56 protein-coding genes and 1 pseudogene (1 of these 57 cut by a window edge) are annotated in these 55,614 nt (G+C 56.9%); 24 read left to right on the top strand and 33 right to left on the bottom strand.

Going from position 1 to position 55,614, the window contains the following annotated elements:
• Positions 1 to 53: 53 nt before the first annotated feature.
• Positions 54 to 440 (bottom strand): VOC family protein, encoded by a 387-nt coding sequence (locus OSH03_RS14175; RefSeq protein ID WP_266179373.1) that lies wholly within the window; start codon positions 438 to 440, stop codon positions 54 to 56.
• Between the two features lie 81 nt (positions 441 to 521).
• Between OSH03_RS14175 and OSH03_RS14170 the strand changes: the two genes are divergently transcribed.
• The 3 genes from OSH03_RS14170 (at position 522) to OSH03_RS14160 (ending at position 3,215) form a co-directional block, all read left to right on the top strand.
• Positions 522 to 1,292 (top strand): DeoR/GlpR family DNA-binding transcription regulator, encoded by a 771-nt coding sequence (locus OSH03_RS14170; RefSeq protein WP_266179372.1) that lies wholly within the window; start codon positions 522 to 524, stop codon positions 1,290 to 1,292.
• A gap of 63 nt (positions 1,293 to 1,355) precedes the next feature.
• Positions 1,356 to 1,958, top strand: coding sequence for an ATP-dependent Clp protease proteolytic subunit (locus tag OSH03_RS14165; RefSeq protein ID WP_266179371.1), 603 nt, complete (start codon positions 1,356 to 1,358; stop codon positions 1,956 to 1,958).
• Between the two features lie 135 nt (positions 1,959 to 2,093).
• Positions 2,094 to 3,215: a ribosomal protein uL16 3-hydroxylase gene (locus OSH03_RS14160; protein WP_266179370.1), complete on the top strand. Its 1,122-nt coding sequence runs from the start codon at positions 2,094 to 2,096 to the stop codon at positions 3,213 to 3,215.
• Between the two features lie 38 nt (positions 3,216 to 3,253).
• On the opposite strand, the gene OSH03_RS14155 is transcribed toward OSH03_RS14160, so the two are convergent.
• Positions 3,254 to 3,442, bottom strand: coding sequence for a DUF2767 domain-containing protein (locus OSH03_RS14155; protein WP_266179369.1), 189 nt, complete (start codon positions 3,440 to 3,442; stop codon positions 3,254 to 3,256).
• 219 nt (positions 3,443 to 3,661) lie between these two features.
• Here OSH03_RS14155 and OSH03_RS14150 point away from each other — a divergent pair, with 219 nt between their 5' ends.
• The 3 genes from OSH03_RS14150 (at position 3,662) to foxA (ending at position 7,218) form a co-directional block, all read left to right on the top strand.
• The gene (locus OSH03_RS14150; RefSeq protein WP_003863067.1) at positions 3,662 to 3,895 is read left to right on the top strand and encodes a DUF2171 domain-containing protein; all 234 of its coding nucleotides are present in this window, start codon (positions 3,662 to 3,664) and stop codon (positions 3,893 to 3,895) included.
• Between the two features lie 136 nt (positions 3,896 to 4,031).
• Positions 4,032 to 4,988, top strand: coding sequence for an AraC family transcriptional regulator (locus OSH03_RS14145; RefSeq protein WP_061099368.1), 957 nt, complete (start codon positions 4,032 to 4,034; stop codon positions 4,986 to 4,988).
• 121 nt (positions 4,989 to 5,109) lie between these two features.
• Positions 5,110 to 7,218 carry a ferrioxamine B receptor FoxA gene (foxA, locus tag OSH03_RS14140; protein WP_266179413.1) on the top strand — a complete coding sequence of 703 codons (2,109 nt, stop codon included), beginning with the start codon at positions 5,110 to 5,112 and terminating at the stop codon, positions 7,216 to 7,218.
• 513 nt (positions 7,219 to 7,731) lie between these two features.
• On the opposite strand, the gene OSH03_RS14135 is transcribed toward foxA, so the two are convergent.
• A complete protein-coding gene (locus OSH03_RS14135) occupies positions 7,732 to 9,150 on the bottom strand; it encodes an aminotransferase-like domain-containing protein (protein ID WP_266179368.1) in 1,419 nt (472 codons plus the stop codon).
• A 176-nt stretch (positions 9,151 to 9,326) separates the two neighbouring features.
• Here OSH03_RS14135 and OSH03_RS14130 point away from each other — a divergent pair, with 176 nt between their 5' ends.
• Entirely contained in the window at positions 9,327 to 9,488 is a 162-nt protein-coding gene (locus tag OSH03_RS14130; RefSeq protein ID WP_266179367.1) for a DUF1127 domain-containing protein, read from the top strand.
• A gap of 39 nt (positions 9,489 to 9,527) precedes the next feature.
• On the opposite strand, the gene pdxR is transcribed toward OSH03_RS14130, so the two are convergent.
• Positions 9,528 to 10,916: a MocR-like pyridoxine biosynthesis transcription factor PdxR gene (gene pdxR, locus OSH03_RS14125; protein WP_266179366.1), complete on the bottom strand. Its 1,389-nt coding sequence runs from the start codon at positions 10,914 to 10,916 to the stop codon at positions 9,528 to 9,530.
• A 101-nt stretch (positions 10,917 to 11,017) separates the two neighbouring features.
• On the opposite strand from pdxR, the gene OSH03_RS14120 reads away from it, so the two are divergent.
• Positions 11,018 to 11,497, top strand: a complete 480-nt coding sequence (locus OSH03_RS14120; protein ID WP_008501331.1) for a carboxymuconolactone decarboxylase family protein — start codon at positions 11,018 to 11,020, stop codon at positions 11,495 to 11,497.
• Here OSH03_RS14120 and OSH03_RS14115 read toward each other — a convergent pair.
• On the bottom strand, positions 11,484 to 12,386 hold the full coding sequence (locus OSH03_RS14115) for a LysR family transcriptional regulator (protein ID WP_266179365.1): 903 nt from the start codon (positions 12,384 to 12,386) through the stop codon (positions 11,484 to 11,486). The two genes, OSH03_RS14120 and OSH03_RS14115, sit on opposite strands and share 14 nt — an antisense overlap.
• Before the next feature lie 100 nt (positions 12,387 to 12,486).
• Here OSH03_RS14115 and OSH03_RS14110 point away from each other — a divergent pair, with 100 nt between their 5' ends.
• From OSH03_RS14110 to OSH03_RS14090, 5 genes are all read left to right on the top strand, one after another.
• The gene (locus OSH03_RS14110) at positions 12,487 to 13,902 is read left to right on the top strand and encodes an aldehyde dehydrogenase family protein (protein ID WP_266179364.1); all 1,416 of its coding nucleotides are present in this window, start codon (positions 12,487 to 12,489) and stop codon (positions 13,900 to 13,902) included.
• 75 nt (positions 13,903 to 13,977) lie between these two features.
• A complete protein-coding gene (locus OSH03_RS14105; RefSeq protein WP_266179363.1) occupies positions 13,978 to 14,301 on the top strand; it encodes an antibiotic biosynthesis monooxygenase family protein in 324 nt (107 codons plus the stop codon).
• The gene (locus tag OSH03_RS14100; protein ID WP_151413543.1) at positions 14,294 to 14,689 is read left to right on the top strand and encodes an amino acid-binding protein; all 396 of its coding nucleotides are present in this window, start codon (positions 14,294 to 14,296) and stop codon (positions 14,687 to 14,689) included. The genes OSH03_RS14105 and OSH03_RS14100 overlap by 8 nt, the downstream gene beginning before the upstream one ends.
• On the top strand, positions 14,664 to 15,359 hold the full coding sequence (locus OSH03_RS14095) for an ArsR/SmtB family transcription factor (RefSeq protein WP_266179362.1): 696 nt from the start codon (positions 14,664 to 14,666) through the stop codon (positions 15,357 to 15,359). The genes OSH03_RS14100 and OSH03_RS14095 overlap by 26 nt, the downstream gene beginning before the upstream one ends.
• Positions 15,360 to 15,506: 147 nt before the next feature.
• Positions 15,507 to 16,310: a DUF4225 domain-containing protein gene (locus OSH03_RS14090; RefSeq protein ID WP_266179361.1), complete on the top strand. Its 804-nt coding sequence runs from the start codon at positions 15,507 to 15,509 to the stop codon at positions 16,308 to 16,310.
• Here the strand turns inward: OSH03_RS14090 and OSH03_RS14085 are convergent.
• The gene (locus tag OSH03_RS14085) at positions 16,285 to 16,614 is read right to left on the bottom strand and encodes a hypothetical protein (RefSeq protein ID WP_061099357.1); all 330 of its coding nucleotides are present in this window, start codon (positions 16,612 to 16,614) and stop codon (positions 16,285 to 16,287) included. The two genes, OSH03_RS14090 and OSH03_RS14085, sit on opposite strands and share 26 nt — an antisense overlap.
• A gap of 271 nt (positions 16,615 to 16,885) precedes the next feature.
• Between OSH03_RS14085 and OSH03_RS14080 the strand changes: the two genes are divergently transcribed.
• Genes OSH03_RS14080 through OSH03_RS14070 form a run of 3 tightly spaced genes read left to right on the top strand, consistent with a single transcriptional unit; the run spans position 16,886 to position 19,474 of the window.
• Positions 16,886 to 17,356 (top strand): MarR family winged helix-turn-helix transcriptional regulator, encoded by a 471-nt coding sequence (locus tag OSH03_RS14080; RefSeq protein ID WP_116342297.1) that lies wholly within the window; start codon positions 16,886 to 16,888, stop codon positions 17,354 to 17,356.
• A complete protein-coding gene (locus tag OSH03_RS14075) occupies positions 17,353 to 18,420 on the top strand; it encodes an HlyD family secretion protein (protein WP_266179412.1) in 1,068 nt (355 codons plus the stop codon). The genes OSH03_RS14080 and OSH03_RS14075 overlap by 4 nt, the downstream gene beginning before the upstream one ends.
• Positions 18,410 to 19,474 carry a DUF2955 domain-containing protein gene (locus OSH03_RS14070; protein ID WP_266179360.1) on the top strand — a complete coding sequence of 355 codons (1,065 nt, stop codon included), beginning with the start codon at positions 18,410 to 18,412 and terminating at the stop codon, positions 19,472 to 19,474. The genes OSH03_RS14075 and OSH03_RS14070 overlap by 11 nt, the downstream gene beginning before the upstream one ends.
• On the opposite strand, the gene OSH03_RS14065 is transcribed toward OSH03_RS14070, so the two are convergent.
• Together OSH03_RS14065 and OSH03_RS14060 are read right to left on the bottom strand one after the other, a co-directional pair.
• A complete protein-coding gene (locus tag OSH03_RS14065) occupies positions 19,465 to 19,845 on the bottom strand; it encodes a tautomerase family protein (protein ID WP_266179358.1) in 381 nt (126 codons plus the stop codon). The genes OSH03_RS14070 and OSH03_RS14065 overlap by 10 nt on opposite strands.
• On the bottom strand, positions 19,845 to 20,153 hold the full coding sequence (locus OSH03_RS14060) for a carboxymuconolactone decarboxylase family protein (protein WP_266179357.1): 309 nt from the start codon (positions 20,151 to 20,153) through the stop codon (positions 19,845 to 19,847). Before OSH03_RS14060 ends, OSH03_RS14065 begins: the two co-directional genes overlap by 1 nt.
• Before the next feature lie 96 nt (positions 20,154 to 20,249).
• Between OSH03_RS14060 and OSH03_RS14055 the strand changes: the two genes are divergently transcribed.
• Entirely contained in the window at positions 20,250 to 21,113 is an 864-nt protein-coding gene (locus OSH03_RS14055; RefSeq protein ID WP_253540545.1) for a LysR substrate-binding domain-containing protein, read from the top strand.
• Here OSH03_RS14055 and OSH03_RS14050 read toward each other — a convergent pair.
• A complete protein-coding gene (locus tag OSH03_RS14050) occupies positions 21,103 to 22,371 on the bottom strand; it encodes a DUF445 domain-containing protein (RefSeq protein ID WP_266179356.1) in 1,269 nt (422 codons plus the stop codon). The genes OSH03_RS14055 and OSH03_RS14050 overlap by 11 nt on opposite strands.
• 248 nt (positions 22,372 to 22,619) lie before the next feature.
• Here OSH03_RS14050 and OSH03_RS14045 point away from each other — a divergent pair, with 248 nt between their 5' ends.
• From OSH03_RS14045 to tssD, 3 genes are read left to right on the top strand one after another with little or no spacing between them, the layout of a single operon-like run.
• A complete protein-coding gene (locus OSH03_RS14045; RefSeq protein ID WP_266179411.1) occupies positions 22,620 to 22,982 on the top strand; it encodes a tlde1 domain-containing protein in 363 nt (120 codons plus the stop codon).
• Positions 22,982 to 23,494, top strand: coding sequence for a hypothetical protein (locus tag OSH03_RS14040; RefSeq protein WP_266179355.1), 513 nt, complete (start codon positions 22,982 to 22,984; stop codon positions 23,492 to 23,494). The genes OSH03_RS14045 and OSH03_RS14040 overlap by 1 nt, the downstream gene beginning before the upstream one ends.
• Positions 23,495 to 23,986 carry a type VI secretion system tube protein TssD gene (gene tssD / locus OSH03_RS14035; RefSeq protein WP_266179354.1) on the top strand — a complete coding sequence of 164 codons (492 nt, stop codon included), beginning with the start codon at positions 23,495 to 23,497 and terminating at the stop codon, positions 23,984 to 23,986.
• A 59-nt stretch (positions 23,987 to 24,045) separates the two neighbouring features.
• Here the strand turns inward: tssD and OSH03_RS14030 are convergent, their stop codons facing one another.
• The 7 genes and pseudogenes from OSH03_RS14030 to OSH03_RS14000 all read right to left on the bottom strand — a co-directional run bounded on the left by OSH03_RS14030 (position 24,046) and on the right by OSH03_RS14000 (position 33,544).
• A complete protein-coding gene (locus tag OSH03_RS14030; protein WP_266179353.1) occupies positions 24,046 to 24,981 on the bottom strand; it encodes a hypothetical protein in 936 nt (311 codons plus the stop codon).
• A gap of 60 nt (positions 24,982 to 25,041) precedes the next feature.
• On the bottom strand, positions 25,042 to 28,305 hold the full coding sequence (locus OSH03_RS14025; RefSeq protein ID WP_266179352.1) for a type I restriction endonuclease subunit R: 3,264 nt from the start codon (positions 28,303 to 28,305) through the stop codon (positions 25,042 to 25,044).
• A 96-nt stretch (positions 28,306 to 28,401) separates the two neighbouring features.
• Positions 28,402 to 29,799 (bottom strand): restriction endonuclease subunit S, encoded by a 1,398-nt coding sequence (locus OSH03_RS14020; RefSeq protein ID WP_266179351.1) that lies wholly within the window; start codon positions 29,797 to 29,799, stop codon positions 28,402 to 28,404.
• Positions 29,789 to 31,408, bottom strand: a complete 1,620-nt coding sequence (locus OSH03_RS14015; protein ID WP_266179350.1) for a type I restriction-modification system subunit M — start codon at positions 31,406 to 31,408, stop codon at positions 29,789 to 29,791. Before OSH03_RS14015 ends, OSH03_RS14020 begins: the two co-directional genes overlap by 11 nt.
• Before the next feature lie 48 nt (positions 31,409 to 31,456).
• A pseudogene (locus OSH03_RS14010) lies at positions 31,457 to 32,098 on the bottom strand (restriction endonuclease); the annotation flags it as partial.
• A 7-nt stretch (positions 32,099 to 32,105) separates the two neighbouring features.
• A complete protein-coding gene (locus OSH03_RS14005; RefSeq protein WP_266179349.1) occupies positions 32,106 to 32,753 on the bottom strand; it encodes a LysE family translocator in 648 nt (215 codons plus the stop codon).
• Between the two features lie 47 nt (positions 32,754 to 32,800).
• The gene (locus OSH03_RS14000) at positions 32,801 to 33,544 is read right to left on the bottom strand and encodes a helix-turn-helix transcriptional regulator (protein ID WP_266179348.1); all 744 of its coding nucleotides are present in this window, start codon (positions 33,542 to 33,544) and stop codon (positions 32,801 to 32,803) included.
• Between the two features lie 151 nt (positions 33,545 to 33,695).
• Between OSH03_RS14000 and OSH03_RS13995 the strand changes: the two genes are divergently transcribed.
• Entirely contained in the window at positions 33,696 to 35,066 is a 1,371-nt protein-coding gene (locus OSH03_RS13995; protein ID WP_061099350.1) for an NAD-dependent succinate-semialdehyde dehydrogenase, read from the top strand.
• Positions 35,067 to 35,111: 45 nt separating this feature from the next.
• Here the strand turns inward: OSH03_RS13995 and OSH03_RS13990 are convergent, their stop codons facing one another.
• Positions 35,112 to 35,432: a hypothetical protein gene (locus OSH03_RS13990; protein WP_151413557.1), complete on the bottom strand. Its 321-nt coding sequence runs from the start codon at positions 35,430 to 35,432 to the stop codon at positions 35,112 to 35,114.
• Positions 35,432 to 35,977, bottom strand: a complete 546-nt coding sequence (locus tag OSH03_RS13985) for a YfaZ family outer membrane protein (RefSeq protein ID WP_061099349.1) — start codon at positions 35,975 to 35,977, stop codon at positions 35,432 to 35,434. Before OSH03_RS13985 ends, OSH03_RS13990 begins: the two co-directional genes overlap by 1 nt.
• A 410-nt stretch (positions 35,978 to 36,387) precedes the next feature.
• On the opposite strand from OSH03_RS13985, the gene OSH03_RS13980 reads away from it, so the two are divergent.
• A complete protein-coding gene (locus OSH03_RS13980; RefSeq protein ID WP_266179347.1) occupies positions 36,388 to 37,746 on the top strand; it encodes an esterase-like activity of phytase family protein in 1,359 nt (452 codons plus the stop codon).
• A 63-nt stretch (positions 37,747 to 37,809) separates the two neighbouring features.
• Here OSH03_RS13980 and yjiA read toward each other — a convergent pair whose 3' ends face one another.
• The 14 genes from yjiA to hpaG form a co-directional block, all read right to left on the bottom strand.
• Entirely contained in the window at positions 37,810 to 38,763 is a 954-nt protein-coding gene (yjiA, locus tag OSH03_RS13975) for a GTPase (RefSeq protein WP_266179346.1), read from the bottom strand.
• A 10-nt stretch (positions 38,764 to 38,773) separates the two neighbouring features.
• A complete protein-coding gene (locus tag OSH03_RS13970; RefSeq protein WP_003856610.1) occupies positions 38,774 to 38,977 on the bottom strand; it encodes a YbdD/YjiX family protein in 204 nt (67 codons plus the stop codon).
• Positions 38,978 to 39,093: 116 nt separating this feature from the next.
• Complete coding sequence (locus OSH03_RS13965; RefSeq protein ID WP_266179345.1) at positions 39,094 to 41,247, bottom strand: carbon starvation CstA family protein; 2,154 nt, start codon at positions 41,245 to 41,247, stop codon at positions 39,094 to 39,096.
• Positions 41,248 to 41,438: 191 nt separating this feature from the next.
• The gene (locus tag OSH03_RS13960; RefSeq protein WP_253540570.1) at positions 41,439 to 42,356 is read right to left on the bottom strand and encodes a helix-turn-helix transcriptional regulator; all 918 of its coding nucleotides are present in this window, start codon (positions 42,354 to 42,356) and stop codon (positions 41,439 to 41,441) included.
• 177 nt (positions 42,357 to 42,533) lie between these two features.
• Positions 42,534 to 43,046 carry a 4-hydroxyphenylacetate 3-monooxygenase reductase subunit gene (locus OSH03_RS13955; RefSeq protein ID WP_266179344.1) on the bottom strand — a complete coding sequence of 171 codons (513 nt, stop codon included), beginning with the start codon at positions 43,044 to 43,046 and terminating at the stop codon, positions 42,534 to 42,536.
• A 17-nt stretch (positions 43,047 to 43,063) separates the two neighbouring features.
• Complete coding sequence (hpaB, locus tag OSH03_RS13950) at positions 43,064 to 44,626, bottom strand: 4-hydroxyphenylacetate 3-monooxygenase, oxygenase component (RefSeq protein WP_061099343.1); 1,563 nt, start codon at positions 44,624 to 44,626, stop codon at positions 43,064 to 43,066.
• 177 nt (positions 44,627 to 44,803) lie between these two features.
• Positions 44,804 to 45,736, bottom strand: coding sequence for a 4-hydroxyphenylacetate catabolism regulatory protein HpaA (gene hpaA, locus OSH03_RS13945; protein WP_266179343.1), 933 nt, complete (start codon positions 45,734 to 45,736; stop codon positions 44,804 to 44,806).
• On the bottom strand, positions 45,708 to 47,054 hold the full coding sequence (gene hpaX / locus OSH03_RS13940; protein WP_266179342.1) for a 4-hydroxyphenylacetate permease: 1,347 nt from the start codon (positions 47,052 to 47,054) through the stop codon (positions 45,708 to 45,710). The genes hpaA and hpaX overlap by 29 nt, the downstream gene beginning before the upstream one ends.
• Before the next feature lie 21 nt (positions 47,055 to 47,075).
• On the bottom strand, positions 47,076 to 47,873 hold the full coding sequence (gene hpaI / locus OSH03_RS13935; protein ID WP_266179341.1) for a 4-hydroxy-2-oxoheptanedioate aldolase: 798 nt from the start codon (positions 47,871 to 47,873) through the stop codon (positions 47,076 to 47,078).
• Positions 47,874 to 47,883: 10 nt separating this feature from the next.
• On the bottom strand, positions 47,884 to 48,687 hold the full coding sequence (gene hpaH / locus OSH03_RS13930) for a 2-oxo-hept-4-ene-1,7-dioate hydratase (protein ID WP_266179340.1): 804 nt from the start codon (positions 48,685 to 48,687) through the stop codon (positions 47,884 to 47,886).
• Positions 48,688 to 48,695: 8 nt separating this feature from the next.
• Positions 48,696 to 49,076, bottom strand: a complete 381-nt coding sequence (locus tag OSH03_RS13925) for a 5-carboxymethyl-2-hydroxymuconate Delta-isomerase (protein ID WP_266179339.1) — start codon at positions 49,074 to 49,076, stop codon at positions 48,696 to 48,698.
• 9 nt (positions 49,077 to 49,085) lie between these two features.
• A complete protein-coding gene (hpaD, locus tag OSH03_RS13920) occupies positions 49,086 to 49,937 on the bottom strand; it encodes a 3,4-dihydroxyphenylacetate 2,3-dioxygenase (protein WP_061099337.1) in 852 nt (283 codons plus the stop codon).
• A gap of 2 nt (positions 49,938 to 49,939) precedes the next feature.
• Positions 49,940 to 51,406 (bottom strand): 5-carboxymethyl-2-hydroxymuconate semialdehyde dehydrogenase, encoded by a 1,467-nt coding sequence (hpaE, locus tag OSH03_RS13915; RefSeq protein WP_266179338.1) that lies wholly within the window; start codon positions 51,404 to 51,406, stop codon positions 49,940 to 49,942.
• Positions 51,403 to 52,680, bottom strand: coding sequence for a 4-hydroxyphenylacetate degradation bifunctional isomerase/decarboxylase (gene hpaG / locus OSH03_RS13910; RefSeq protein WP_266179337.1), 1,278 nt, complete (start codon positions 52,678 to 52,680; stop codon positions 51,403 to 51,405). Before hpaG ends, hpaE begins: the two co-directional genes overlap by 4 nt.
• A gap of 271 nt (positions 52,681 to 52,951) precedes the next feature.
• Between hpaG and hpaR the strand changes: the two genes are divergently transcribed.
• Complete coding sequence (gene hpaR, locus OSH03_RS13905; RefSeq protein ID WP_023334396.1) at positions 52,952 to 53,392, top strand: homoprotocatechuate degradation operon regulator HpaR; 441 nt, start codon at positions 52,952 to 52,954, stop codon at positions 53,390 to 53,392.
• 83 nt (positions 53,393 to 53,475) lie between these two features.
• Positions 53,476 to 55,140, top strand: a complete 1,665-nt coding sequence (gene tsr, locus OSH03_RS13900) for a methyl-accepting chemotaxis protein (RefSeq protein WP_266179336.1) — start codon at positions 53,476 to 53,478, stop codon at positions 55,138 to 55,140.
• Between the two features lie 25 nt (positions 55,141 to 55,165).
• Here the strand turns inward: tsr and OSH03_RS13895 are convergent, their stop codons facing one another.
• Positions 55,166 to 55,614, bottom strand: the 3' portion of a protein-coding gene (locus tag OSH03_RS13895) for a GNAT family N-acetyltransferase (RefSeq protein WP_266179335.1). Its footprint extends 79 nt past the window's final position; 449 of the gene's 528 nt are visible here — the last part of the coding sequence; the start codon falls outside the window, past its right edge; it ends in the stop codon at positions 55,166 to 55,168.

Here is a 55,614-nt window from a genome sequence, read left to right as displayed (position 1 = left end):
ATATGAAGTATAGCGAGCCGGGACGGGGGCGGTGAAGGAACGAAACGCTGTTTTTATGCACCGACAAGCTCAATGCGGTTGCCGTCCGGGTCCGCGATCACCGCTTCATAGAAGCCGTCCCCGGTCATGCGCGGGGCGCTGAGCAGCGTGCCGTTGGCCTGTGCCCGCTCGGCCATGCTGTCCACTTTTGCCTTGCTGCCGACGTTAATGGCGATATGCGCCCAGCCGATAAACTCCGGGTGCGACGGGGCGTCGGGCAGGTCCGGCAGCGTCATCAGCTCCAGGGTCGGCCCGTCATCCAGGGTAATAAAGTGGGATTCAAACCCCGGACGGTTTTTGCTGACGTAGCGTTCGTTACTGCGGCCATTAAACACCGTTTCCCAGAACTGAACCTGGGCCTCAAGGCTGCGGGTCCAGAGTGCGACATGTGCAATTTTCATTGTAACCCTCGTTGTTTGTATTGCGCGGTTATGCAACATTATGCGCATTGATACTCGATTAGAAATTTCAAAGGACTTTCAATGCTCGATTATGCAGCTTTTCCTGAACAGCGACAAGAGCGGATCCGACAGATCCTTCAGGAGAGCGGAAGGGTGGTCTGTACCGAGCTGGCGAGCCAGATGAACGTGTCCGAGCACACTATTCGCCGTGATTTACATGAACTTAGCAAAGAGAGGTATTGCAAAAAGGTCTACGGCGGCGCGGTGCTTCAGCTTCCGGATGCGGGCAGTTTTTTCAGCCGCGAGCAGAAAATAAGTGCAGAAAAGCACACAATCGCGCAGAAAGCTGCAACGCTGGTTCAGGCGGGCGGGTGCATTTTTATCGACGCGGGGACGACAAACCTGGCGCTGGCGAAGGCCCTTGCGGCGGATCTCAACGTCACGGTGGTGACCAATTCACCCGCCATTGCCGCGGAGCTGCTGCATCATCCGCTGTGCGAGGTAATCATCACAGGCGGGCAGATCCAGCGAGCGTCCGGCGGAACGGTTGGCGCCACGGCGGCGAGCCAGATCCAGGGCATTATCTTCGATCAGGCCTTTATCGGCGGCTGTGCGATGGATCCTGAGGCGGGGCTTACGGGGTTTGATTTTGCCGACTGCGAGTTTAAAAAAGCCGTGATTGCCCAGAGCACCCAGACCATTGTGGCCCTGACCGCAGACAAGCTTCCCGGCGTCGCGCGCTTTGTGGTCGCGAAGAGCCGCGACATTGATCTGCTGGTGGTGGAAGAGGGGATGGAACAGGGCGTTTTTGACGCGCTGGCGGCGCAGGATGTTCGCATTGTGTGCGCCTGAGGACTTTCACGGGTAAAACAGGCTACACTCTGGTTTTGAGCGCTAAATGCTGAGGACGTAACAATGCACTACACACTGAAAGAAAGCGACAAGGACAAAGCGGAAGGGTCAAGCGGCGCGGGCGCTCTGCAGCAAAAACTGCTGGAGTCCCGTTCGATTGTCATCTCCGGTGAGATCAACCAGGAGCTGGCGCAGAAGGTGATCACCCAGATGATCCTGCTGCAAAGCGTCAGCAACGATCCGATCAAGCTGTACATCAACAGCCAGGGCGGCCACGTGGAAGCGGGCGATACTATCCACGACTTCATCAAGTTCATTCGTCCGGAAGTGCACGTCATCGGCACCGGCTGGGTGGCGAGCGCCGGGATCACCATCTTCCTGGCGGCGAAAAAAGAGCACCGCTACTCGCTGCCGAATACCCGCTTTATGATCCACCAGCCGCTGGGCGGCGTGCGCGGTCAGGCGACGGATATTGAGATCGAAGCGCGCGAGATCATCCGCATGCTGGAACGCGTGAACAAGCTGATCGCTGACGCCACCGGCCAGCCGCTGGAGAAAGTGAAGAAAGACACCGACCGCAACTTCTGGATGTCGCCGGCGGAAGCGCTGGACTACGGCATCGTGGGCAAGCTGATTACCCATTATGACGAGCTGAATCTGGATTAAGCTTTACCGCCTTGTACGTGTCGGGTAGCGGTTTCGCCTTACCCGACCTACGCGCGCTCGTTTGACCCATGACAAGTTCCCCCTCTGCCTTCTTGCCTATAATCGCGCCTGTTTCCCCTCTCACTGGTGCTACCCATGGCGTATCAACTGAACCTGAACTGGCCGGAATTTCTTGAGAAATACTGGCAAAAACAACCCGTAGTGCTGAAAAATGCCTTCCCGAATTTTGTCGACCCGATTACCCCGGACGAGCTGGCAGGCCTGGCGATGGAGCCGGAAGTCGATAGCCGTCTGGTGAGCCACGCTAATGGCAAATGGCAGGCCAGCAATGGCCCGTTTGAGCACTTTGACGGTCTGGGCGAAACCGGCTGGTCGCTGCTGGCGCAGGCGGTGAACCACTGGCATATGCCTGCTGCGGAGCTGGTGCGTCCGTTCCGCGTCCTGCCGGACTGGCGTCTGGACGATCTGATGATCTCCTTCTCCGTGCCGGGCGGCGGCGTGGGGCCGCATATCGATCAGTACGACGTGTTTATCATTCAGGGGATGGGCAGCCGCCGCTGGCGCGTGGGCGACAAGCTGCCGATGCGTCAGTTCTGCCCGCATCCGGCGCTGCTGCACGTGGATCCGTTTGAGCCGATCATCGACGAAGATCTTGAGCCAGGCGATATCCTCTACATCCCGCCTGGATTCCCGCACGACGGCTTCACCCATGAAACCGCGCTCAACTACTCCGTCGGCTTCCGCGGGCCGAACGGCCGCGATCTGATCAGCAGCTTTGCCGACTACGCGCTGGAAAACGATCTGGGCGGCGAGCACTACAGCGATCCGGATCTGACCTGCCGCGAACACCCTGGCCGCGTCGAGCAGTACGAGCTCGATCGTATCCGCCAGATGATGATCGACATGATTAGCAAGCCGGATGATTTCACAAAATGGTTCGGCAGCTTTGTCTCCACGCCGCGTCACGAGCTGGATATTGCCGCCGCCGAGCCGCCGTATTCAGCGGAAGAGGTGCTCGACGCGCTGCAGGGCGGCGAAACGCTGTCGCGCCTGAGCGGCCTGCGCGTGCTGAACGTTAACGGCAGCTTCTTCATCAACAGCGAACAGCTGGAGACGGTAGATGCGAAGGGCGCGGACGCGCTGTGCCGCTACACCGAGCTCGGCCAGGCCGAGCTGGGCGACGCGCTGAAAAACCCGGCGTTTGTTGACGAACTCACCGGGCTGATTAACCAGGGCTACTGGTTCTTCGACGAGTAACAGCAGGCGGCGTTTAGCCAGCCTAAACGCCGCTACGTTCAAACCAGCATATTACACGCCTTCCAGTAGTTCAAAAGCCGCTCGTCGTCGCGCTCTTTCTCCGCTTTGATTTTCATCGCCTGGGCGAGATTCTGCCGCGATACCTCATGGCCTTTTTGCACGATGTCCAGAACCGCTTCACCAAGAGCCAGCGAAATTTCTGCCCGATTATTGTTGCGAATCGTCATAAATACCTCCTCGTTGGTTGCGATAATTTAATTATGAACGGGAAATAATCACTCGGTAATAATTCATCTCATTCTTATTTTTTCAATGCGGCGCTAAATAGACATAATATTCCATTCTGTCAATGATGTTTCAAAATGCTAATAAGCCTTTTAAGCCTGAATTTATGCGCTACAGTTATTTTCGTGCAACAGGCAAATAACCGAAACAGGAGAATGATTATGGTAGATAAAAGCGCAATTAAGGATCACACTCAGGTTGTCGCCAGCTGCGGAACGCACGTCGGGGTTGTGGACCATTTAGACGGTGAGCGTATCAAGCTTGCGAAGAGCGACCCGGAATCGGGCGGCAAGCACCACTTTATTCCTCTCGGCTGGGTCGATAAGGTCGAAGATAATAAAGTTGTCCTGACCAAAAACCATAAAGAGGTTTTTGCTGAGTGGCAGGAAGCATAAAATATATTTCTCGTTAAGAAATATACGCCTTCGCTCCGGCTTCGTCCGGAGCGTAATAGCGTCTGCGCCCGGTGATTGCTGATATAGCAAAGGGATGGTACTGTTTTGCCTGACCTTTCCCCGATGCAGGCCCCGAATGATGCTCCAGAGTGAAAATAGATCAGCGAAACGCATATTTTTTGTTGAGGATTTTCAGGTATTCGGCGAGCGCTACGGCATCGACTACCGTTTCCCGCTGTTAAAAGGGGAGCAGGTTAGCGGCAGCCCGGTGTTGCAGGGGAATGTGGAAGAGATGACGCTCTCGTCCGGCATTTCGCTGACCCACTCCGACGTGCATGTATTACAACCCTACGAAACCACATCCCGCCACAGCAGCCCGCTCTATATGCTGGTAGTCCTGGAAGGGTGCGTTACGATCGCGCTCAATGGCATCGACTATCACGTTCGTCCCGGCATGGCGTTCAGCGCCCGTCTGAGTGAGGAACAGGTGATGAGCGCGCGTCACGACGCCGACAGCTCGCTGAAAACGCTCTCGTTTGGCGTGTACCCGCATGAAGCCGGGCGTGAAGCCCTGCTTGAGTCGCTGCTGCTGGAATGGCAAAACCTGAATACACCCACGTTTGTCTGGCACGTTCCCGAGTTTGTTATGTCAGGTATTCAGCATGCGCAGCAGCAGAGGGGAAGCGTGCTCGCGCGTAAGCTGTTGCTGGAGGGGCTGATGTACCAGCTGCTCGGCCACGGCCTGAACCAGCGCCAGCAGCCCTGCCCGAGCCGCCCTGAGCATGCGCGTCTGGAACGCGTGCGGAGCATGCTGGAACAGTCTCCTGAACGGGATCATACCCTCGCGCAGCTGGCTGCCCTGGCTGCAATGAGCCCAAGCAGCCTGCGCAGCAAGTTCCGTCAGCGCTACGGCTGCACGCTCTTCGATTACCTCCGCGACTGTCGCCTTGCGCTGGCGCGCCGCTATCTGCTGGAAGGCCACAGCGTGCAGCAGGCGGCCTGGATGTGCGGGTATCAGCATGCCACCAACTTCGCCACCGCGTTTCGTCGTCATTACGGGATTTCACCGGGCGACGTGCGCAAACTCCGCTAACGTAATTTCGCCCATCGCGCGAACGCATCCCGTGCGGTTTAGCATCGCGCATACGTAACCTGGCGGCGCGCATAGCCGTTTGCTCCCTCAAAAAGGTAATAATTCTTATTAACAATAAGAAATATCTCTGGAGAGGGTTATGTTTGCTAAATCGCGTCTGGCACTGGTGGTGGGATGGGTTACCGGTAGCGTCGCTTTTCCTTTACTGGCGCAGGATGCGCAAAAAACTGACACCGTGGTGGTGACCTCGCAGATGCAGTCTGCGGCCACCAAGCTTGAAACGCCGGATATTGAGACTCCGCAGTCGGTCTCTATCGTCACGCGCGAGCAGTTCGAAGAGCAGGGCGCAACCAGCGTGCGTCAGGCCGTGAGCTACACGCCGGGGGTCTACAGCAACCAGATCGGGGCGTCAAACCGCTTTGACTACATGGTGCTACGCGGCTTCTCTGACGGCAGCCTGGACAACGTCTACCTGGACGGCCTGAAGATGATGGGCGACACTAACTCCCACAGCTCGCTGGTGGTTGATCCGTGGTTCCTGGACAGTATCGAAGTCGTGCGCGGTCCGGCCTCCGTGCTCTATGGCCGTTCATCGCCGGGTGGGATTGTGGCGCTTACCTCCCGTAAGCCGTCGTTCGATCCGGGCGGGGAGATCAAGCTCTTTGCCGGGAACAATAGCCAGCGTGGGGCGATGTTCGACGTCACCGGCCCGGTTGATGATAACGACCGCGTGGCGGTGCGCCTCAGCGGGATGACCCGCTATGCCGATTCCCAGTTCGATCCGCTGAAGGAAGAGCGTTACGCGCTGATGCCGAGCCTGACCTGGCGTATCACCGATAGCACCCGTCTGGATCTGATGGCCTACCTGCACCGCGATCCGGAAGGCGGCAGCCACTCCGGCCTGCCGTATGAGGGCACCGTTGTGCCGCACAGCGGAAAGAAAATCTCCAACACGTTCTTTGAAGGTGAAGACGATTACGACAAGTACGATCGTCGGGAAAACATGGTCGGCTATAACCTTGAGCACCTGTTTGACAGCGGCTGGTCCGTGCGCCAGAAGCTGCGCTACCTGCACACCAAAGTGGAGCTGAACCAGGTGTATGCCGCAGGCTGGCTGAATGACACCGAGCTGAACCGCGGCTATTCCGGCTCCGACGAGAAGATGAACGCCATCACCCTGGATAATCAGGTCGACGGCAGCTTCGACACCGGGGCGGTGAACCACCGCGTGCTGATCGGCATGGACTACCAGGACCGCACCAACAACGTGACCGGCTACTATGGCGGCTTCCCGCCGATTGACGCCTTCCACCCGGTTTACGGTGCGAAGCCGGACTACATCACCCAGTACAGCAGGGAAAAGCATAAGCTTCGCCAGACCGGCTACTACCTACAGGATCAGATGTCCGTTGACCGCTGGCGCCTGACGCTCGGCGGGCGTTACGACCAGGTGAGCGTGTCGAACGTCGACAACTTCAACCACACCCGCAGCGATCTGGATAAAAACAACTTCAGCAGCCGCGCGGCGCTGCTGTATCTGTTTGATAACGGCGTTGCGCCGTACGTCAGCTACTCCACCGCCTTTACGCCGACCAGCTTTGCCGACGAGCAGGGCAATATCCTGGATCCGATGAAGGGCAAGCAGTGGGAAGCGGGCGTGAAGTATGAGCCAGAAGGGATGAACAGCCAGTTCAGCGCCTCGGTGTTCCGCATCAACCAGAAGAACATTGCCACCAAAGAGGAGCCGACCGATCCGTACCGTTCCATCGGTGAAATCGAATCCGAAGGCGTTGAGCTGGAGGCGATTGGTCAGCTGACCGACAGCCTGCGCATGCAGGCGGCGTACACCTACACGGATATTCGCTACAAGAAGAGCAGCCCGGAAGAGGAGGGCAAGCGCGCCGTCTATGCCCCGCGTAACATGGCCAGCGCCTGGCTGAGCTACGACGTCAAAACCGGTCCGCTGGACGGCCTGACCGTCGGCTCCGGCGTGCGCTATGTCAACGGGATCGCCAGCGATCGCCAGAACACCCATACGCTTCCGTCGTACACGCTGGTGGACATGGTCGTGGGATATGACCTGTCGAAAGTGGGGCTCACGGGCGTGAGCGCGCAGCTGAACGTCAATAATCTGACGGACAAAAGCTACGTTGCGGCGTGTAACTCGCTCTCTTACTGCTATTTCGGTGCAGAACGCAGCATTGTGGGCAGCGTTTCGTGGAAGTTCTGAGTCGTTGATTTTGCCGGGGGCGGGAGCGGTTTTCTCCCTCTCCCTGTGGGCTGAGGGATCCCCACAAAATAATGTTTGCATGGACGACCCCCTCTCCCTTGAGGGAGAGGGCTGGGGTGAGGGGGAACATACGGCTCCGGTGGTCATTCCGTTCACTTTATGTTCCTTGCTACTCTGTAAGGACATGACCGGTGAACGTGCCAGGGCGGCTCAATCGCCACCGCCCTGGCGACCCGGGCTCCCGGCGGTAAATCGCCGCTTCGCGGTGCCCTCAGCTTATTCCTTCAGGCTATCGGGTCGGGCATGAGCCTGCATCCCTGCAGGCCACGCCCTCTCGGCGCATCCGTGCGCCTCGCCCCGGCCTTACGGAAACGCTTCGGCGATTTACAGCCGGACCAGGGCGTCGCTGAAAGCTTTAACTCGTTCTGAAACAACCTTATTGCTTCTGCTTATAAATTACTGGGGATTCCTCAGCCCCGTGGGAGAGGGCTGGGGTGAGAGCATCAGGCCGCACTAGCCCTCCTCCATCGCAATCACAATCGCTTCACCCATCTTTTTCAACGCCTCGCGATGCTTCTCCGTTGGCGGCAGCGCCACGTTGATCCGCAGGCAGTTGCGGTACTTCCCTGACGCGGAAAACAGCGACCCGGCCGCGGCCTGGATCTTCAGCCGACACAGCTGCTTGCTGACGCACACCATATCCACCTTCTCCGGCAGCTCAACCCACAGCAGAAAGCTCCCCTGCGGGCGCGTGACGCAAATCTCCGCCGGAAAATACTGCCGCACCCAGCAGGTATAGGTTTCCATATTCTGCTGATAAATCTGGCGCATACGGCGCACGTGGCGGTGGTAATGGCCGTCGCGAATAAACGCCGCTACCGCCATCTGGGTGCCCGGCACGTTAAACCCGCCGGCGGCGTATTTCATGTGCATCACCCGGTCGTAATAGCGCCCCGGCACAATCCAGCCGACGCGCAGGCCCGGCGCCACGGTTTTGGTAAACGAGCTGCAGAGGATCACGCGGCCGTCGATGTCCATCGAATGAATGGTGCGCGGGCGCGGGTACTCCGCCGCCAGCTCGCCGTAAATATCATCCTCGACAATCACGATATCGTGCCGCTGGGCGAGGGCTAAAACCTGCTTTTTCCGCGCTTCCGGCATGATGAACCCGAGCGGGTTATTGCAGTTGGGCACCAGGATCACCGCCTTGATCGGCCACTGCTCCAGCGCCAGCTCTAACGCCTCGATGCTGATCCCGGTCTCGGGGTCGGTGGGAATTTCAATCGCCTTGATGTCAAACCCGCGCAGCATCTGCATGGTGCCGTGAAACGACGGCGACTCCACCGCCACGATATCCCCCGGTTTGCATACCGAAAGCAGGGCGATCGACAGCGCGCCGTGGCAGCCGTTGGTGATGACTATCTCGTTGGCCGCGACGGTAGAGCCGCCGTCCAGCATCAGGCGGGCGATCTGTTCGCGCAGCTCAAGGCGGCCGTCGAGCACGTCATAGCTCAGCATCTCGCTCGGGTTATGCTGTGCAAGGCGGCTCATCTCGCGCCACAGGGGCTTGAGGCTCGGCTGATTTACGTCCGGCGAGCCGCCGCCAAAGGAGATCATCTCTTTGTCGGCGCGGGCGTCCAGCAGCATCATCACCTCGTCCCACTGGGTGACGTCCACCGGGCGCTGCACCGGGCGCGTCATCGCCGGGACGGGCGGCTGGGCTTTGCGTTTCGAGACAAAATAGCCGGAGCGCGGCTGAGGCGTGATCAGCTGAAGATTTTCGAGGATCTGGTAGGCCTGCTGTATGGTGCTGATGCTCACGCCGTGCTCCTGGCTCAGGGCGCGCACCGACGGCAGACGTTCGCCGCTGCGGTACAGCCCTTGTTCAATGCGTTCTGCCAGAAGGTTGGCGAGATGTTGATAGCGCGTCATGCTGTATCCTCTGTTTTCACCATACAGATTGTTAAACCAGTACAGATTGCCGCAAAAAACGGCATGCAGATACCGTTTTAGCGGATCTGTATGTTAAACAAAAGTTGTTTTTGCATCTGTATTGCACGGGCCGATTTCCAGGATGATAACCCCACTGGCACAGTGAGGAGAGCATCATGGAATTCTACGAGAACCGTTCAAAACGTCCGTTCGTCGTGTTTGTCTGGATCGGCAAAACGATCCGCAGCTGGTATCGCATCAACCGGACCCGCCGCATCCTGAGCCAGATGAGCGACGAGCAGCTCAAGGACGTCGGGTTATCCCGCAATGATATTTAAACCGTAGCCGGGTAAGGCGCAGCCGCCACCCGGCGATGTTCAGCTCAACAGTTCAAGCGTCTGCCGCTTCGGCCTTTCCAGCAGCTCCACCGCCTCCTGATAGGACCGCACGTTGTTATAGCCCATCACCAGCCCGTAGCGTTTGCCCGACCCGCGGTACCACTCCGAAAGCGCGTTCACCTGCAGCTGCTGTTCCTGCCAGCAGCGGGCCACTTCCCGGTCGCAGCTCCCTTTGGTGAGAAACGCCACGATATGCATTCCGCCGTCGTTTTGCTCGGTGAAAAACAGATCGCCATACACCTCGCGCAGGGCGGCAATCATCCAGTCGCGGCGGGTCTGATACAGCGCGCGCATCTTCTTAAGATGACGGAAAAAATGGCCTTCGTTGAGAAACGCGGTGAGGATCTTTTGCGTCAGCACCGGCTGGCCGCTGGTGGTAATATCCGCGCAGTCGGTAAAGGTCTCGACGGTGCTGGCGGGCATCACCACGTAGCCCATGCGCAGCGACGGCATGATGGTTTTACTGAAGGTGCCCATGAAGATCACCCGGTCGTGCTGGTCGAGGCTTTTCAGCGACGGCAGCACCTTGCGGGTGTAGTGAAACTCCCCGTCGTAATCGTCTTCAACGATCCACGCCTCGTTCTGAGTGGCCCAGTCGAGCAGCTGCTGCTTGCGCGGCAGGGAGAGCGTCACCGCCAGCGGGCTCTGGTGCGACGGGGTGACGATGGCAAAACGCGCGTCGCGATGGTGACGGAGCAGGTATTCCGTATCAATGCCGCTGCGATCGACCGGCACCGTGTGCAGGCGCGGCACGATCCGCTTCAGCAACTGCTGGCCCATAAAGTAGCCCGGATCTTCAAACACCACCTTGTCGCTGCGGCTGGCGAGGGTGTCGAGGATCAGCCGCAGGCTGCCGCTGTAGCCGCTGGTGATCAGCACCTGTTCAGCGGTGCAGGACAGGCCGCGCGAGATATTGAGATAGCTGGCGATGGCCTGGCGCAGCGGATACCAGCCCGGAACGGGCGGGTTGAGCATCTCCTCCTGACGCATGGCGCGCGTCGCCTGGCCCGCCAGCAGCAGCCATTTTTTATACGGGAAGCTGTCGAGGGCGGGGATGCCGGGGCGCAGAAACCCCGCCCGCTCGCGCTGGCTGATAAGCGAGGCCGGAAGGGCTCCGGTGGGCTGTTCCGCCGGGGCAGCCCTGTCCGGCAGCAGTAAATCCGGGTTAACCCGCGTGCCGCGCGCGCCCTGGCTCACCAGATACCCTTCACCCGTCAGAATGGCGTACGCCGTTTCGACGGTTTTGCGCGCCACCTTCAGCTCTTCCGCCAGCACGCGGATGGCGGGCACCTTATCGCCCGGCTGCAGCACGCCGCGCGTGATGTTGTCGCGATAGCGGGAATAAATCTCGTGATAGCCCGGCTTCATGTCCTACCTCATTTCACGCTTTTTGTATCTTTTTACTATGTCATGAACGGCGTAGATTTGCCCCATCGCATGACATATGCCGCACAAAAAGAGGAAAGACAATGAGCACTCGCGTTAACCACCATAAAGCCACACCTGCCCTTGCCAACGCGCTGTCTGCCCTGAGCATGGAGGTGGCAAAAACCTCCATCGACCCGGCGCTGAAGCACCTGATCGACATTCGCGTGTCGCAGCTGAACGGCTGCACCTTCTGTCTGGATATGCACTCGAAAGAGGCCAAAATCGCCGGCGAGCGCGAGCTGCGCCTGTACCATCTGGCGGCCTGGCGCGAGTCCCCGCTGTTCAGCGCCCGCGAGAAAGCCGCGCTGGCCTTCACCGAAGCGCTGACCCAGATTGGCGTGCACGGGGTGAGCGACGCGCTCTATCGCAGCGTGGCGGAGCACTTCTCGGACGTGGAGATTTCAGAGCTGAACTTCGCCATCGTGGCGATCAACGCCTGGAACCGTCTGGGGATCACCTCCCGCATGGCGCCGGGCTCGCTGGACGCGGCTTACGGGCTGAATAAGGCTAACCTGGAATAATCCCGCGCTCGCGGATCGTTGCCACCAGCGCCCGCAGTCCAGGCGGGACGTGGCGATGGCCGGGGTAATAGAGGCGCAGCCCGGCAAAGGGCTGCGCCCAGTCGTTTAGGACGCTCACCAGTTCTCCACGCTCAAGCTCTTCCCGGATATACAGTTCCGGCAAAAATCCCACCCCTAATCCCGCCTTCACGGCGCGGATCGAGGCAAAAAGATCGGACGTCGCAAAGCGCGGCGGTACGGCAAGGGCGTACGTTTCCCCCCGACGCGCCAGCTCCCAGCGGTAGATCCCGCCGTGGGCCATGCGCATGCCGATCCCCTGGTGTGAAAGCAGATCGTCCGGCGTCTGCGGAATGCCGTGGCGTGCAAAATAGTCCGGCGTGGCGGTCACCAGCTGGCGGATCTCCCCGGTCAGCGGCACGGCAATCATGTCCTGCGGCACGGACTCTTCGAGGCGGATCCCAGCGTCGTAGCCTTCGGCAACGATGTCGATCATGCGCGCTTCGCTGACGGTCTCTACGCGCATCTTCGGGTAGCGGATCATAAAGTCGATCAGCAGCTGGTCCAGAAACAGGGTGCCGATATGGTTCGGCACGTTCAGACGCAGCGTGCCCGCGGGTTCCCCGGTGTCGCTGTGGATCTCCTCTCCGGCGAGGCGGATCTCCTGCAGCGCCGGGCCGACGCGCGCCACGTAGCGCTGCCCGGCGTCGGTGAGCGCCACGCTGCGGGTGGTGCGGTTAAAGAGGCGGGTATCAAGGCGGCTCTCCAGCCCGGCGATGGCGTTGCTTACCGCCGTGGCGGACATGCCCAGCTCCTGCGCCGCGCCGCGAAAGCTGCCGCGCCGCACCACCGCCATGACCACTTCCAGCTCTGTCAGACCTGAACGATGCATAGATTATCCTGAAAATCGAAACAACCCTTGCAGCATAGCGTGGATTATCGCAACGGAGAAGCCGTGCCAGACTGTGCTCACACAGCCTGAGGAGGTTTATATGCACACTATCGAACAGATCTTTATCAACGGCGAGTTTGTCACCCCGCACGGCACCGAACGGTTTGATTTATACAACCCGGCGACGGCGCAGGTCATCGGACAGGTACGCCTGGCGGATGAAGTTGACGCAGCGCGCGCCGTTGCGGCGGCAAAAGCGGCGTTTCCGGCGTGGTCGCAGACCACAAAGCAGGAGCGCATCGCCGCGCTGAAGCGTATGCACGCCGCCGTGGCCGCTCGTCACGACGATCTGCTGGAAGCGGTCATCGAAGAGTACGGCGCGCCCGCCTCGCGCTCGGCGTGGATGGCCAGCTATCCGGCGGAGGTGATTGCTCAGGCCATTGAGGCGCTGGAGGCGTTTGAATTCGTCACCCCCGCGGGCGCAGCCACGGTGCAGATGACGCCGCTCGGCGTGGCCGGGCTGATTACGCCGTGGAACAGCGACGCCGGGTTTATCTGCGGCAAGCTGGCGGCCGCGCTGGCGGCGGGCTGTACGGCGGTCATCAAGCCGAGCGAAATGAGCGCACTGCAAACGCAGATTGTCACCGAAGCGCTGCGCGATGCCGCGCTGCCGCCGGGCGTGTTTAACATCGTCACCGGGCGGGGTGAAACGGTCGGTGACGCTATCAGCCGCCATCCGGACGTGGCCAAAATCTCGTTTACCGGCTCCACGAATACCGGCAAGGCGATCCTGCGCAACGCGGCGGAGAGCTTTAAGCGCGTGACGCTGGAGTTAGGCGGGAAATCGCCAACGATCCTGCTCGATGACGTGGATCTGGCGCAGGCGATCCCGCTTGTCATTCAGGCCGGGTTTATGAACAGCGGGCAGGCGTGCGTGGCCGGAACGCGCATTCTGGTGCCTTACTCGCGCAAGGCGGAGATCGAAACCGCGCTGGCGCAGGCCGTGGCGGCGGTGAACTCCGGCGACCCGCGCGATAAATCAACGGACGTCGGCCCGATGGTCAGCGAAAAGCAGTGGCAGCGGGTGCAGGGCTATATCCGCAAAGGTGTTGAAGAGGGGGCGCGCCTGCTGGCGGGCGGCGAAGGGCGGCCAGAGGGCACGCGGGACGGCTGGTTTGTGCGCCCGACGCTGTTTGCCGACGTCAACAACCGGATGGCGATTGCTCGTGACGAGATTTTCGGCCCGGTGCTATGCGTAATCCCCTACCGTGACGAGGCGGAGGTGATAGCCATTGCCAACGACACGGACTACGGCCTGAGCGCGATGGTGCTGGGCGGCGATGCGGACCGCGCGCGCCGCGTGGCGCAGCAGATTGTTTCCGGTCGCGTGCTGGTGAACACCCTGGCCCATGAACCGAAAGCGCCGTTCGGCGGGTTTAAGCACTCCGGCGTGGGGCGCGAGATGGGCGAGTGGGGGATCCGCGCGTTTATGGAGCCGAGGTCTGTTCTGGGCTAAAGCTTCGCTCTTTACCGAAGCATTGTGCTTTTCCATCCCGCATTCTCTCCTCAACATCACAGCGGAGAGACCCTCATGATTGCAGTCATTTTCGAAGCCAAAGCCGCGCCTGCCCATCAGGCGCGCTATCTTCAGCTTGCCGCAGAGCTTAAGCCTTTGCTGGCCGACATCGACGGCTTTATTGATATCGAACGGTTCCAGAGCCTAACGACCGACGGCAAAATCCTGTCCCTTTCCTGGTGGCGGGATGAAGAGGCCGTCCGCCGCTGGAAGCAGAACGTTTTTCATCAGGCGGCGCAGGCCGAAGGGCGGGAGTCGATTTTCTCTTTCTACCGTATTCGGGTGGCGCAGCTGGTGCGGGAGTACAGTTCCGAAACGGGAGGGCACGCGAATGTATGACGTTCACGTGATTTTCAGCGACGGGCCCGGCGAGCTGGCGCGCTTTGGACAGCTGTTGGGGCGCAACGGCGTGGGGCTTGAGGGCGGCGGCGTTTTCGGTACGGAAGCCCATTTCCTGGTGGAGGACGGGGAAAAAGCCCGCCGAGTGCTGATGGAGGCCGGGTTTAGCGTGCAGGCGGTGCGCAGGCCGGTTATCAGAAAACTCAAACAGGAGCGCCCCGGCGAGCTGGGTGAAATTGCGGCGGCGCTGGCGGCACGCGGGGTGTCTGTTCTAACCCAGTACAGCGACCATGCGAATCACCTTATTCTGCTGACGGATGATGATAAGCTGGCCGCAGAGATCACCGAACCCTGGGCGGCACATGTTAAAGACAAGCTTACCGACTGATAACGGCGCGGCGCTGGAGCAGGCCATTGCGGCGGTGGCGGCGGCAATGGCCGATCCGTCGCGCGTGAAGATGCTGTGCGCGCTGATGGACGGGCGGGCGTGGACCGCCACCGAACTGAGCGCGGCGGCAGACGTCGCGCCGTCGACCGCCAGCGGGCATCTCGCCCGGCTGGTGGAGGGAAAGTTGATTACCTGTCTGTCTCAGGGGCGGCACCGCTATTATCGTCTGGCCGGGCACGACGTGGCGGAGCTGGTCGAACAGATGATGGGGCTCTCCTGGAGCCGCATTGCGCCGCCGGAAACCACCGCGCCGAAGGCCATGCGGGAGGCGCGGACCTGCTACGACCATCTGGCGGGTACGGTGGCGGTAAAGATCTACGATTTCATGCAGGCGGAAGGCTGGCTGGAGGCAGACGGTTCAGCGCTCACGCCGTATGGCCGGGAGCAGTTTCTGAAGCTCGGCGTTTCGTTAAGCGCTCACCCGCACCGCAAGGCCTGCTGCGCCTGCCTGGACTGGAGCGAGCGGCGGTTTCATCTTGGCGGTGAGGCGGGCGCGGCGCTGCTTATTCATCTGGAAAGCAAAGGGTGGATCCAGCGGGTGGCGGGGTACAGGGAGGTGGTGGTGACGGCGACGGGGAAGGTTGCCGTCAGGAAGCATTTTAGCCGCTAAACGCTGCTGCGGACTGATGCACTCCCTATTGCTACAGGTAACCCTGTTCCAAAAACAGGCTTTCTGTACAATAGTTCTCTGTACCCAAACTGACCAAGACTGGTCGGTTAAGGAATATTCGTCCTGACGACAGAAAAGGAATTTGCAATGGATATCGCTCTTTTTCCTGGGCAGAGTCGGCGCCAGTGGGCTGATACGATGATCAATCTGGAAGCCCGAAAGCTTGTGAATACCGCAAATATCATCGCGGCCATGCACCTTAGTGATTCACTGACCCGTCTGAAATTCGTGGATGAAATAAGACAGGTTGTCATGCAACAGTTTGACGCGGCGAGGAGAGCAAAGAGCGATGAAGAATGCATTACCTGCCTGAAAAAACTAAGGGCTGAGAATGAGTTCCTGCTTGAACAGTCGCGCATGCTTAAAACCGGTTATGCCCGAATCTACGCTGAAATTCAGTATGTAACAGAGCAGAATAAAATTGTCGGATACTTCATATCCGGGATTAAGGTCGTTCTCGCCGGCGTTCAGGCTGTGTTTGGCGGTGTTATGATCGCAACGATGACGCCTGCTGGTATGCTTGCCGGTGCCGTTTTGGTCGGTGATGCTCTTAATACGGTATCACGGGAGGCAGCCCGTCAGCTCCTGAATGAACCTTCTTCAGAGGGGATCCTTGCGGATGGCGCCATGTCCGTAGCGGAATTTATGGGCTTCAGCCGCGATGTCGGCCTGGGGATCTTTAATGCAACTACGCTTGCAGCCAACGTTTATGGTGTGTTTGGTCTGACTGGGAAAGCAGAGGCCTGGCGTCTTTTCCGTTATCTTCCTGGAGACTATTACCGCAAGGTAGAAACCATGTCTCCGGGCAAACTGACGATGAAGGTTCTGGGATGGGGGGTCAGTGCGAAGGTGGTACTGGAACTCCTTACCCGTGATGACCGGAGTCGCTGATATGTGATCTCATCAGCTTCCATGATTTATAGCCAAGTCTGACCGGCATCACCAGAAGCAGCACAATCAGCAGAAAGATGACTGCAACCACACAGGATATAACATGGCTGGTGCTGCCAAAGATCATGGTAAGCAGGGTGATTATGACCATCCCGCCGGTGATCCAGGCAACCGACAGGAAATAGCCGGCCAGATCCTTCAGAACCTTTTCCTGCGAGTCTCCAGTCGCCTGGTGACGTTTGATCCTCTCAATATCTTTACTGGTGAATCCTGCCGCGATAAGTTCCTGATTGTTAACTGTCATTCACGTCTCCTTTAACCTGATAAAAAGAATACACTATTTAGAAGTTCCGTTCCTTCCTGCTTTTGTCTTTACCTTCCTGGATTATTGTGCCGTTGCCGTTAAATGATGAGCTTGGCAGAAGAAGTTATCCGGCATGACCATATTACTGGCGATCCCTAAGCCCACAGGGAGAGGGAGATATCGTTTCGCAATTCCTGCGCTTTAACTTCTCGTTTCTTGATACTTATCCTGATAACTATTATCTTGACCGCGTGTGACGAGAGGTTTCCCCATGAGTGAAGAAGAACTGTTTAGCCGCAGGCCGATGGGCATGCGGATGGCGATGATCGTGCGCCAGTGGCGTGCGGTGATCGATGACGCCATTCTCGATACCGGGTTAACCCAGTCGAGCTGGACGGTGATGATGCAGCTTCATCAGCTTGGGGATAACGTCTCAATGAGTGAGCTGGCGGAGGTGCAGGGTATTGAACTGCCGCCGCTGATGCGCACCCTGACACAGCTGGAAAAACAGGGTTACCTGCTGCGCACCACATCGCCTTATGACAAGCGCATCCGGCTTCTGACGCTGACGCCTGAGGGAAAAGCCATATTAAAAAGGCTCACTCAGGTGATTGAGACCTATCAGGCGCGCGTATCGCAACACATCGCGCCGGAGCATATCGAGATTTTCAGCGCTACGTTGAATCAAATCGCCTGCAATTTGCGGACAATCCGCGAAGAAGACAACAAGACCGAAAAATAATGACCCCTGAACAAAAGTTTGCCCGCTGGGTAAGGGTGAGTATTGCCTCTTTCCTGCTGATGTTTATCTATTTTGTCGTCGCGGATATTTGGATCCCGCTGACGCCGGACTCCACCGTGATGCGCGTGGTTACGCCGGTTTCTCCGCGCGTCTCCGGCTATGTGGCGGCGGTTCACGTGCACAACAACAGCCAGGTGAAGAAAGGCGACCTGCTGTTTGAGCTCGACGACACGCCGTTTCGCAATAAAGTGGAGGCGGCGCAAATCGCGCTGGAGCAGGCGCGTCTCTCTAACGAACAGCTGGACGCGCAGATCGCCGCCGCGCAGGCCAGCCTGAAAACCGCCGTGCTGACCGCGCGTAACGACAAAGTGACCTTTGACCGCTATCAGAAGCTGAGCACGTTACAGAACGTCTCGCAGGCGGATCTGGATAAGGTTCGCACCGCCTGGCAGAGCAGCGAGCAGTCCGTCAGCTCCATTCAGGCCAACATTCGCAACCTGCGCATTCAGCGCGGCGAGCGCGAAGAACGCCGCAACGTGACGCTGCAAAAATACCGTAACGCGCTGGATGAAGCAGAGCTGAACCTCGGCTGGACAAAGGTCTACGCTCAGGCGGACGGCACGGTCAGTAACCTGCAGTTAAGCCCCGGTTTTTACGCCTCATCCGGCTCCGCCGCGCTGGCGCTGGTAAACAACCAGACCGATATCGTGGCCGATTTCCGCGAGAAGAGCCTGCGCCATACCCGTCAGGGCACCGATGCCGCCGTGGTGTTTGACGCCTTCCCGGGGCAGGTGTTCCGCGCCCACGTGGCCAGCAGCGACGCGGGGATCCTTGCAGGTCAGGAGGCGGTTAACGGCCAACTCTCCCAGCCGGAGACCTCTAACCGCTGGGTACGAGACGCCCAGCGCATGCGCATTCACGTCACGCTGGATGACGCGCTGCCGAAGCCGCTGCCAACGGGCGCGCGGGCGACCGTACAGCTCTATAACAGCGAAGGGCCGTTTGCGCGCTTCTTCTCCGGGATGCAGATCCACCTGGTGAGCCTGCTGCACTATGTCTATTAATACGCTGGAGCGGGTCTTTACCCCGCACGGCAACGTCGTCTACACGGCAAACGACTTTCGCCAGACCCTGCGCATCGTCTTTGCCGGGATGATTGCCCTGAGCATCTCGAGCTTCTACAACACCAGCTACGGCGTGTTTTTCGTGGTCTACCCGATCATGCTGCTGTCGCTGGTGCCGGTGTTTAACCGCCACGTGGCGAAGCAGTTTATCTTCAGCGCATCGCTGAACTGCGTCGAAATGGTGATTATCATCGGCTATCTGTCCCAATGGCCGGTCATCATGACGCTGGTGGTATTTGCCCTGTACGTGATGCGTTTTCGCTTTATGAGCAAAGGGCCGCTGTTCCTGTTCGGCTCGATGGGCGTGGTGTGCCAGAGCGTGATGCTCAACTTTATGAGCTACCCCACCACCAGCTGGCACACGCTGCTGTTTTCCAACATCGAAGCGAGCGTGATGGCGGTGTGCCTGAGCGCGCTGATGAACTACCTGCTGCCGGACGTTGAGCCCCGCAAGCCGCCGCCGCTGATTGAGAAAGACGACGCCCGCGTGCGCCACGAGTCGCTGCTCTCCGGCAGCGTCGCGACGATGATTTTCGTGGTGTTTCAGATTAGCGATTTAAGCGATTCGCTCTCGGCGCTGATGGCGGGGATTCTGATCCTGTTCCCGATGCACTATCGCGGCGCGGTGATGAGCTCCATCTGGCGCGTGGTCGGGGTGGTGCTGGGCTGCCTCTACATTCTGGTGGTGCAGCTTATCCTCTACGATCACAGCAGCCATATGCTGCTGATGATGCCGCTGATTGGCCTCGGCCTGGCGTTTGGCGCGCGGCTGCACGTGATGGAGAAAGTGGGCGCGGGCGTGGGGTTTTCCAGCATCACCACCATCGGCATTATGTTCGGGCAGAACATGCACCCGGACAGCGACCTGGTGTTCAGCGATCTCTATCGCATCACCTCCGTCACCTTTTCGCTGGTGGCGACGCTGACGATGGTCTTTCTGGTGCACCTAATCCTGAACCGTTTCGCTGCCACGCGCTACGTCATTCAGGGCTGATAGCCTATACCGCCGCTGAAGCTCCAGTCTTCAGCGGCAGTAAACTGGATAACGACCATCACGTCACCACCGTCGATGCCCATCTTCTCATTCAGTTGCGCAGCCAGCTGGCGATAGAGGGAAGCTTTCTGTTCATTGCTCCTCGGCTTACCGGCCACGATATTGAATAATATCGCCCCCTCCGTTCTGCCCTTGCTGAGATAGTGCCGGTCAATGTATCGATCCCCTGCAGCGAAGCATTCAAAAAAATGAAACCGGTCCTGCGCGGGAACGGCGAAGGTTTCCGTCAGCGCCTGGTGCAAAATGTCCGAGATCTGTTTTTTCTGCATCTCGGTATAGCGGTCACCCGTCATGATGCGAACAAACGGCATTATTTTTTCTCCTCTGCCAGGCAGGTCAGAGCGCTGACGGCTGCCGGCCAGCCTGCGTAAAACGCCAGGTGGGTAAACGCTTCGGCAATCTCGTCGTCCGTCACGCCGTTTTGTCGGGCGAAGTCGATATGCCAGGGAAGCTGCGCGGTGCGCCCCAGGGCGACCAGTGCGGCAAGCGTGATCAGGCTGCGATCCCGCGGGGCCAGCTGCGGACGCTGCCAGATATCGCCAAAAAGCACCTGCTGGCTCAGTTCCGCCAGCTTAGGGGAGACCTGCGCAAGCGTGTCGCGATTCAGTGTTGTATTCATTTTTTTCCTCCTGTTGTCTGGCAATGACTCTCGCAGGTTGCCACCATAAAGAAAATCGCAATGTTTCGGACTCAACGTCCCGAAAATGAGGATGATATGGATAAACGGTTTTCAGCATTAGACCTGGACGCGCTGCGCAGCTTTGTGGAGGGTATTCAGTCCGCCAGCTTTGCCGTGGCGGCGGACAGGCTGTGCCGGTCTACCTCTGCGGTTAGCGCCCAGCTAAAAAAGCTGGAGCAGCAGTGCGGCGTGGCCCTCACCGTAAAGCAGGGGCGAACGCTGGCATTGACCCCGGAGGGTGAAATTTTGCTGAGCTACGCCCGACGCATGCTGGCGCTAAATGATGAAGCTCTCCGGGCAATCAAGGGAGAGCAGCTGCAGGGAGAAGTGCGTCTGGGTATGCAGGAGGACTTCGGGGAGTCCGTGATGCCGCAGGTGCTCGGCGATTTTAACAGACAGCACCCTGAGCTCCGGTTGACCGCACGCGTCGAACGCAATCAGCCGCTGCTGCGGGGCGTTGCGGCAAACGAACTCGATCTGGCGCTGGTCTGGCAGGAAGGACGAGAAGGCGACTATGTGCGCAGCGAACCGCTGGCATGGATTTGCCGGTCCCGTGAGGACGTCGAGGCACTTTTGCAACGAGGGGAGCCGCTGCCGCTGGTGATGTTTGACGCGCCCTGCCTACTGCGAAGCCGGGCCATCGCTGCGCTGGATGCCGCAGGTATATCCTGGCGTATCGCTTTTACCAGCCATAGCCTGAGCGGGCTGTGGGCAGGCGTCAGCGCAGGATTGGGTATTACGCTTCGCACGCGTATTGGCCTGCCAGAGACCTTACAGATCGACAACCGCCTGCTGCCCAACGCAGGAGAGCTGGGGATTGCGCTGCATCAGGGGGATGATTCCACCGATACAGCCATTTCCAGCATGAAGGCGCTAATCATCAGGACGCTCAATGGATAAGCGTCGGGATTTGCGAGAGTAAAAACAGGATCAGGCCAATCGTCCCGCCCACCAGCGTGCCGTTGACGCGAATAAACTGCAGGTCTTTGCCGATGTTAAGCTCAATCTGGCGGGACATGTCTTTGGCGTCCCAGCTTTTGACCGTGTCGCTGATGTGGCGCGTCAGGAATGCGGCGAAATCCGGCGCGACGCGGTGCGCGGCCTGCTCCAGATGCTCGTTCAGCGACGCCCGCAGGCTGGCATCGTTAGACAGCGTTTCGCCAAACCACAGCCCGGCGTTTGCGATGCGCTGCTTCACGCTGGAGTCCTCGCTCTGCATATCCGCCTTCAGCCACTGGCGCAGGTCGGCCCACACCTCTCCCAGATAGCGGTTAAACGCCTCATCGTTTTTCAGGTAGTGCTTGATGTTGTCGGCTTTGGCCGCCATCTCCGGGTCGTTTTTCAGGTTATCGATAAGCTTCAGCGTGGCGCGGTCGAACGCCTGACGGATCTGGTGCGTTCGGTCGTGGCTGATATCGTCCAGCAGCGTATTCACCGCGTTCGACACCATCTCCGCGCTTTGATCCCCCAGCCACTCGGTAGGCAGCACCATCGCCTTGCGCGGGTGTTCGGTCTTCAGCCAGTGGACGATCTGGTCAGAGATAAAGTCCCGCGTGCTTTCCCGCTGAATCAGGGTAATCAGGCGGTTGATGATGGCGTCCAGCAGAACCTGATGACGGTTGTTTTTGGTCATGCTCTCCAGCATGACGGCGCTGGTTTCGGTGAAATCAACTTTGTCGATGGCCTTATGCACCGCCCGTTTGAGCAGGCGCTGAATACGTCCGTCATCGGTAAGCTCGAGAAAACCGCTCATCACCTGCATCAGATGCAGCCCGACGCGCTGGGCGTTGTCGGGCTTGCTGAACCAGGCGCCGATCATCTGCGCTGGCTCATAGCGGCGAATTAACGCGACCAGCGACTGGGTATCAAGAAACTTCTCCTGCACGAACTGGCCGAGATTGTCGCCGATCCGGTCCTTATTACGCGGGATAATCGCCGTATGGCGCGAGATAAAGGGAATCGGCACCCGGCGAAACAGCGCAACTACGGCAAACCAGTCTGCCAGCGCGCCGACCATCGCCGCCTCGGCAATGGCCTTCACGCCACGCACCCAGAAGGTCTGCGGCAGGAACAGAGTGGTGATAAACGCCGCGGCGGCAACCAGCAGCAGCGACAGCGCCAGCAGCTTGGCGCGTTTGAGTTCAGCGATTTTTTCCATGGGTTAAGGATAGAGGGTTGTGAACCAAAATTGCAAAGCTGGTGTAAGGGGGGAGGGAGACGTACTCTCTGAGTGAATAAACGACTTGTATATTAAAAAGTATATACATTAAAACTATCTATTATTAATTTTTCTAAGTTTTCTGTGCTTAGTTATTTTTGGACGTAATGTTTTGTGACCGTCGTAGTCATTTTAACGCTCTTGTTAGCCATAAGATAAATGACTATTCATGAAAGGAGACGGTATTGATGACATGGGAATATAAAGTTTCAACGGGAGTATTAAGTCATAATGGCGAGTTTATCGCAAAATGCTACAGCGGCGCGGGTGAATCAAGAGATAAGCATGAATATGAAAGTCAACGAAACAGAGGGCCCATTCCCAGAGGTATTTATTTTATTGCCGGATGGAATAATCATAAAAGTGCAGAGGCCATTATTCTTGAACCTATAGCGGGGACCAATACCTTTGGTAGAGATCATTTTCAAATTCATGGAGATAAAAAGGGTCAACCGCCAGGCTCGGCATCAGCAGGCTGCATCATTATGAACGGCCAGGACAAGCGTCATATGATTTATGATTCAGGTGACACAATACTGGTGGTGCGATAATGAAATATATGATTGCGCTGCTCTTCTTATGTGCTCCGATGGCTCTCTTTGCCAAAAACCACACTCCTGCGCAGATTATTCAGATGATAAACGATAAAGGTGCAAGGCGTGTTGTAGCAGAATTGTATGCTAATGATAGCGGTGAGTCGGAATGGTGGAATCATGTTATTCCAGAGATAAGTAAAGGAACTCAGGCATGGTTAGCCGTAGCGAGTGCCCTTGAACCCGGTGTAGACGCCAGTACGGCTGAAGATCTAAAGGCGGCGCTTTCAAATGCTATCCCGCATAACCCTTCGGGTGTTTTAGCAATCTTAAATGACGAAAAACCGTTGCTCACTATTGAACAAGTCTGCGCTTTTGCCAATTTCCCTGAGACGGAAGCAGAGAGTAATAAGCTTTTTGTCGATTCAATCAGGGAGATGTTTAAGGTTAAAAGTTCGGAGGGTAAAAGATGTCTCGCCATTATGATCGCCACCGTTGAACACTCTATTCCATTCGATAAGGATAATTAAATGGCCATTCCGGGATATATGTCATTAACTGACGATGCGGGTAATATCATAAAAGGGAGCGTGAGGGTTAAAGACCGTGAAAACCAAATTGAGGTATTAGGGCTCTATCATAACGTAAGCTATAACTCTGACCTGCATAATGGCAGAGCGTTGAGTAAACGCCAGCATCGCCCCTTTCTCATTGAAAAGGAAATTGATGCCTCCAGCGTTTTTCTTTATAAAGCACTCAGCACGGGCGGTACGCTCAGGAAAGCGACTATCGACCTGTACAGAATCAATGCTGCCGGTCAGGAAGAAATCTATTTCACGATAACGCTGGAAGCGGTGAAGGTCGTCACAGTGTTTTCATTGATGCATGACGTGAAAGAGGCTTACCATGAAAAACAGGGCCATCTTGAGCTTGTTGTGCTTCGTTATGAAAAGATTATCTGGCATTACCGTGACGGTAACGTTATTCACTTGGATGACTGGGATTATCGGTTAGGGGCTTGATTAACTGGCAACGGGAGACAGGTGGTTTCCCGTTGCCAGAGTGCAATATCTGCTGTATTTCAATCTTTTAACCGTGTAATTTGTTTTTTGTTGAAAATATTGAAATTTAAATTCTTAAAGATTTTCCCTTCACCCCAGTGATTTGTTGTTGGGCGTACTTTACCAACAACAATAATCTCGTCTTTTGCTTCGAGGTTTTCAAAAAAGGTAGTATCGTTACAAGTTAAACCTGGTGCGAAAAACTCTTTGCTTTTATCCTCATGCTCCAGTGTACATAACTCTCCTTTGAGTGAGTAGAAACTACTTCTTTCAGTGTTAATGTGTTTTTGTGCTTGTTTAACAGTTATAAGAATTGCGACAGGATGAGCGATTCTCTCGGCTTTTTTAAAAAGAATGGGGTAACGGTCTTCATCATAGAAAAAGTTGTTCCAGCTAATTTCTTTGCCGTTATAATCTATCTTAACCAGCTCAGACAGTGCTTTCTTATCACTGCTTTCCTCTATTTTTGCTCTGATTTTGGCAATGCCTGTAGCCGTGTTAAAGTAATCGGCGAGACGCTTTTCTGTTTTCTTATAGCGTATTCTTTTGCGTGTTTTCTTATCCGGATCGGCTTCTTCTTCTGGTGTAAATGTGGCTTTTCTTAGAGCGGCACTGGCTTCAATAAGGACGTTCATTCGGAAGATAAACGCTGAATCTTGCGCCTCGAGGAGAAGTTTTCCGTCTTCAATATTCTGTGAATGAGCTACAAGCGAAGTGATTGCAGATTTGACGCTGTTCTTGCAGTTGGACGTATGCTGTTCATTTTTCTGTAATCTTAAGAAGGCCGAAATGTTCTTGCCGTGCTGTTGATGAGGAGTGACCCAGCTAATTTTTGCCGGACAAAATTCACAGATCAATCCTTTTCTGTCACTCTCTTTTATTTCTTCGACAGGAATGCGAAGGTTAATATTGTGTTCATAACGCGCATAGAACATTTTTAACCCTTCGGCCATCATATACTCCTTTTAATCATCGTTGCACCGAAAGAATGGCTCTATGGTGAACGAGTTGTGATGTTAAATATTTAGCGTTCCCATGTTTTCTTTAAAATTCTCTGCCTGCATCAATACACCCTGGTAAACTTCATCGTTTGCTACCGGAGGGAACTTATGTTTATGCAGTAAAAGAATCAACTCAACTTTAAGCTTTGCTTTGATGTCATCACGTTTACTCCAGTCTGGATACTTTGACGTGTTATCAACGACTGTTTTCATCTCTTTTGCCAGCGCTAGCATCTTGTCGTCTTCATAGGTAAACTGATACTTGTCGCGCATATGTGCAAGAATGTCGTAAAACGCTTTATCTTCAATATCAATCCCCAAATCTGCATAAGTGCCCATTTCGGTTTTAATATCATAGATAATGTCGGTCATTTCCTGACTGAAATGATCGAACTCTTCACCGTTCAGTACGTCATCTTCCCTGCGTTCGTTATATCTGTCCATAATCGACTGGAAGCGGCGAGTGAAGTTGATCCCCTGAAGCTGGTTAATTTTTTTAAAGTCGCTGATGGCTTTCTCCAGCAGTTTCTGGAGAAGCTGGATCTTTGTTGCGGGCAGCTTGATCTTATTAATACGCGCCAGATAATCCTCGTCGAAAATATCGATTGATTCCGCTTTTTTATCGCCCAGGAAAAATAGCTCTTCCACGCCATCTGCCTTTAATGCGTCAGAAATCATCTCACGCACGCGGGCGTTCATCTGGGTAACGTCAGGAGCATCACCCTTGGTCAGCTTAAAGACGATGGAGCGCACGGCAAGATAGAAATGGATACGATCTCGCTCTGCCTGTGATAACACCTCGCTGCCGCAGCAGACATCGTAGGCCGCCTTCAGACGCTTCACCAGCCCCATAAAGCGACGTTCTATTTTCTGTGTACGCAAGACAAATTCTGCCGCCTGATTCAGACATGCCAGCTGAGCCTGAGGCTCTCCCGTAAAGTAAGTGCGGCTGTCGAAATCGTGGAACACCTGCGAAAGCAGGTCGAGATGGTTCTTCACCTCAATGACCGACTGCTGAATGTCCTCAAAGTTGGAGGCGTCAATGCGGGAATACATCGCCAGTGCCTGGTTCATCTGGCGCTTGATGCCGATATAGTCCACCACCAGACCTTTGCTTTTTCCTTCCAACTTGCGGTTAACACGGGATATGGTCTGGATCAGGTTATGTTTTTGCAGCGGTTTATCGATATAGATAGTGTCCAGTTCCGGGACGTCGAAACCGGTGAGCCACATATCGACCACAATAGCGATTTTGAAATTCGACTTTGCATTTTTGAACTGTTTATCCAGCTCTTTACGATACTCTTTGCTGCCCAGCAGGTCGTACAGTTTGGCATCATCGTCTTTACCTCGCGTCATCACCATCTTGACCATTTCGGACGGTGGCAGTTCTTTCTGCTCCTGCTCGGTAAGCTCAACCCCTTCAGGGGCCTGTTTAACCTCAAACCACGCCGGACGACAGCCTTTCAACTGACGATACAAATCCCAGGCAATCTCCCGGCTGGCGCAGACAAACATTGCCTTCCCTTTCACCGTTGAGCCTTCAGCAACGCGTTTTTCATAGTGTTTGGCAAAATCTTCCGCCAGCGCCTTCAGGCGATCCTCATCACCGAGGATCGCGTTCATGGTAGCGCTGGCTTTTTTACTTTCATCGATTTGCCACTCATTGGTGCCCGCATTAGCGCACTCTTCGTAATACTTCTCTACCTCTTCCAGCTTGCTGGCATCCAGGATTACTTTTGCAGCCCGGCCTTCATAGACGATGCGTACCGTGATCTCATCCTGAACGGATTCGGTCATGGTGTAGCTGTCTACTACCGCGCCGAAGACATCCAGCGTAGCGTCTACAGGCGTCCCGGTGAAACCAACATAGGTGGCCGCTGGCAGCGAGTCGTGCAGATATTTGGCGAACCCCCAGGTCTTGCGTACCTTGCCGCTCTCTTTATCGACGATCACTTTCTGATCCAGATTGATCTGGCTGCGGTGCGCTTCGTCAGAGATACAAATGACGTTGTTTCGCTCGGAGAGCAATTCGGTGTCTTCAGTAAATTTATGGATGGTGGTCAGGAAGACGCCGCCGCTGTTACGACCGGCCAGCTTTTCACGCAGATCGTCGCGGCTGGTGACGGGCTCCACGGTATCGTCACCGATATAATTTTTGGCATTACACATCTGCGTGGAGAGCTGATCGTCCAGATCGGTACGGTCAGTGATCAGCACGATGGTCGGGCTGGCAAACTCGACGCTTTTCATCAGCAGGCGGGTTAAGAACTGCATGGTATAGCTCTTACCGCAGCCCGTGGCGCCAAAGTAGGTGCCGCCTTTACCGTTACCGTACGGTTTACGCGCTCGCTCGATGCTGTAGTAAAGCTTACGCGCCGCGTAATACTGCGGATAGCGGCAGCAGATTTTCACTTCGTGTTTGGCTTTATCCGGGAAGCAGATAAAGTTTTTAATCACATCCAGCAGGCGTACCGGGTGAAATAGTCCCTGAATCATTGAGTGCAGGGAAGGAATGCCGTCCTGCTCTCGGTTTTCGTTACCGGTGACTTTACGCCAGGAGTAGAAATACTCATAAGGCGCAAAAAGGTTGCCCATGCGGTTGTTCACGCCGTCGCTGATGATGCACAGCGCGTTATAAACAAACAGCTGCGGAATATCGCGGCGATAGCGGGTGCAGAGTTGCTTATACGCATCACCTATATTGGCTTCCTGCTCGCGCACCGCGCTTTTAAATTCAAACACCACTAACGGTAGGCCGTTGATATACAGGATGGCATCCGGAATGCGCGGCTGGTTTTCTTTGCCGGTGATGGTCAGCTGATTAACGATCTTAATGCGGTTCAACGGCTGGATAAGATAGTTTGCAGGCGTTTCAGCAGCCTGTTGCAGTGGTACTTTTTCGCTATCGAACAGTTCACGCAGCGCGGCGGGCAGGTGCCGGGTATCGAGCAGTTCGATATAGAGATCTTTCTGCTGACGATCGTCGCGTTTAAACAGGAAGCCATTTGCCAGCCAGGTGCAAAAGATCTTATTGCTTTCGTAGAGATCGGAAGCGGGCAGGGTGGTCAACTGTTTAATCAGCCGCTGGATTTCATCTTCCGTAATACCATCGGCCTGATAGCGAGCAGCAAGATAGTGGCGAAGATCGTCTTCAATTATCACCTGATCGAGGCTGGAACGCGGCACATTGTCGCCTGGCAGGTGCGGGTAACCCTGCTCCTGTAGCAGTTCAATTATTGCCTGTTCTAACTTCGCTTCACTGAATGAGAGATGCATATCCCGCTCCGGCCCTGGCTGGTTTTCTGGTAAGGGTTCCTGTAATGAGAGAAAACCTTACCAGAAAGCCCCTGATTTTACAGGGGCAAAAATGCGTTATGCGGCTTCGGTTTGTTTGATGATGTCAGGGAGGTCCTCCAGGGACAGCTCACCGGAGATGAGTTTGGGAAGCAGGGTGTCGCGGAGGTTGGTTAAGTTCATATTCGCTTTTTTTGTTGCAATTATTTTATTATAAGCTGGTGCAAGATAACTATTAATAAATAATTCCATGATCTTATGATCATTGGGCATTATGAAATTAATAAATTCTAGTTCTTTAAAAGTGATTTGTGGAAAAGTACCAGATCTTAGCTCAGCAACTCGTTGTAATTTTCTAGTATTATCTTCAAGTGTTATAATGAAATATGGTAATAGAGGGTTTATTTCATTTTTTGCACGTAATACCATTAACTTTGTTGATACAACATAATCATCTGATTCAAAATGTACAAAGGCATACCTTTTATTTTCTGGCCTGATTTCACTAAAGAGTATATCGCCTTTTTTTATCGATTTTTTAGCTTGACCAGGTAATCCTTCTGTCTTGGAATAGTTTTGGTGTAAGAACGATCCTTTTTCAATATCACCAGTATTAAGGAATATGACCTTATCTGTTTTGCTCAATGGGAATGTAATTGAGACACTTTCGACGAGATCATGCATTGACTTAAGTTGCCAGCCTTTCGGTACTAATCCCAGCTCGGTTTCTTCAAATTCAGCGGGAAATAATGCACGAATATCCGCCGAAAGTGGTTTGAAATCTGCACAATTTCGTGCTTTTTGACGCAGCTCGGCGCGGGATTGCAGCGCTTCCGGGATTTGGTTTCCCGCATCCAGCGCGTTATCAATCACCGGGTCGAAATCCACAAACCAAGATTTGAACAGGGCTTGGGACATTTGTTCCAGGCTTTGGTTGATCGCTCTTGATATTGCTATTTTTTCATCAAGAGAAAGTAGGATGTTTGCTATCTTTTTTTGTATTTTACGATCTGGATAACTTATTTCCAACCGACTAATCATTTCATTATTAAGACTAGCTCGGGTTGACATGGTGGAAAAGGCAAGCATGCTCTGTCTAAATACAGGGCTACGCAAGTAATAACCAACATACTCTGGTTCTAATTCAGATGTTTCCTTCGGTCGCAATCTTTTACAAAAGCCATTGAACGTGGCATCTGTATAATCTTTTAATGCTACAGAACTCATACCCAGCTCATGCATCGTTTCGCTTGTACGAGTAAGAAAAACATCCCCGCGTCTTACCGAGCAAGAGGCTCTTTCTTTATCTGTACTTTGCACTAATTGCGCGAGTGAATCAGGTAAAAAATAATTATAAAAAATATCCTTAAAAGATAAGAACGGGTAACCTGTACCAAAATCTTTAGCTGGTTTGGAAAGACCAGAGCTAATGCTGTAATGGTCGGTTAAAAAGGATGTTTTCCACTTACTCCCCATAACCCAAAACCTCCAAGTTCTGACGAATCGCCTTATCCAGCTCTTCCGCCTGCTTCATCTGCGCAAACAGCGTCTGCGACAATTCACGCATTTTGGTTTCAAACGCCACGCCGTCATCTTCCTGCTCGGCAGCGCCGACGTAGCGGCCCGGCGTCAGCACATAGTCGTGAGCCTTGATCTCTTCAATAGTGGCGACCTTGCAGAACCCGGCCTGATCGTCGTATTGCGCCAGCTTGCTGTCGCCGCGCTTAACACGCTCGGCCAGCTCTTCCGGCGTGCTGCGCCACGCATGGTAGGTATCGGCGATGGTGGCGATATCGTCCGCCGTCAGCTCTTTGGTGGTACGGTTCATCATTGTGCCGAGATTACGCGCATCAATAAACAACGTTTCGCCCTGACGGTTGCGGTAGCCTTTGGCAGGATCGGCAGCCTTCGATTTGGTTATAAACCACAGGCAGACCGGGATCTGCGTGGTATAGAACAGCTGGCCGGGTAGGGCGATCATGCAGTCGATCAGATCGTTTTCGATCATCTGCGCGCGGATCTCGCCTTCGCCGCTGGTGTTAGAACTCATCGAACCGTTCGCCAACACAAAACCGGCGGTACCGTTGGCCGACAGCTTGGAGAGCATATGCAAAATCCAGCCGTAGTTGGCGTTACCGGTTGGCGGCGTGCGGTACCCGGCAAAGCGCGGATCGTTGGTCAGCTCGGCGTCGTTACGCCAGTCCTTCAGGTTAAACGGCGGGTTTGCCAGAATGTAGTCGGCTTTTAAATCCGGGTGCTGGTCGCTGAAGAAGGTGTCCGCCGGGCGTTCGCCAAGGTTGGCGGAAAGACCACGAATCGCGAGGTTCATCTTCGCCAGTTTATAGGTGGTGGCCGTCAGCTCCTGACCGTACAGGGCGATATCGCGGCTTTTCCCCTGGTGGCTTTCAACGAACTTCACCGACTGGACAAACATCCCCGCCGAGCCGCAGCACGGGTCATATACTTTGCCCTGGAACGGTTCGAGCATTTCGGTCAGCAGCGTCACCACGCATTTTGGCGTATAGAACTCACCACCGCCTTTGCCTTCGGTAGCGGCAAACTTGCCGAGGAAATATTCGTACACGCGGCCGACCAGATCTTCTTTCGACAGCGCTTCAACATCGGTTTCATGCGCCAGCGTTTCGATGTTATCGATAGTGTCGATCAGCGATGCCAGCTTCTTGGTCTCCAGATCCTGACGGCTGAAGTAGTTATCCGGCAGCGCGCCTTTCAGCGTCGGGTTGTTCTTCTCAATGGTGGAGAGGGCGTCATCAATCAGGACGGCGAGGTTATCCTGCTTGGCGTTCTGTTTAATGAATGACCAGCGCGCCTTTTCCGGCAGGTAGAAGATATTGTCCTGCTGATAGAAGACCTCCATTTCCAGGAAATCTTCCTGGCCTTCGTCCTTCATTTTTTGACGACGGGCCTCGAACTTATCGCTGATAAATTTCAGGAACACGAGGCTCAGTACCACGTGTTTGTACTCGGAGGATTCAACGCTACCGCGAAGCTGATTCGCGGTATCCCATAATGTGTCTTCAAAGCCTTTCTTTGCTTTGGCTTTTTTTGTTGGTGCTTTGGCCATGATGAACTCAATCAGGAAAATTTGGCGTCTATTGTAGCCATTAAGACGTTAAATTTCGCCTTTTAATCCCTCTTCCAGTTCATCAAAAAGCTGTAGATCCACATCCAGCAGCTCGACCGCGTTGCTGCGTCGAATGCCGACATTATTCTCAATCAACAGTTCTAGCAGCCGGTCACCATCTATCAAGGTAATAGGAGCCGCACCGGGATGCAGAGCCGCTTTTTCACAGTTCCCGGCAAAACGCCCCGTGGTGATGAGCGTGCCCCGGATCGCGCTGTGATAAGGCAACGCACCACGAAACTGGTCGATAACAGGGCGGGTAATATTGCTCTGCATACGCTTAACCTGCACCACTTCCGTGATGGTGGTAATGCCCACCTGTACTCTGCCGACGACATCGACGCCCTTATCGCCCGACGCTTTGGTCACTTCCACCTGTTCATAACCCATCGCCTCCAGAAGCTGACCAATCAAATGCTCGAACTTGTAGGGATTCATGGTGCTGATTTGTTCGCGAAGCTGCTCTTTTTGCTGGTGGTTATAGCGCTTCACCGCGTCCAGAAGTTCTTTTCGAGGATCGGCTTTGCGAGCCGGTAGGGCATTCGCTAACCATGCGCGACCTTTATCGGTGATGTAGTAACTCATCCCTTCCCGGGCGACCATATCGCGATCGATCAGGGTATAGAGGCGTTGCTTTCTATAGGGGCAATACACTATTTGCCAGCACCCGCCACATCACCCACCCCCCAAACCCCATCAGCACCACCCCCGCCGCCCGCTCAATCCACCACAGCGAACGGCTGAGCTTCTGTTGCACCGCCGATAGCCCCATCATCGACACCAGCGCCAGATCCCACGCCAGCACCACCATCACCATCCAGACGCCGCAGGTCGCCTGCTGAAGCAGCGTCACGTCCGGCCCCAGCAGCGCCGTCATCAGCGCCAGGTAGAACAGCGCATTTTTTGGATTTAACAGCGCCGATCCCAGCCCCAGCAGGATCTGCTTCATCAGAGAAGGGCACCGCTGTCGGGTTTCTGCAAGCGCCAGCGCCTGCGGCCGGCTGCGCACCAGATGCGAGCCGATCCACAGCAGATACAGCGCGCCGCAAAGTTCGATCAGCGTAAACAGCCACGTAAACTGGCGCAGCGCGCTCCAGCCGATAATCACCAGAACAATATAGAGCGCGTTACCCGCGGCGATGCCGACGCACAGCCCGGCGCTGCCGCGCAGCCGATAGCGCGCCGCGTAGCCCACAAGCAGGAAAAAATCCGGGCCCGGGCTGAGCAGGGCAACAAAATGCGCCAGCGCCAGGGCGAGAAAAGCGGAAGGGAAGAACAGTTCCATAGCGACCTCAGTTAACAATCTGAGATCAGAGTACGGCGCTGCAGAACCTATTTATTGTCTGATATTGATCGGCCCGTGGCGTACTGGCGCGGCGTGGCGGCGGTATAGCTGACGAAGGTCTTATGAAAATGGCTCTGGTCGGCAAAGCCGCTCTGGTAGCCGACGTCGGCGATAGCATCCCCGGCGCGCAGCCGCGCTTTGGCGTACTCCACGCGGGAGACGTTGAGGAAGCTGCCCGGCGTCAGGCCGGTGTCCTGCCTGAAGGTGCGAATCAGCGTCTCCTTGCGCAGCGAGAACCGTTGGGCAAGCTCGTCGAGAGAGGGCGGGCTGGTGAGATCGGAAAGAAACGCCTCCTGAACCTGCTGGCTGGTTGAGCGAAGCGCGTCTGCGTTATCCGCGCAGCGGGGAAGGGCAGAAAGCAGCGTCTCCACGGATGCTGGAGACATTGTTTCAATAACGTCCAGGTAATGGGCAAACAGGTCAGGGTTACGAATCACCTGTAGCGCCAGAGGAAGATCGGTGTCGATATAGAGCATATGGTAGCTGCGCGGTTGCCCGTCGACGGGGTTGCAGCTGTGCGGCACATTAGCGGGGATCACGATGAGGTCACCGGGGTTAAGGATGTACTCTCTGTCATGACATACGCAGCAGGTCTGGCCCTCAACAATCGCGCCGATGGAGAGCTGAGGGTGACAGTGGCGTTTGTACGCCTGAGTGCTTTGCCAGGTGCTGCGCAGCTCAAGGCCCTGGGCGCGGTGAAAAGTCTGACGAACGTGTCGGGTATCGGTCATGGGAACTCCTTCTGGAGGTTTTTTATACCACGTCAGCGAACCGTCCGGCACAGCTTCATTAAGAACCTTCCGGATATACCCAACTTTACGTCCACAGCCAGTCATGTTGACTACCCTTAATACCCTAAGCGGTAAAACATGGAGATTCGATATGGCTTATCAGACAGTAAATCCTGCCACTAACCAGCTCATCAAAGAATACCCCTCACATACCGACGCGGATATCGAAGCGGCGCTCAAGGCGGCCGATGCGCTTTACCATTCGCAATGGGCGAAAGGCGACATCAGCCAGCGCCTTCCGGTGCTGCATAAGCTCGCCGACCTGATCGACGAGCGCGTGGAGGACCTGGCGAAAATCGCCAGCCAGGAGATGGGTAAGCTCATCGAACAGAGCCGCGGCGAGGTGAAGCTGTGCGCGCAGATCGCCCGCTACTACGCCGACAACGCGAAGCAGTTCCTGGCCCCGGTGAAGTACGACTCTGAGCTCGGCGAAGCGTGGGTGGAGCATCACCCCATCGGCGTGCTGATGGCCGTTGAGCCTTGGAACTTCCCGTACTACCAGCTGATGCGCGTCCTGGCGCCAAACCTGGCGGCGGGTAACCCCGTTATTGCCAAGCATGCCAGCATCGTGCCGCACTGCGCCGAGACCTTTGCGCATCTGGTGCGCGAGGCGGGCGCGCCGGAAGGGGCGTGGACGAACCTGTTTATCTCGTCTGAACAGGTAGCGAATATCATCGCAGACGATCGCGTGCAGGGCGCAGCGCTAACCGGCTCCGAAAAGGCAGGCAGCGTGGTGGCCGCGCAGGCGGCGAAGCACATCAAGAAATCGACCCTGGAGCTGGGCGGTAATGACGTCTTCGTGGTGCTGGATGACGCGGACCTTGAGAAGGCCGTTAAGATTGGCGTGAATGCGCGACTCAACAACGCCGGGCAGGTCTGTACCGCGGCGAAGCGCTTTATCCTGCATGAAAAGATTGCCGATGCCTTCCTGACCAAATTTACCGAGGCGTTTAAGCAGGTGAAGATTGGCGATCCGCTGGACGAAAGCACCACGCTGGGGCCGCTCTCTTCCAAAGATGCGCTGGAAACGCTGACCAAACAGGTTAACGAGGCGGTGAAAAACGGCGCCACGCTGCACTATGGCGGCAAGCCGGTGCAGCGCGACGGTAGCTTCTTCGAACCGACGATCCTGACGAATATCTCCCGCGACAACCCGGCGTACTTCGAAGAGTTCTTCGGCCCGGTGGCGCAGATGTACGTGGTGAAAAACGACGACGAGGCGGTCGCGCTGGCGAACGACTCCCACTACGGCCTGGGCGGGGCGGTGTTCAGCCAGGACATCGAGCGCGCGAAGAAAATGGCGTCGCGGATCGAGACCGGGATGGTGTACATCAACTGGCTCACCGATACCGCAGCAGAGCTGCCGTTCGGCGGCGTGAAGCGCTCCGGCTACGGACGCGAGCTGTCGGATCTGGGGATCAAAGAGTTTGTGAACCAGAAGCTGGTGGTGGTGCGTAAGTAAGCGGTCATAAAAAACCTGCCGGTTGGCAGGTTTTTTTTCAGTTGATTACTGGACTTCGATCTTGTCCCAGCCGCTTTTGAACATGCAGCTGTCGACTAACGTATCCCGGCGATATTCATTCGCGTCTTCAACCGTGTAGCTCGTGGAAATATCCTTTTTCTTGTTCTTTTTGTCCGTTTTTTCCGAGCTCGAACCGGTCACTACGTTATCCGGGGGCAGATCGATCAGGGCCTGCGCTTCGCATTCCGTGAGCTTTTTATTCATCTCAGCGTCGGTCACGCCCGGTTTTACCCATTTGTACTGGACGCAGCCGGTGAGCATCAGCGTGAGGCTCAGAACGCAAAGCGCGGTAATGCGGTGTTTCATTAGAAGGTTACTCCACCGCCTACATATGCGCCGTCAATCAGGGTGTGGTTTGGACGACCATCTTTGCCGTCAACGCTCACGTGGCGGTAGCCCACTTTCAGCGTAACCGGTTTGATTGGGGTCCAGCTTACGCCGCCGTTAGCTTCAACGTAGTTTTTCACGCTGTTGTTCAGGCCTTCAGGTGCCACATAGCCTTCGCCATAGACGTGGATGCTGTCGGTCAGCGCAACGTTTACGCCGCCGCCAATCGGGAAGGCCACGCCGTTATCGCCTTTTTTCGGGCCGATGTAGATGGCCTTTGCGCCCGCATTCAGCATCACCGGGCCCACTTCCAGATTGTAACCTGCGCCCACGCCACCGGTCTGGGTACCGTCGTCGGTGTTTTTCAGCCAGTTGCTTTCGAGATAAACACCGGAGGAGGATTTGCCCATTTCCAGGTTGAGGTTAGTAAAGTTTTTACCCTGCTCAATGCTGCCGCCCATTGCCAGTGCGGAACCCGAGATGGCGGTCAGCGCAGAAAGAAGAAGAATGTTCAGTTTTTTCATGATTCGTGCCTCATCATCAAATTAATCTGGAGGCACCTTAACAAGCGATGTTTATGACTGCAAATGTGATGAAAATCGACTTTTCATGCTGGGTTTGTTAATTTTTTTATCTTTATTTGTAACGCTGAGGTTGGGTTGTCGGTGTGTCAACGCGCATATTTCAGGCGTTGAGGAACAGTTTAATTTTTTGACTAAACGAAATCTGAACGAGCCAGGGATAGTGGTTTGAGATGAATTAATTGGGCTTCTAATAATTTCCAATTCCATTTCTAAAATCACATAAAAAAACAAATTTTTACATTTTTATGGTCATTATTCGCTCAAATGCCCGGCTACGCTTCCTTTCCATGTCATTTTTCTGACACGTTTGTTCATTACGTTGTGGGCTTCACTTTCTGGATGCTAACAATATGAAAAGAAAAATCATTCCTGTGCTTATCGGCTGTACGCTCTCTTTCTCTGGCCTGGCGGCGCAGCCCACGGCTGAGCGCTATGTTGTCAGCTTCCCTGACGGCTCACACGTGAAATACAGCGGCGCGTTTGCCGACGCGTTTCCAAATGGACTCCCGGTAGGGATTGGCTCCGGCCTGCTGTTTACGGGCAAGCAGGGCGATGCCCTGACCTTCGCGACCGTGACCGATCGCGGTCCCAACGCCGATGCGCCCAAAATGGGCAAAAACGAAGCCAAAATTTTTGTCACGCCGGATTTCGCGCCGCTGCTGATGACCATCCGCGTCCAGAACGGCAAAGCGGAGGCTGTCGACGCCCGTCCGCTGCATGATGATAAAGGCGAGATTAACGGCCTGCCGCTGCAAAGCGGCGTGATTGGATCCACCAACGAGGTAGCGTTCAGCGATACCCTCAAAATTCTGAAGGGTGACAACCGCGGGCTGGACACGGAAGGCATCACCCCGGACGGCAAGGGCGGCTTCTGGCTGTGCGACGAGTATGGCCCGTTCCTGATTAACGTCGACAGCAAAGGAAAAATTCTGGCGATCCACGGGCCGCAGGCGGCAGAAGGGGAAAAATCCATCGCGGGCGGTCTGCCAAACGTTATCAAGTGGCGCCAGCCGAACCGGGGCTTTGAAGGCCTGACCCGGATGCCGGACGGGCGTATTATCGCCGCCGTGCAAAGCACGCTGGATATCGACGGCAAGAGCAAAAAGCAGGCGCTGTTTACGCGTCTGGTCAGCTTCGACCCGGCGACCGGTAAAACCGCGATGTACGGCTATCCCATCGACAGCGCGGCCTACAGCAAAAACAGTGACGCCAAAATCGGCGACATCGTGGCGCTGGATGACCAGCACATCCTGCTGATTGAGCAGGGTGAAGATAAAAACGACGCGATGCGTAACCTTATCTACAAGGTGGATCTCAGCAAGGCGAGCGACCTGACCGCCTTCGACAAGCCGGGCGAGTACCCGGAGTTTGATGATGAGAAAACCCTGGCGCAGCGCGGCATTACCCTTGCTGCAAAAACGCAGGTTGTCGATCTGCGCGCGCTGGGCTGGAAGCAGGAGAAGGCCGAAGGGCTGGCGCTGATCGACGGCAAACGGCTTGCGGTGGCGAACGATAACGACTTTGGCGTGAAGGTGGCGATGCAGCACCCGGTCGAGGGCAAAAAGCTCAAGGATTATCGGGTGAACGCGGAAGGCAAGCTGACGCTGGATGATAAACCGGTGGAAACCACGCTCAGCGTGAAGCCGCTGAAGAAGCCGGAATCGGACAGCGAGCTGTGGATTGTGACGCTGCCGGAGGCGTTGAAATAATACCAGGGCTTACCCCTCACCCTAACCCTCTCCCCGAAGGGGAGAGGGGATTGTTCGGGGCGGTTATTTCTTCAGACCCGCAAACGCTGCCCGGATTTCTTCTTCCGGCAGCTGTATGCCAATAAACACCATCACGCTGTGCGGCGCTTCATCCCCCCACGGGCGATCCCAGTCGGCGCTGTACAGGCGCTGCACGCCCTGGAACAGCAGGCGGTTCGGCTCGCCGTCGATCCACAGCATTCCTTTATAGCGCAGCAGCTTGTCGGCAAACGACAGCAGCAGGTTTTCCATCACGCGGGATACCTCGCCGATGTCCACCGGGTAGTCCAGCTCCACCACAATCGAAGCCACGTCGTTTTGCTTGTCGGAGATAAAGTGGAAGCGCGGTTTCGCGGTGACGTTCTCCTCCAGCATAAAGCCGTTGGTGTTAAACAGCTGGGCCAGGTCGATATCGCCATGCGTCACCGTATAAATCGGCGCGCGGGAGTTGATGCGCGTCAGGCGCTCGCGCAGTTTTTCGCTGTCGCCCGCCACGTCGGTTTTGGTCAGCAGAATGCGGTCGGCGTAGCCTACCTGGGACTGGGCGATGGTGAACTGGTTCATCTGCTCGTCGGCGTGGACCGCGTCCACGAGGGCAATCACCCCGTCCAGCAGGTAGCGCTGGCATAGGATCTCGTGTGAGAAAAAGGTCTGAATAATCGGGCCGGGGTCGGCCATGCCGGTGCACTCGATCGCCAGACGGTCGAAGTGTATGTCCCCACGATCGCGGCTGTCGAGCAGGTCCAGCAGGGCGTCTTCTAATTCGTTAGAGCGGGTGCAGCAGATGCAGCCGTTGGTCAGGGTTTTGATCTGCGTGGCGCGGTCGCCGATTAATTGATCGTCAACGGAGACTTCGCCAAATTCGTTTTCGATGACGGCGATTTTGAAGCCGTGCTGTTCATTCAGGATGTGGCGCAGCAGGGTGGTCTTACCGGCGCCGAGAAAACCGGTCAGCAGGGTAACGGCAATCGGGGTCATGGTCTCTCCTTTAGCAGCAGCGGACGCCGCCTTCTCCACTTCCGCCGTAGCGCGCTTCCTGACGCTCGCGGAAGAATTCGGTGTAGGTCATGTACGGCTTATCCGGATGGTTGGTCTTCATATGCTCAACGTAGTTGTCATAGTCCGGAATGCCAATCAGCATTTTCGCCGCCTGACCGAGGTATTTTTTCGCTTCGCCTAAGTTACCAAACATTGAGGGTTCCAGACAGGAAAAGCCACTCACCCCTGCCCTCTCCCCATAGGGGAGAGGGTGTATAAAGTCCCCTCTCCCCTTTGGGGAGAGGGTTAGGGTGAGGGGATATTTGTTGATTAATGGTGTGAAGAGGTCTTCACGCCGCCTTCCGGTACCGGCACGTACGGGGTTTCTTTATCCGTACGGCCTTCGGTGTTGCGCACTTTCATCCAGGTTTTGATGCCGTAGAAGATAATGCTGTACACCACCACCAGGAACAGAATGCTCAGACCCGCGTTGGTGTAGTTGTTCACCACGATATGGTTCATGTTGGCAATCTGCTGCGCGGTCAGATCCGCGCCGCCAGCGGCAATCTTCTCTTTGTACTGGTTAGCCATGAAGAAGAAGCCTTCCAGCTGCGGGTTGGTGCTGAACAGCTTCAGGCCCAGCGCCCAGGTGGTGCAGAGCAGCAGCCACAGTGCAGGCACCACGGTTACCCAGATGTATTTGGTGCGTTTCATCTTGACGAGGACAACGGTGCCCAGCACCAGGGCGACGGCTGCCAGCATCTGGTTAGAGATACCGAACAGCGGCCACAGGCTCTTCACGCCGCCGAGCGGGTCGACAACGCCCTGATACAGCAGGTAGCCCCACAGGCCTACGCAGCCGGCAGTACCCAGAACGCCCGCTACCAGAGAGTCGGTTTTCTTCAGGAACGGCACGAAGTTGCCCAGCAGATCCTGCAGCATGAAGCGGCCCGCACGGGTACCGGCATCCAGCGCGGTGAGGATGAACAGCGCTTCAAACAGAATACCGAAGTGGTACCAGAAGCCCATGTCCGCCCACGGCAGCACTTTGTGGAACACGTGCGCAATACCCACGGCCAGCGTCGGTGCGCCACCTGCGCGGTTCAGCACGGACGGTTCGCCAATGTCTTTCGCGGTCTGCATGATCTGCTCAGGCGAGATCACGAAGCCCCAGGAGCTAACGGTCGCCGCCGCGTGTGCGCTGGCCTCTTTCAGCTGCGCCATGATCAGCGCGGTATTTTCCCCGCCCATCTCATGCAGGTTTGGCATGGTGATGCCCAGACCCGCCGGCGGCGTGTTCATCGCGAAGTAGAGGCCTGGCTCGATAATTGAGGCCGCAACCAGCGCCATGATCGCCACGAAGGACTCCATCAGCATTGCGCCGTAACCGATAAAGCGCGCGTCGGTTTCGTTAGCCATCAGCTTCGGCGTGGTGCCGGAGGAGATCAGCGCGTGGAAGCCGGACACGGCGCCGCAGGCGATGGTGATAAACAAGAACGGGAACAGGGCGCCTTTCCACAGCGGACCGGTGCCGTCAATGTACTGGGTCACCGCCGGCATTTTCAGCTCAGGGTTGATGATCACAATCCCGATCGCCAACCCGACGATCACGCCGATTTTCAGGAAGGTCGCCAGGTAGTCGCGCGGAGCCAGAATCAGCCACACCGGCAGCAGGGCGGAAACGAACGCGTAACCGATCAGCGCGAAGGTGATGGTGGTGTCTTTAAAGGTCAGCGCCGGGCCCCAGTACGGGTCGTGCGCAATCACGCCGCCGAAGTAGATGGAGGCGACCAGCAGCACGATACCAATGACCGACACTTCACCCACGCGGCCAGGGCGCAGGAAGCGCATGTAGATGCCCATGAACAGCGCAATCGGTACGGTAGAGCAGACGGTAAAGACGCCCCACGGACTTTCGGCCAGCGCTTTCACCACGATCAGCGCCAGCACCGCCAGGATGATGATCATAATCAGGAAGCAGCCGAAGAGGGCGATAGTGCCCGGCATGCGGCCCATCTCTTCTTTGATCATCTCACCCAGCGACGAGCCGTTACGGCGCGAGGAGATAAACAGCACCATAAAGTCCTGCACCGCCCCCGCCAGTACCACGCCCGCCAGCAGCCAGAGCGTACCCGGCAGGTAGCCCATCTGCGCGGCCAGCACCGGGCCGACCAGCGGGCCCGCGCCTGCAATGGCGGCAAAGTGGTGACCAAACAGCACGTAGCGGTTGGTTGGCACGTAGTTCAGGCCGTCGTTGTTAATGACCGCCGGGGTGGCGCGCGTCGGGTCGAGCTTCATGACCTTCTGCGCGATGTACAAGCTGTAGTAGCGATAAGCCACAAGATAGACGGAGACCGACGCGACCACGATCCACAGGGCGCTTACGTGTTCGCCCCGGCGCAATGCGACAACCGCCAGACAGAAAGCACCGAGGATCCCGAGTAAGGCCCAGGGCACGTGCTTAAGTAGTTTTTTAGTATCCATAGTAAGACCTGGTTTTTTATGTAAAGAAAAAAGGGTCAGGGTTCGTTGTGAGGAGGTATTGATTAATGCTGGAGCGATCGTGCCAGATCCGCGCGCGCGTAAAGGACGGTAAATGCGTGAGTGGTTGAAAGTGACGGGTGAGCGGTCAAAGAACGCGGCGAGTGGTTCAGGCTCGCCGCTGTCGGGGGAAATTATGTGATTGAGATCACGTGGTTTTCCGGGCTGCGCTCCATCGACAGGTAGCTTTCCAGCGTCTTGATGAGCTTCTCCTTCAGCCAGCTCGGCTCCAGGATCTGAATGTTCGGCAGCCAGTAGAACAGCAGCGGCAGGATCTGGTTTTCGTGTGCCGCCTGGCAGCGCAGCGTGACGCCGCCGCGTTGCTCCTCCAGGAGCTCCTGTTCCGGCAGAAGATCGCGGCGCAGGAAGTAATGTGAAATATTATCCTTAATGAATATTTTCACGGTGAAAGTATTTTCTGACACCCACGGGTCGAGGCTTTTTTCCAGCAGTTCCCGAACATTTTCATCAGGGGTGAAAAAGGTTTTTTGAATATCAAACCAGCTAATCTGGCTTAATGAAAAGGATTTCAACCGGCTATTTTCGGTAGCTTGTAAATACCATATATTTTTTTTGTTAATGAGTTTGTAGGGATTGATCAGACGGGTTTTACCCTTATAAACGATCTGACAGACATTATGGTTATTAATCGATTTCTCGATTTTCGCTAAATGGCGGCGGATATCACGCTGCACCGTATGTTCTGCGTCATTACTAAGGATAAGAATATGTTTTTCGTCGACGCGCGCCTCCAGCTTTTGCCAGAAGTCCGTATTTCTTTCAGGGAAAAAATTATCGGCATTCAGGAAGTTAGCCAGAGCGTGATGTAATCCCTGCCCACCGGGAGATTGGGCGGAGTGGATCAGTCGATATAGCCCGTTACCGGTATGTTCAACAATGGGCGAGAGCGCATTTAAATCCCGGTAGACGGTACGCTCGGTAATTTTAAATTTCTCCATTAGCGCACTGCGGTTTACCACGCCGTGTAAATGTAGCTCAAGGAGAATATCGACCAGACGTTCAGCCGAGCGGCTCCGCGTCGTTTTAGCCATAAGGTCTTCCTGTATATTGGGTATGCGCTGAACAATGCAAAAAGCACTGACCGGAGATGTCAGTATTCAGGCACAGAAAATTTCTCTTATGGATGTATAACGGCGTGATTTAGCGGAAACCTTAGGAATTTTTGTAGAAAGCGGCGCTGGCCCGAAAAAAGACCAGCGCGAGGGGGATCACACGACGGCTTCCACCTCCATCATGACCGGGTGGAAACGGCGCTTAAAGTAAATCAGGCCGTGTCCCGCATCACTCAGGATGATGTTTTTCACTTCGACAAGATAAACCAGATGGGTGCCGATGGTTTGCACCTGGCTAATCTCGCCTTCCAGGCTCGCCAGCGCGCCTTTCAGCACCGGCTGCCCCAGCGGGCCATTCTGCCAGCAGGAGAGGGCAAAGCGCTCCTCCATTGCCATCCCCGTCATCCCGGCGAAGTGGCGGGCCATGATCTCCTGCTCGTGGTTCAGCACGTTGACGCACAGCCTGCCGTTGCCCTGAAAGACCGGGTTCATGGCGCTGTTGGCGTTAATGCAGACCATTACTGACGGCGGGGTATCCGTCACCGAGCAGACGGCGGTGGCGGTAATGCCGCAGCGTCCGGCGTCGCCCTCGGTGGTGACCACATTGACCGCCGCCGACAGGCTGCTCATTGCGTCGCGAAAACGCAGGCGTTGTTCATCTGAATGCATTGCAACCTCCCGCTGCGCTATTTCAGCAGCTTGTCGAGCATGTTGATATCGCTGTTGTTGTGCAGGTGCGGCACCGTCCAGCCGTGCTGGTCGTACTCGGACATGCAGCGGTCGACCATTGCCATCATCTTGTCCATGTTGCCGGAGCTTTGTGCCTGACGCAGACACTGCAGGCGGATCTCGTCCTGGCTGCCGGAGTAGTTGATTTCGTACAGCTCGTGGCGGCCGCCAAACTCGCTGCCGATGGCGTCCCACATCAGTTTTAAAATCTTGATGCGTTCGACGTGGTCCATACCGTTGGAGCCGCGCACGTATTTCGCCAGATACTGGTCAATCTGCGGGTTGTTCAGATCCCGCGCGCTGGACGGAAGGTAAATCAGACCGGACGTCACGTTACGCTCGATGATGTTCTTGATCTTCGCGTAGGCCATCGGGGCCATCACGCGGTAGGTCTGTAGCGCGGCGTGGTCCGGCAGGTACGCGCCGTTGACCCACGGGGTGGCTTCGGAGCACATGGAGTCGCTCAGCGCCCAGAACATGTTGCGCCAGGCCACCACTTCGCCGAGATCCGCCTGCACGCCGCGGAACTCCAGGGTGCCGGTGCACTCAAGAGATTTTTTCAGCAGGGCGGTGATGAAGTCGAGCTTCACCGCCAGGCGCACGCAGGCCTGCAGCGGGTACATGCGGGCGAAGCCGCCCTCCATCGTCCAGCGACGGCAGCGGTCGAAATCGCGGTATATCAGCACGTTTTCCCACGGGATCAGCACGTTATCCATCACCAGGATCGCGTCGTTTTCGTCGAAGCGGCTGGAGAGCGGGTAGTCATACGGGGAGCCGGTGGCGCCTGCCACCATCTCGTAAGAGGCGCGGGAGATCAGCTTCACGCCTTCGGCATCCATCGGCGCGACGAACATCAGCGCGAAGTCCGGGTTTTCGCCCATTACCTGCGCGGAGCCGAAGCCGATCATGTTGTAGTGGGTCAGCGCCGAGTTGGTTGCGACAACTTTCGCACCGCTGACGATAATCCCGGCGTCGGTCTCTTTCTCCAGCTTGATGTAGACGTCCTTCACCTCGTCTGCCGGCTTGTGGCGGTCGATCGGTGGGTTCACGATGGCGTGGTTGAAGTACAGGCCGGTTTCCTGGATGCGGGTGTACCAGCTGCGGGCGTTCTGCTCGAACTGGCCGTAGAAGGCCGGGTTAGCGCCGAGCGCGCAGCCGAACGCGGCCTTGTAGTCCGGCGTGCGGCCCATCCAGCCGTAGCTCAGACGCGACCACTCGGCGATGGCGTCGCGCTGCTGGCGCAGATCGTCGGCGCTTTTCGCCACGCGGAAGAACTTATGGGTGTAGCCGCCGCTGCCGGTGTCGGTGCCCCAGCACAGCGTGTCCTGCATCTCCGGCTTGTGCAGGGCGTCGTACATCTGCGCGATGGAGGCCGCCGCGTTGCGAAACGCCGGATGGGTGGTGACGTCTTTAACGCGCTCGCCGTAGATATAAATCTCGCGACCGTCCTGCAGGCTTTTTAAATACTCTTCACCGGTTAACGGACGTTTGGCATCAGCGCGGAACTCTTCAGGCTTCATAGGGACCTCGTATCGGAAGATGGTTGTTAAATTTATGTTTTGTTTTTGTTGTTTAATTGAAGCCTGAGAGGGAGGTAACGTGAAGGGACGATTAGGACAACGGCGGGTACTTTTCGCGAGAGATCGCAGAGTGTGATTTCCCTCACCCTAACCCTCTCCCAAAGGGAGAGGGGACGGTTACTCCCTCTCCCTTTGGGAGAGGGCAGGGGTGAGGGGAACAGGCGACACCGGTACTTTCTGCGCCCGATACGCGCTGGGCGAGCAGCCCGTCAGGCGATTGAAAAAGCGGGCAAAGTAGGCCGGATCCTTAAACCCCAGCTGCCACGCGATCTCGCTGACCGTACTGTCGGAGAAGAGCAGCAGCCGTCGGGCCTCCCGCAGCTGGCGGTCGAAGATAATCCGCTTCGGCGGGCGGTTGGCGAAGCGGCGGCAGATGTCCGTCAGGCGGGATTCGGTCAGGTGCAGCTCGCTGGCGTATTCCGGCACCGTCCAGTGCTGGTGGTAATGCTCGTCAATCAGCTGGGTAAACCGCTGGAACAGCTTCAGCTCGCCGCGCATACCGCTGGCAGCGTGGTCGTCGAGCTTCGCGTTGCGCAGCAGCAGGGTAAACACCGCCTGCGCCAGCAGAACCAGCGTGTGCTCGCGCCCCGGCAGCTGCTCCGTGGATTCCCGGGCGATCAGCTGCCAGTAGTGCTTCAGCGCCGCCAGCTCGTCCGGCTTGTCGGCAAGCGACAGACAGATCCCCGGCAGGCCAAACGCTTCACGGGTGCCGGGGTAAAGCACCTCCAGCAGCGGCCAGATCAGATCCTCGCGCACCGTCAGCACGTGGCCGTCGCTGTCGGATTCGGTAATAAACGCGTGCGGCACCGACGGCGGCGTGAGGACGAACAGCGGGGCCTGCACCGAGTAGCGGTGATCGTCGAGCTGGAGTTCAATTTGCCCGGTGTCGAGAAAGTGCATCTGAAAATACTGGTCGTGACGATGCGCCTGCATGTCGCGGCCAAAAAAGGCCGCCATGCGCGCGAACGACTGGTAGTGCACGTCGTCGGTACCCAGACTTTCGTCGTACTCCTTGCTGATATCAATGTTGGCGATGGGGCTCTGGCACATGGCCGCTCCTCTGCCGATCCCGCTGCGTCATCGGAATGCGCGTCAGCACCAGCGCGCCGACCACCAGCAGCCCGGCCACAAACCACAGCCCGGAGCTGAAGCTGCCGGTCGCGTCGCGCAGGATCCCTATCAGCAGCGGGCTGACGGCGGATCCGACGTTACCGATGGCGTTGATCACCGCCAGCGCCACCGCGCGGGACTGGAGGCTAATAACCTGGTCCGGCGTGGTCCAGAATATCGCCATGGCGGTAAACGATCCGGTTGAGGCCATGATGATGCCAAGCAGCTGGATCAGGCTGTGATCCGTCGCGGAGGCCAGCATCCATCCCGCCGCCGCGAACAGGTACGGCAGGATGGTGTGCTTTTTTCGCTCTTTCAGCCTGTCGGAGCGCCGGCTCCACCAGATCATCCCGAGGATGGTGCAAAACTGCGGGATCGCCGCCAGCAGGCCGATGACGATATTGCTGCTCCCCGTGTTGAAGCTTTGCAGGATCTGCGGCGTCCAGATGTTGATGGCGCTCAGCGTGTTGGTCAGGCAGAAGTAGGCCAGCGTGTAGAGCAGCACCGCAGGGGTCAGCACCTCGCGCAGCGTCGACCGCGGCGTGACGGCTTGGGAAATGGCGATCTCCTGCTCGCGGGCGATCATCGTTTTCAGCGCCTGCTTTTCATCGTCGTCCAGCCAGGTGGCCTGATCCGGCGTGTCGTTGAGGTAAAACCAGGTCACCACGCCGAGCACTACCGACGGCAGCCCTTCCAGCAGGAACAGCCACTGCCAGCCCTTCAGGTTCCACAGGCCGTCCATCGCCAGAATATACCCGGAGAGGATCGAGCCGAGCATCATGGTCACCGGCATGGCGATCATAAACAGCGCGTTGGCGCGGGCGCGGTGATACGCGGGGAACCACCAGGTGAGGTAGACCAGGATCCCAGGCAGGAAGCCGGCTTCGGCGATGCCCACCAGCATACGCAGCACGTAAAGCGTTTCCGGGCTGGTGGCGAACATGGTGCAGGTGGAGGCGATGCCCCACACCACCATGATCCCGGCGATCCAGCGCCGCGCGCCGATCTTCGCCAGCATGATGTTGCTCGGGATCCCGCACATCACGTAGGTGACGTAAAACAGCGTCGCGGCCAGGCCAAACATGGTCGACGTGAGGCCCAGATCTTTGCCCATCGTCAGCCCGGCAAAGCCGATATTGATGCGATCGAGAAACGAGAAAACAAACAGGATAAAGAGGAATACGATCAAACGACGGAACAGCTTGTTGATCGCGCGATGTTCTATAGCTTTCTTATCTTGCAGGGTAGAGGTCGTCATGCTGCGCTCCAGATCTTACGTTTAGTAGACGGATTTATTGTTATTCACTGACGTAACCGGTTGTTCGATAAAGCGCGCCGCCAGCGCTTCGGCGCCGCGGGCGAGCAGGGTGGTATCGACGCCGACGGCGACAAACAGCGCGCCGAGCTCAAGATAGCGTTTTGCCAGCTGTTCATTCGCCATCAGGATGCCGGGGGCTTTGCCTGCGCTCAGGATCTGCGCGATCGCCCGCTCAATGGCGGCCTGCACCTCCGGGTGCTGCGGGTTGCCCGCAAAGCCCATGTCGGCGCTCAGATCCGCCGGGCCGATAAACACGCCGTCGACGCCCTCCACGTCCAGGATCTGCGGCAGGTTTTTCAATGCCTCGCGGGTTTCGATCTGCACCAGCACGCACATGGCGTCGTTAGCCTTATGCAGGTAGTCCGGAATGCGGTTCCAGCGCGACGCTCTTGCCAGGGCGCTGCCGACGCCGCGAATGCCCCCAGGCGGATAGCGCGTGGCGCTCACCGCCAGCCGAGCTTCGTCGGCGTTTTGCACCATCGGCACCAGCAGGGTTTGCGCGCCCACGTCCAGCAGCTGTTTGATCTGCACCGGATCGTTCCACGACGGGCGCACCACCGGCTGGCTGGGATAGGGGGCGATGGCCTGTAATTGAGTTAACACGGTCTGCACGCTGTTCGGCGCATGCTCGCCATCAATCAGCAGCCAGTCGAAGCCTGCTCCGGCCAGCAGCTCGGCGCTGTAGCTGCTGGTCAGCCCCAGCCATAGCCCGATTTGCGGACGGCCCGCCTTCAGCGCCGCTTTAAATGCGTTTTGCATGGTTGTCTCCTTACACAAAGCGGCAGCTGATGGAGCCCATATTGCCGTAGTCGACGTGGAAGGTGTCGCCTCTGCTGGCGGGTACCGGGCGGGTAAAGGAGCCGCCGAGGATGATTTGGCCGGGCTCAAGCTGCACGTCATACGGTGCCAGCTTGTTCGCCAGCCACGCCACGCCGTTCGCCGGGTGGTTAAGCACGCCTGCCGCAACGCCGGTCTCTTCAATCACGCCGTTGCGGTAGAGCAGGGCGGAGATCCAGCGCAGATCCAGCTCGTCGGGCTTAATCGGACGGCCGCCGAGGATCACCCCCGCGTTGGCGGCGTTATCGGAGATGGTGTCGAACACCTTGCGCGGGCGCTGGGTTTCCGGGTCGACGTTGTGGCAGCGGGCGTCGATCAGCTCCAGCGCGGGGATGACGTAGTCCGTGGCGTTGTAGACGTCGAAGATCGTGCAGTTCGGGCCGCGCAGCGGTTTTGCCAGCACGAAGGCCAGCTCCACTTCGATACGCGGGACGATGAAGCGGTCGACGGAGATGTCGCTGCCGTCGTGGAAGAACATGTCGTCCAGCAGCGCGCCGTAGTCCGGCTCGCTGATCTGCGAGCTGGCCTGCATCGCCTTCGAGGTGAGGCCAATCTTGTGGCCTTTCAGCACGCGGCCTTCGGCAATCTTCAGGCTCACCCATTCGCGCTGGACGGCGTAGGCGTCTTCAATGGTGATCTCCGGGTACTCCAGCGAGATCGCGCGGATCTGCTCCCGGGACTGTTCGGCCTGATGCAGGCGGTGGGCGATCAGGGTATGGGTGTGTTTGTCGAGCATTCAGAACCTCAGCGAAACAGTGCGTGCACGTTGTTTTGTTTGTAGTTGAGCGTCGGGTGCAGCTCGTCGAGCTCGAATGACAGCGCCAGATAGCGGCTCGCCATCAGCTCTGCAAAATGCGCTTTGATCAGCGCAAACAGCATCTCACCCACGGCTTCCCGGCTCTCCAGGCTGCGCCCGGCACCGATCTTCAGCGTCATATGCACAAAGGCGTAATCGTGCCTGCCGTCGGCCATCTGCCAGGTGTCCAGCCAGTGGGCGCGGCTGCGGATGCCGCCGATGGGGAAAATGCCCGTGGCGGCCAGCGCGTCGTTAACTTTGGCGAACAGCCCCGGCAGGTCGGCCTGCTCGCGGATGTTGTCGGTGCATTCAGCAATAAAGTGCGGCATGGTGGCTCCTTATGCGGGCAGCGGGAAAACGGCGTTAACCTGGCCGGTGCCGGAGCTGGCGAACAGATCGGTGAGAAACTCCACCTTGCCGTCGTATTTGTCCCAGCCGAGCATCCCCAGCAGCATCACCGTGTCGTGCATGTTGCCCTCGCCATAGCAGTAGTCGGCGTACTCCGGCAGCATGCTGCAAAACTCTTTGAACTGGCCCTCGCGCCACAGCTTCACCACCCGTTCGTCCATCTGGCGGTCGAACTCGCGGGTGTAGCTGTTCATTCCCTCTTCCGCGCGCTGGTCGTCGATGAAGCGGTGCGACAGCGAGCCGCTGGCGAGCACCGCCACGGTGCCGTCGTATTTTTCGATAGCGCTGACGATGGCCTCGCCCAGCCTGCGGCTGTCGGCGAAGTCGTGAACCGTGCAGAACGCCGAGATGGAGACCACTTTGAAGTGTTTATCCGCGTTCATGTAGCGCATCGGTACCAGCGTGCCGTACTCCAGCTTGAGGCTCGGGATGTTGTGCGCTTTGGCGCGCACGCCGAGCTTCACCGCCTCGTCGGCGATCAGCTGCCCGAGTTCGGGGTTGCCGTCGTAGTCGTAGGTCATGTCGCGGATAAAGTGCGGCAGCTCGTTGCTGGTGTAGACGCCTGAAAAATGATCCGCACAATTAATGTGGTACGCGCTGTTCACCAGCCAGTGGGTGTCGAACACGATAATGGTATCCACGCCCAGCTCCCGGCAGCGCTTGCTGATTTCTTTATGCCCGTCGATGGCCGACTGCCGGCAGCCGTGGTTTTTGCCCGGCAGCTCGGAGAGGTACATCGACGGGACGTGGGTGATTTTTGCCGCTAACGCTAATTTTCCCATGATCAGATCCCCCATTTTGGAATCGGATGGTCGCCCATGGAGATGCAGACGTTCTTCATCTCCGCGAATACCTCAAAGCTGTACTCGCCGCCCTCGCGCCCGGTGCCGGAGGCCTTCACGCCGCCAAACGGCTGGCGCAGGTCGCGCACGTTCTGGGTGTTGACGAACACCATGCCCGCTTCGATGCCGCGCGCCAGGCGCAGCACTTTGCTGACGTCCTGGGTCCAGATGTACGACGCCAGGCCGTACTCCACGTCGTTCGCCAGGCGCAGGCCTTCCGCCTCGTCCTTAAACGGCAGCAGGCAGGCCACCGGCCCGAAGATCTCCTCCTGCGCCACGCGCATGCGGTTGTCGACGTCCGCCAGTACGGTCGGGCGCAGGAAGTTGCCGCCCTTCAGGTGTGCAGGCAGATCGGTCGGTTTGTCCGGCCCGCCCGCCAGCAGGGTTGCGCCTTCCTCAATGCCGAGGCGGATATAGCCGGAGACTTTCTCCCAGTGCTGCTTGCTGATGAGCGCGCCAATCTGGGTGTTCGGATCGGTCGGGTCGCCCACGCGCAGGCGGCTGGCGCGTTCGGCAAAGCGCTTGATGAATTCCGGGTAGATGCTCTGCTGGATGAAGATGCGCGAGCCCGCGGTGCAGCGCTCGCCGTTGATGGAGAAGATGGTGAACAGGGCGGCGTCCAGCGCGCGCTCGATGTCGGCATCTTCAAAAATCAGCACCGGGGATTTGCCGCCCAGCTCCATGGAGTATTTCTTCAGCCCGGCGTTTTTCATGATGTTGCGCCCGGTGGCGGTGCCGCCGGTGAAGGAGACGGCGCGCACGTCGTGGTGGCGCACCAGCGCGTCGCCTGCCGTCGCCCCGTAGCCCTGCACCACGTTCAGTACGCCCGCCGGAATGCCCGCCTCCAGCGCCAGCTCGCCCAGACGGTCGGCGGTCAGCGGGGAGAGTTCAGACATCTTCAGCACCGCGGTGTTGCCCAGCGCCAGGCAGGGCGCGACCTTCCAGGTGGCGGTCATAAACGGCACGTTCCACGGCGAGACCAGCGCGCAGACGCCCACCGGCTGCACCAGCGTGTAGTTGAGCATCTTGTCGTCAACCGGGTAGGTTTTGCCGTTCATCTGCTGGCACACCTCGGCGAAGAACTCGAAGTTGTGCGAGGCGCGCGGGATGAGCACGTTTTTGGTCTGGTGGATCGGCAGGCCGGTATCGGCGGTCTCCATGGCGGCGATCTCGGGCACGTTCTGGTCGATCAGATCCCCCAGGCGACGCATCAGGCGCGCGCGCTCCTTCATCGGCAGGTTGGCCCATTTCGGGAACGCTTCTTTAGCGGCGGCAACGGCCTGATGAACCTCGGCTTCACCGCCGGAGGCGACTTCCGCTAATACCTCGCCGGAGGCCGGGTTAGTGGTGTGGAAGTACTCGCTTCCGGCGACGTTTTTACCGTTGATCCAGTGGTTAATCTTTTTCATTTTGCAGTCTCCTCGCTGACAATCCGGTTCACCAGGCGGCCCACGCCTTCCACTTCCACCACCACTTCATCACCCGGCACCACGTCAGACAGCCCCTTCGGCGTGCCGGTGGCGATCATGTCGCCCGGCTGCAGGGTCATAAAATCGCTCAGGTACGCAATCAGGAACGGGATGCTGAAGATCAGATCCGCCGTGGTCCCCTCTTGGCGCAGCTCGCCGTTGACGAAGGTGCGAAGACGAAGGTTGTGCGGGTCGGGGATGGCTTCTTTTGGCACGATGTTGGGGCTGATGGGCGTAAGCCCGTCGCGGCTTTTTACCCGCAGGTTCGGGCGGTAGTAGTTTTCGAGATAGTCGCGGATGGCGTAGTCATTGCAGACCGTGTAGCCCGCCACATACTCCATCGCCTCGGCTTCGCTCACCTTATGCGCGGTTTTACCGATGATCACCACCAGCTCCGCCTCGTAGTGCATGTATTCGATATTGTTCGGGCGCACCGAGGTCTGGCTGTCGCCGTTGAAGGTGTTCGGCGCTTTGATAAACACCAGCGGCTCGGTGGGCGGCTTGAAGTCCAGCTCGCTGGCGTGGTCCGCATAGTTCAGGCCGAGGGCGAACAGCGTGGCGTGCGCAGGCGTGCGGTGGGAAAGGGCTACGTCGCGCTCGTTCACCACCGGGTTTTCCAGCGGCGGGAAACCTTCCGCCAGGATCCGCACGCTATCGCCCGGGCGGATCTCAACCCGGCTTTGCGGGGTGCCGAGCAGGATCGCATCGCCGGGATTGAGGGTGGCGAATTCGCTCAGGGCGCTCAGCAGTTCGGCGGCGCTGCGCTGCAGGTCAGCGGTGTTCCAGTGGTCCGCTTCGCGGCCGTTGATCTCGGTAATGATGGTCAGGTTGTCGACGTTATCAACGGCGGCGAGTTCGCCAAGCGGGCAAAAGCCGTCCCGGCATTTGGCCTTGATGGCCGGGCGGTAGAAGCTCTCTTCCGGCAGGCTCACTTCGTTGGCCAGCGCGTATCCCGCGATGTATTCCGCTGCCTCCTCCACGCGCACCCTGCTGGCGGTTTTCCCCACGACCAGCGCCACCGTCGCGCCGCTTAACACCGTTTCCCCTTGAGGGAAGGGAATCGGTTCGCCCGCGCGGATCACCGTGTTGTGCGGCTTGATAAACCACACCGGCGTTTTTGGCGGCGTGTTGTAAGGGGCTTTTTCAAACGCCTCAGCCCAGGCTTCTCGCTGGCTTTGGTGGTTCAGCGCGACGGCAAAAACGGTACCTTTCATTCACCTACTCCTCATCCCGACGGTCCGGGTTATGATTTCATTAATATGTTAATGATCTGTTTTTATGCTTTTGCTGTTTATTTCGCAATCAGAAGTGAGGAATTTGTGATATGAATAACAATAAATTTACATATTGTTTTTTATTGGCATATAAATCAGTTGGTTAATAAAATTGATGGCTTTCTGTTATACTTTCTGGCAGAAAACATGTTGTTTATAAAAACATCTTTTATGAATTGTTTACTTGTTAATGATGTTAAGGGGAGAGGCTATGCATGATTCATTAACCATCGCGCTATTGCAGGCGCGGGAAGCGGCGATGTCCTACTTCCGTCCGATTGTGAAGCGGCATAACCTCACCGAGCAGCAGTGGCGCATCGTGCGCGTGCTGGCTGAACATCCGTCGATGGATTTTCACGATCTGGCGTTTCGCACCTGCATTTTGCGCCCGAGCCTGACCGGCATTCTGACGCGCATGGAGCGCGACGGCCTGGTGCTGCGCTTAAAGCCGGTGAACGACCAGCGCAAGTTGTACGTGTCGCTGACCAAAGAGGGGAATGCGCTGTACGAGCACGCCCAGGCGCAGGTGGAAGAGGCGTATCAGCAGATTGAGGCGGAATACACGCCGGAGAAGATGAAGCAGTTGACGGCGCTGCTGGAAGAGTTTATTGAACTCGGAAACCGGCATAACGCAGCGCGGGAAGAAGAGTAAAAACCACAAATTCCAGGATGATTTTCGTAAAGTTTTCCCTTTCCAGGCCGAAAATTCTGTATCTGTCTGAGGAAAGAGAAAACATGTTAAACCGTATCAAGATTGTCACCAGCTTAATGCTGGTTTTAGCTATATTTGGCCTGTTACAACTCACATCCGGTGGTCTTTTCTTTAATGCTCTGAAGAATGACAAAGAGAATTTCACCGTCCTGCAAACCATTCGTCAGCAACAATCCACCCTTAACGGGAGCTGGGTTGCGCTGCTGCAAACCCGTAATACCCTGAACCGCGCGGGCATCCGCTACATGATGGATCAGAACAATATCGGCAGCGGCGCGACCGTTAACGATCTGATGCAGATTGCGTCTGCCTCGCTGAAACAGGCGGAAAAAAACTGGGCTGACTATGAAGCCCTGCCGCGCGACCCGCGTCAGAGCGACGCCGCTGCGCTGGAAATCAAACGTAACTACGATATCTACCACGGTGCGCTGGCTGAGCTGATTCAGCTGCTGGGGGCGGGCAAAATCAACGCCTTCTTCGACCAGCCGACCCAGAGCTACCAGGATGGATTCGAGAAGCAGTACGTGAGCTACCTGCAGCAGAACGACAGGCTGTACCAGATGGCGGTTGAAGACAGCAACAGCTCCTTCAGCCAGGCGATCTGGGTGCTGATCAGCGTGCTGGTTGCCGTGCTGGTGGTGATCGTGGCCGTCTGGCTGGGTATCAAGCAGGCGCTGATCTCTCCGCTGACGCGCCTCATCGACAATATTCGCCACATCGCCAGCGGCGACCTGGTGAAGCGCATTGACGTGGAAGGTTCTAACGAGATGGGCGAACTGGCCGACTCGCTGCGTCATATGCAGGGCGAGCTGGTGCGTACCGTGGGCGACGTGCGTAACGGCGCGAACGCTATCTACAGCGGCGCGAGCGAAATCGCGATGGGCAATAACGACCTCTCTTCCCGTACTGAACAGCAGGCCGCTTCCCTGGAAGAGACCGCCGCCAGCATGGAGCAGCTGACGGCAACCGTTAAGCAGAACGCCGAAAACGCCCGTCAGGCGAGCCACCTGGCGCTGAGCGCGTCTGAAACCGCGCAGAAGGGCGGCAAGGTGGTGGACAACGTGGTGCAGACCATGCGTGACATCGCGGGCAGTTCGCAGAAAATTGCCGATATTATCAGCGTGATCGACGGCATTGCCTTCCAGACCAACATCCTGGCGCTGAACGCGGCGGTAGAAGCGGCGCGTGCGGGCGAGCAGGGCCGCGGTTTTGCGGTGGTAGCAGGGGAAGTGCGTAACCTGGCCCAGCGCAGCGCCCAGGCAGCACGTGAGATCAAGAGCCTGATTGAAGACTCCGTGGGACGCGTGGAGGTGGGCTCTACGCTGGTAGAAAGCGCCGGTGAAACCATGGGCGAGATCGTGAATGCGGTGACCCGCGTGACCGATATCATGGGCGAGATTGCGTCTGCGTCCGACGAGCAGAGCCGCGGTATTGACCAGGTGGGTCTGGCGGTGGCAGAGATGGACCGCGTGACCCAGCAGAACGCCTCGCTGGTGGAAGAGTCAGCCGCAGCGGCGGCGGCGCTGGAAGAGCAGGCGAGCCGCCTGACGCAGGCCGTGGCGGTGTTCCGCATTCAGCAGGAGCAGATGAAGGCGCGCGAGTTCGCTGCCGCGAAAAGCGTTGCCGCGCCGGCGATGTCGCGTAAAGTCGCGACGGCGGACGCGGGCGATAACTGGGAAACGTTCTGATCCAGCGCGTTGTGCCGGGTGGCGGCTACGCCTTACCCGGCCTACGGTTAAGAGGCAGGCGCATGGCACAGCGCGATTCATACGCTAAACCGTGCGCCGTCTCTTCTTCGCGTTTTTCACGTAATTCAGGCGTCAGCGTCGTCATCATTTCAAACCCCATCCGCGCATAGAAGGGCGCATTCCAGGGCACGTTGCGGAACGTCGTCAGCGTCAGCGATGTCAGCCCCAATTTACGGGCATGGTCAGCCGCACGGGCGATGAGCTGCCGACCAATCCCTTTTCCCTGCCAGGCCAGATCGACCGAGAGCTCCACAATAAACAGCGACGAAGGGTGCGCTTCAGTGAGGATAAACCCCACCGGACGGTCGTTCGCCAGCGCCAGCCAGCTTAGCCCCCGTTCGGCATAGTCGAGGTGCTGTTCAGCGGAAATGACCTCGCCATCGGCAAGCCAGGCGAGATCCGGGTCGTCACGAA

Source organism: Enterobacter nematophilus (assembly GCF_026344075.1).
Taxonomy (GTDB): Bacteria; Pseudomonadota; Gammaproteobacteria; order Enterobacterales; family Enterobacteriaceae; genus Enterobacter; species Enterobacter nematophilus.
The sequence above is the reverse complement of the archived record's forward strand: the minus strand, read 5'-3'. Positions and strand labels throughout refer to the sequence as shown.

Coding starts and splice junctions, on each gene's coding strand:
- OSH03_RS14175 (WP_266179373.1), bottom strand. CDS start 440: ATGAAAATTGCACATGTCGCACTCTGGACCCGCAGCCTTGAGGCCCAG.
- OSH03_RS14170 (WP_266179372.1), top strand. CDS start 522: ATGCTCGATTATGCAGCTTTTCCTGAACAGCGACAAGAGCGGATCCGA.
- OSH03_RS14165 (WP_266179371.1), top strand. CDS start 1,356: ATGCACTACACACTGAAAGAAAGCGACAAGGACAAAGCGGAAGGGTCA.
- OSH03_RS14160 (WP_266179370.1), top strand. CDS start 2,094: ATGGCGTATCAACTGAACCTGAACTGGCCGGAATTTCTTGAGAAATAC.
- OSH03_RS14155 (WP_266179369.1), bottom strand. CDS start 3,442: ATGACGATTCGCAACAATAATCGGGCAGAAATTTCGCTGGCTCTTGGT.
- OSH03_RS14150 (WP_003863067.1), top strand. CDS start 3,662: ATGGTAGATAAAAGCGCAATTAAGGATCACACTCAGGTTGTCGCCAGC.
- OSH03_RS14145 (WP_061099368.1), top strand. CDS start 4,032: ATGATGCTCCAGAGTGAAAATAGATCAGCGAAACGCATATTTTTTGTT.
- OSH03_RS14135 (WP_266179368.1), bottom strand. CDS start 9,150: ATGACGCGCTATCAACATCTCGCCAACCTTCTGGCAGAACGCATTGAA.
- OSH03_RS14130 (WP_266179367.1), top strand. CDS start 9,327: ATGGAATTCTACGAGAACCGTTCAAAACGTCCGTTCGTCGTGTTTGTC.
- pdxR (WP_266179366.1), bottom strand. CDS start 10,916: ATGAAGCCGGGCTATCACGAGATTTATTCCCGCTATCGCGACAACATC.
- OSH03_RS14120 (WP_008501331.1), top strand. CDS start 11,018: ATGAGCACTCGCGTTAACCACCATAAAGCCACACCTGCCCTTGCCAAC.
- OSH03_RS14115 (WP_266179365.1), bottom strand. CDS start 12,386: ATGCATCGTTCAGGTCTGACAGAGCTGGAAGTGGTCATGGCGGTGGTG.
- OSH03_RS14110 (WP_266179364.1), top strand. CDS start 12,487: ATGCACACTATCGAACAGATCTTTATCAACGGCGAGTTTGTCACCCCG.
- OSH03_RS14105 (WP_266179363.1), top strand. CDS start 13,978: ATGATTGCAGTCATTTTCGAAGCCAAAGCCGCGCCTGCCCATCAGGCG.
- OSH03_RS14100 (WP_151413543.1), top strand. CDS start 14,294: ATGTATGACGTTCACGTGATTTTCAGCGACGGGCCCGGCGAGCTGGCG.
- OSH03_RS14095 (WP_266179362.1), top strand. CDS start 14,664: ATGTTAAAGACAAGCTTACCGACTGATAACGGCGCGGCGCTGGAGCAG.
- OSH03_RS14090 (WP_266179361.1), top strand. CDS start 15,507: ATGGATATCGCTCTTTTTCCTGGGCAGAGTCGGCGCCAGTGGGCTGAT.
- OSH03_RS14085 (WP_061099357.1), bottom strand. CDS start 16,614: ATGACAGTTAACAATCAGGAACTTATCGCGGCAGGATTCACCAGTAAA.
- OSH03_RS14080 (WP_116342297.1), top strand. CDS start 16,886: ATGAGTGAAGAAGAACTGTTTAGCCGCAGGCCGATGGGCATGCGGATG.
- OSH03_RS14070 (WP_266179360.1), top strand. CDS start 18,410: ATGTCTATTAATACGCTGGAGCGGGTCTTTACCCCGCACGGCAACGTC.
- OSH03_RS14065 (WP_266179358.1), bottom strand. CDS start 19,845: ATGCCGTTTGTTCGCATCATGACGGGTGACCGCTATACCGAGATGCAG.
- OSH03_RS14060 (WP_266179357.1), bottom strand. CDS start 20,153: ATGAATACAACACTGAATCGCGACACGCTTGCGCAGGTCTCCCCTAAG.
- OSH03_RS14055 (WP_253540545.1), top strand. CDS start 20,250: ATGGATAAACGGTTTTCAGCATTAGACCTGGACGCGCTGCGCAGCTTT.
- OSH03_RS14050 (WP_266179356.1), bottom strand. CDS start 22,371: ATGGAAAAAATCGCTGAACTCAAACGCGCCAAGCTGCTGGCGCTGTCG.
- OSH03_RS14045 (WP_266179411.1), top strand. CDS start 22,620: ATGACATGGGAATATAAAGTTTCAACGGGAGTATTAAGTCATAATGGC.
- OSH03_RS14040 (WP_266179355.1), top strand. CDS start 22,982: ATGAAATATATGATTGCGCTGCTCTTCTTATGTGCTCCGATGGCTCTC.
- tssD (WP_266179354.1), top strand. CDS start 23,495: ATGGCCATTCCGGGATATATGTCATTAACTGACGATGCGGGTAATATC.
- OSH03_RS14030 (WP_266179353.1), bottom strand. CDS start 24,981: ATGATGGCCGAAGGGTTAAAAATGTTCTATGCGCGTTATGAACACAAT.
- OSH03_RS14025 (WP_266179352.1), bottom strand. CDS start 28,305: ATGCATCTCTCATTCAGTGAAGCGAAGTTAGAACAGGCAATAATTGAA.
- OSH03_RS14020 (WP_266179351.1), bottom strand. CDS start 29,799: ATGGGGAGTAAGTGGAAAACATCCTTTTTAACCGACCATTACAGCATT.
- OSH03_RS14015 (WP_266179350.1), bottom strand. CDS start 31,408: ATGGCCAAAGCACCAACAAAAAAAGCCAAAGCAAAGAAAGGCTTTGAA.
- OSH03_RS14005 (WP_266179349.1), bottom strand. CDS start 32,753: ATGGAACTGTTCTTCCCTTCCGCTTTTCTCGCCCTGGCGCTGGCGCAT.
- OSH03_RS14000 (WP_266179348.1), bottom strand. CDS start 33,544: ATGACCGATACCCGACACGTTCGTCAGACTTTTCACCGCGCCCAGGGC.
- OSH03_RS13995 (WP_061099350.1), top strand. CDS start 33,696: ATGGCTTATCAGACAGTAAATCCTGCCACTAACCAGCTCATCAAAGAA.
- OSH03_RS13990 (WP_151413557.1), bottom strand. CDS start 35,432: ATGAAACACCGCATTACCGCGCTTTGCGTTCTGAGCCTCACGCTGATG.
- OSH03_RS13985 (WP_061099349.1), bottom strand. CDS start 35,977: ATGAAAAAACTGAACATTCTTCTTCTTTCTGCGCTGACCGCCATCTCG.
- OSH03_RS13980 (WP_266179347.1), top strand. CDS start 36,388: ATGAAAAGAAAAATCATTCCTGTGCTTATCGGCTGTACGCTCTCTTTC.
- yjiA (WP_266179346.1), bottom strand. CDS start 38,763: ATGACCCCGATTGCCGTTACCCTGCTGACCGGTTTTCTCGGCGCCGGT.
- OSH03_RS13970 (WP_003856610.1), bottom strand. CDS start 38,977: ATGTTTGGTAACTTAGGCGAAGCGAAAAAATACCTCGGTCAGGCGGCG.
- OSH03_RS13965 (WP_266179345.1), bottom strand. CDS start 41,247: ATGGATACTAAAAAACTACTTAAGCACGTGCCCTGGGCCTTACTCGGG.
- OSH03_RS13960 (WP_253540570.1), bottom strand. CDS start 42,356: ATGGCTAAAACGACGCGGAGCCGCTCGGCTGAACGTCTGGTCGATATT.
- OSH03_RS13955 (WP_266179344.1), bottom strand. CDS start 43,046: ATGCATTCAGATGAACAACGCCTGCGTTTTCGCGACGCAATGAGCAGC.
- hpaB (WP_061099343.1), bottom strand. CDS start 44,626: ATGAAGCCTGAAGAGTTCCGCGCTGATGCCAAACGTCCGTTAACCGGT.
- hpaA (WP_266179343.1), bottom strand. CDS start 45,736: ATGTGCCAGAGCCCCATCGCCAACATTGATATCAGCAAGGAGTACGAC.
- hpaX (WP_266179342.1), bottom strand. CDS start 47,054: ATGACGACCTCTACCCTGCAAGATAAGAAAGCTATAGAACATCGCGCG.
- hpaI (WP_266179341.1), bottom strand. CDS start 47,873: ATGCAAAACGCATTTAAAGCGGCGCTGAAGGCGGGCCGTCCGCAAATC.
- hpaH (WP_266179340.1), bottom strand. CDS start 48,687: ATGCTCGACAAACACACCCATACCCTGATCGCCCACCGCCTGCATCAG.
- OSH03_RS13925 (WP_266179339.1), bottom strand. CDS start 49,076: ATGCCGCACTTTATTGCTGAATGCACCGACAACATCCGCGAGCAGGCC.
- hpaD (WP_061099337.1), bottom strand. CDS start 49,937: ATGGGAAAATTAGCGTTAGCGGCAAAAATCACCCACGTCCCGTCGATG.
- hpaE (WP_266179338.1), bottom strand. CDS start 51,406: ATGAAAAAGATTAACCACTGGATCAACGGTAAAAACGTCGCCGGAAGC.
- hpaG (WP_266179337.1), bottom strand. CDS start 52,680: ATGAAAGGTACCGTTTTTGCCGTCGCGCTGAACCACCAAAGCCAGCGA.
- hpaR (WP_023334396.1), top strand. CDS start 52,952: ATGCATGATTCATTAACCATCGCGCTATTGCAGGCGCGGGAAGCGGCG.
- tsr (WP_266179336.1), top strand. CDS start 53,476: ATGTTAAACCGTATCAAGATTGTCACCAGCTTAATGCTGGTTTTAGCT.